The organism is uncultured Metabacillus sp. (assembly GCF_947503125.1).
Lineage (GTDB): Bacteria > Bacillota > Bacilli > Bacillales > Bacillaceae > Metabacillus.
In genome coordinates, this window is the sequence record NZ_CANNCR010000030.1 from 1 (window position 1) to 50,104 (window position 50,104).

The window sequence follows — 50,104 nt, forward strand, 5'->3', positions numbered from 1 at the left end:
TGAAATTCAAGTATATAAAAAAATACCTATAGATGAAACACTCTTTTTCGAGTGTCCTATCTATAGGTACCATATTAATAAATGAAAAGAGTGGTTCAAAAAAGGAGGAGCGTGGTTCAATCCAAAAAACAAAGTACTCAATAATTTAACTTTCCAAAGAAAGAAGGATTCTCATATTCACATCGAATATCAATCCTTGTTTATTAAAATATACAGGGAGGAAATGAGTTTGATAATAAAAGAGCATAAAAAGCCTCTTATGCTATATAAGTATGAGGCGTTGCTAAGCCCGCAAATTACAATTTCCTCATACAGGTACAACGAAAGATAGTGTCTATTTTATAGACTAAGAATCAAATCATATTCCCAGTTCATATATAATTAAAACCAACATATTTTAAAAATTAATGCAACACCCCATATCTTTTTATACCGTCTTATCCGTTTAGATAGCAGAGAGTGTTCAAAGGAGTGAAAGACATGTACAGGAATGTGTCAAATGAATTCAGTCAGCAGCAGATGAAAATCGAGGATATTTTACCGTCACTGCTTACTTATTGCCGTTTTTTAACGAAATGCAGGTGGGATGGCGAGGATATTGCCCAAGAAGCAGTACTGAAAGCGATTGAGAAGTATGGTCAAAAACCAGAGGTGCTTTCACCAGCTTTATTAAAAAAAATAGCGTATAATCAGTGGATCGATACGGTGCGAAAGCGGAAAAAAGAATCACTTGAAACAGAAATAGAGGTAAAGGAAGCGTCAAAAGATTCCGCACTTGATGTACTTGACCTTGTTCAATTTTTAATTAGTCATTTCACACCAAAGCAGGCGGTGATTCTGTTTTTAAAAGAGGCGTTTGGCTATCGATCGTCTGAAATCGCTGAGATACTTGGGACAACTGAAATGGCTGTGAAGGCGATTTTACACAGGACAAAAAAGCGGATTGAGCATCATCAAAACCTTTTTGAGCTAGTTTGGGAAAAGGAAGAAGAACAATTGCTTTCAGAGCTTTTTTATGACTCGCTTATCCAACAGGATCCAACGATTTTAATTCGCCGCATTCCTGCTATACACTCTTTAAGAAGGGAAACACAGCTTCCTTCCAAAACACTCTCTCCTTCATGCGGGCTATGCATGGCTGCTTAATGTAATCTGGATAAGGAGGGTAACTTTAGATGACTACGATTCCGTATGTAATTGATCAATCTAATCGAGGGGAACGCTCATATGATATTTATTCACGGCTTTTAAAAGACAGAATTATCATGATTGGTGATGAGATAAATGATCATGTTGCCAATAGTGTTGTTGCACAATTATTATTTTTGGCTGCTGATGATCCCGATAAAGACATATCATTATATATCAATAGTCCTGGCGGTTCTGTTACTGCAGGTTTTGCCATTTTTGATACGATGCAATATATCAAACCCGATATTAGAACAATATGCACAGGTTTAGCCGCTTCATTCGGTGCTACATTGCTTCTTGCAGGAACAAAGGGAAAACGCTACGCCTTGCCTAATAGTGAAATCATGATCCACCAGCCTCTAGGCGGTGTAAAAGGGCAAGCAACCGATATCGAGATATCAGCTCGGCGCATTTTAAAGCTGAAAGAGCATGTCAATCAATTGTATGCAGATTTCACGGGACAGCCAATTGAAAAAATCAGAATAGATACTGAGCGGGATTTCTATATGAGTGCAGAAGAAGCAGTCGAATATGGGATTATAGATGAAGTGCTTAATTCAACTAAATAAAGTGAGACTTCCATCAGTGGGTTTTTCGCGAAGTACAGGTTGTACAAGTGCCGATTTTGCCACAGGACGTGGCGAAGTTAGTCTGCAATTCCCCACTGATGGTTAGCAAAACTTATCGGATCTTTACGGGCAGTTATCCCGCACCAATCTTCTTAGTTACACTTGAATCTTGAAGTAAGGATTTTACTGCCCGTTAAGATTGGGGTAAAATGGAAAAAGCGGTTCTTTTTTTAGGATCGCTTTTTTGTCGTTTTTTGGAAGGAATATAACAGAAATGTTACATGCGCTAATCTACCTATATAGAATTGGAAAAAAATAGATACATATACCTTGTGTTCTTCATAAACGATATAAGTTAGAATTGCCTCGGAAATTATGATAGGGTTTACATTGTATTTTTACTAGTGTAGAAATAAAGGGTGTTTTGTTATATTTGAAATGAAATTGTAATATTAAAAACATATTTTTGTCACTTTTTGATGATATACTTCTAATTATGAAAATAAGAAAAAAGTAGTAGAAGATTTATTATACATAAGATAAATTGATACATAGAAATAGATTTCGTTTTTACAAAATGGGAAAGTAGGGGAAGAGAAATGTCGAAAAAGAAATTACTGGTCATGAACTTAGCGGTCTTGATCGGACTAGGAAGTTCATTTGCTATTCCTTCGGCAAAAGCTGAAACTGAGAGTGTATCAGATGAGCGTACAAAAATCCAAGCTGATATAAATCAAGCTGATCAAGATGCACAACGTATTCAAACTGAGATTCAAAATTTAAATGAGCAAAAGCAGCGTGTTGCTCAAGCAATTCAGGATAACAACAATAAGATCAACCAAACACAGGAAGATATTAAAGCTGCAAATAAAATCATTAGTGAAACAGACGCTGAAATCAAAGAATTAGAGACAGCGATTCAAAATAGAACGGAAATTTTAAAACAACGTGCTATTTCCTACCAGCATAGCGGAGGAAATGTTGAGTATATTGATGTGTTACTAGGGTCTTCAAGTTTTAGTGATTTCGTTAATCGTGCGATTGCAGTTGGTAAAATTGTTGAAGCAGATCGTGCAATGATGGAACAGCAAGAAGCGGATCAAAATGTGTTAAAAGAAAAGAAAGCTCAGAAGCTGCAAAGCCTTGCAAAACTTAATGAGTTGAATACAGAGCTTAAAGGAATGCAAGAGCATTTAAATGCGCAAAAAGCAAAGAATGATGCGTTGGCAGCAGATCTTCAAAATGAAAAAACAGCTACTGAGGCAGCTATAAAAAGCTTAAAGCAAAAAGAAGCTGATCTTGCTGCTCAAGAAGCTATTAATAAACAGCTGGCAAGCGCAACTGCAAATGCTAATAGCGAGGGACAAGCCTCCCAGGAAGCTGCTGTTGAGCAGACAAATACTAAAGCTGTTACAAGTGCAAAAACATCTAGCCCTGCAAACAAAGAAACAACGTCTTCTTCAAAATCAAGTCCTGCTAAGGAAACAGTTGCGGCAACCCCTGTAAATTCAAGTGGTTCTGTTAATGATTTGATTCGTGCTGGTTATAAATATATTGGAAACTCTGTCTATGTAATGGGCGGTGGAAGATCGGCGTCTGATATTGCTAACGGAAGATTCGATTGTTCAGGATTTGTTATTTGGGCATTTTCAACAGTTGGTGTTCAATTAAGTGGTAATACAGATACTTTAAAACACGCTGGAACACAAGTTTCAACAAGCAGTATGCAGCCAGGAGACCTTGTTTTCTTTGATACGTATAAAAGAGATGGCCATGTCGGCATTTACGTTGGCGGCGGTAAATTTATCGGTTCACAAAGCTCAACTGGTGTAGCGATTGCCAATATGTCCAGCGGCTATTGGGGCGAAAAATTTAACGGACGTGTTGTTCGAATTAACTTTTAGTAAATAAACTAGAGTTGGTGTATGAAATATGCCAACTCTTTTTTAATTCTATTACTCTATTCCCGTATTTATTGACTTGAAACATAAAACTTTTTAAAATTATAAACAAGTATGTTGCAAAAAAGTAACTGATTGTGTACAATTTGAAACGTAATGATTACGATTTAAAAAAACAAACCCATCTATATGATTAGTGTTTCAACTAGAAAGGGTGTTATCTACTAATTAAATCGTAATAATAACGATTTACGAAAGAAGGAATATTATGAAAACTGATAAGATACCTGTCACAGTATTAAGCGGCTATTTAGGAGCGGGGAAAACAACTTTGCTCAATCATATATTAACAAATAAGGAGAATAAGCGAGTGGCCGTCATTGTCAATGATATGAGTGAGGTAAATATTGATGCGGCACTTGTTAAAAAAGGCGGTTTTTCTCAAACTGAGGAAAGACTTGTGGAGCTGCAAAATGGCTGTATCTGTTGTACACTGCGTGAGGACTTGATTTTTGAGGTGGAAAGGCTGGTAAAGCAAGGGGATATCGATTATTTAGTGATCGAATCATCTGGCATTTCAGAACCTATCCCAGTTGCCCAAACCTTTACATATATCGATGAAGAGCTTGGCATTAATCTATCCGAGATATGTCAATTAGATGCCATGATTACCGTGGTTGATGCAAACCGCTTTTGGCATGACTTTTCATCAGGGGAGTCCCTATTAGATCGGAAGCAGGCAACAGATGAATCAGATACTAGAGAGGTATCCGATTTACTAATTGATCAAATTGAATTTGCAAATATCATTGTGGTAAATAAAGCCGATTTAGTTCCTGAAGAGGATCTTCTTGAAATAAAAGCAGTGATCCATAAATTAAATCCCGGTGCATTAATTTTGGAAAGCACCTTTTCAAAGGTAGCACTAAGTGAAATCTTAAATACGAATTTATTTGACTTTGAAAAATCAAGTCAGGCTGCCGGATGGATACAGGAACTGATGACGGAACATACTCCGGAAACAGAAGAGTATGGAATATCATCGTTTGTGTATAGACGTAAGCGGCCATTTCATCCTGAAAGATTGCTGAAATGGCTTGAGAATTGGCCTGTAGATGTTGTACGTGCGAAGGGATTCTTTTGGCTCGCAACTCGAAACAATATCGCTTGCCTGCTTTCCCAAGCTGGACCATCAATTATGCTTCAAGGGGCTGGTGAGTGGGTCGCGACCTATTCGGAAGAAGAAAGACGGCAAATTTTGCTTGAAGAGCCAGAGCTGCTTGAAAAATGGGATCAGCAATATGGGGATCGTATGACAGAGCTTGTGTTCATTGGTCTTGATATGAACCGTGAAGAAGTTAAAGATACTCTTGATGTTTGTTTATTAACAGATGAAGAAATGGAACAGGATTGGTCACTTTTTAACGACCAGCTGCCTGCATTTTCAGAGGCTACTTTAGAAATATCTTAACTATTTGAGGAGGAAAAGAAATATGAGAGTGAAAATTACATTAGCTTGCACGGAAACTGGAGATCGAAATTATATCACTACGAAAAATAAACGAAACAATCCAGAGAGAATCGAATTAATGAAGTATTGTCCCAAGTTGAAGAAAAGGACATTGCATCGAGAAACGAAATAGATCATCGCCGGAGGCATTACATGGGAAGAAGTCCCTGTAATGCCTTTCTTAAGGTTTTAGTAACCATAAAAACCCAGTACACTGGATAAGCGCTCAACTCTCAGCTCTCAGCTCAGAAGGACAGGACGTGCAAGTGAAGTCAAGAGATTAGGACGTCACGCTTTTGACTGCCAGCGCCTAGCACCTCTAGGGTATAGACAAATTGGAATTGAAGGCAAAAAAACGCTTTCTATTCCAATTTGTCTTATTTACCCGAGGCTTTTCAAGGCGCTTTCGGTTTTGTTCATGTTCTGGGAATAATTTCCGTCTTTGAATTTAACCGCTAGTAGTTTAAAATCAAATCTTGGAAAAGTCAACATTAAAATTTTCTCAAAATGAAGAAGGTTTTTAGCGAGTTATGTCTAAATTTTATATGAAATAACCTTGAAAGAATGAAAGCGGTGGTATTAGTTGAAGTCTGCATCCGAACCAGTCGTTTCAACAGAGGATAAATTAATTAAGTTTCTGGAAGAAAGAGAAGAGGCTTTCCTAACTTTATGGCAGGAAACAATTATTATTCATGAAGAGGATCTTTATAAGGAAGAGGTAAAGAAAAACGGCTATCAAATGTATTTATTAATAAAAAGGTCTATTACTCAATTTGTTTCTGATGAAGAGGTAAAAGAGCTTGCTTATAAGGTGGCCAAACAACGGGTATTAAGCAACAGCAACATAGGGGAATTTGTTTATAATGTTAATTTAGGCAGAAGTGCAGTGATAAAATATATTAACAAATCTGGTATAGCGATTGATAAATTACAGCCAATCATTGATAAGGTGAACCTTCATTTTGATCGTTATTGCTATCATGCGGTTACAAGATATACGGAATTAAAGGATTTAGAATTGAAGGAAAAAATGTTATTTATCAATCAATCACATAAGGACCGATTATCTCTACTTGGCCAGATGTCCTCAAGCTTTGTTCATGAATTTAGAAATCCCCTTACCTCGGTTATGGGCTTTATCAAGCTTTTAAAGCTGGAAAACCCCACTTTGAAATACATGGAAACGATTGAGCATGAATTGGATCAGTTAAAGTTCAGGATCACACAATTTCTGCATGCTTCGAGGCTTGAGATTGTAGACAAACACCGCGAAGAAATCCAAATGGAAGACCTGTTTTCAGAAATACTTTCCTTTTTATATCCGAGTATTGTCGACGGAGACGTCGATGTCAAAACAAACATCGATTCAACCTGTAAGATTATCGCTGTAAAAGATGAAGTGAAGCAGGTATTAGTGAATATCATTTTAAACTCGATCGATGCCTTGAAACATCGGCCATCCAATCGCTGCCTGTCCATTACTTGTGAAAAAAAACACGAAACGATCGTTTTTACGATCACAAATAATGGGCCGGAAATTCCCGAAGAAATGAAGGAAGCGATTTTTGAGCCGTTTTATACAACCAAAAGCTTAGGAACGGGAATCGGCCTATATGTTTGCAAAACCTTGATTGAAAAGCATAATGGGACAATTAACTGTGAATCAAATAAAGAACTCACTTCCTTTATTATTAGTTTGCCAACGATTTGAATTATTTTAAATAAGTATGGATGATATGTTTATACTATAAACGACCACTACATAGTTGTAACGGTCGTTTTTTGTGTTCGTTCAAGAAATTATAAAATTTTTATACTGTGGCTAAGCGCACAGATCCAGCTCCACCGCCTAGCCCCGAAGCACAGGACGTGCAAGTGCAGTCAATGCGTCAGGAGGTAACGTTTTTGACTGCTTCTAGGGTTTTGCTAGAAGTAAAGTAGACCTTCTAATCTTGAGCGTCTAATTTGCCTTAGGCTGTTCAAGGCGCTTGCACTTTGTTCCATGTAAATACAATTAATTTTTAGAAAATTAGTGTTATTATCTATTTATCTTTTTCACGATTTCATGTATACTATCAAGGTAACAAATGTTCAATGAACTATGAACGAAATTTCTATTTAAGGGGGGTAACGTAGATGAAGATAGGTGTGGTTCATTTTGGATGGGCTTCAGCAGGTACAGCTCAGATCGTTCGTACCCTTATAGAAGGATTATCTAAAGAAGAGAATACTGTATATGGGATCGAATGCAATAAAACAACAAAAGATATAGAATTGAAAGAACTATCGAATAAGGATTTATCGAAATTTGGTTCACATCGCTATGAATTAAGTATTTTTCCTCCTGAAATCTGGACAGAACAAGCTTCAGCCCTTGCAAATTCGCTGGGAAAGCTCGATAAAATCATTTTATTAGGTCAAAGTGAAGCGAATCTAAAGCAGTTGGCTGCTAAAACATTACAGGTTCCGATTAGTATTTTTAATCATATCGATGGATCACAGCTGACATTAGGCTATGATACGGCTTTTAATGCCATTGTGAAAAACATTGAAAGTGTTAGAGATACGGCTAGTTCCTTATCATATGGAAAAGTTAGGGTCTTTAATGTGCAAATTCCTGGAGCCGGACCATCTAAGCTGCTGGAACATACTGCTTTAGCAGTTGAAGCAGAAGTGGTGAAAAATTCGAATGAGGAAACTATCGCCAAATTAAAGCAGCATATTCGTGAGAAAGAAGCGAATAAAGAAGGGTATACTTTTTTTATAATGGATCAAACCGTTAATCCGGAACATTTAGCCGAACATTTTAAAGAATTTGATCTTGATTGGAAAGTTGTTGAGATTGATGAATCACAATGCGGAGGTCCTTATCCTACTGCATTGGACCAGCTTCTTGCTAATCAATTGAAAAAAGCTGTGGTCGATTGGACATTATCTGATCAACCTTCAGGCCAGTTACTTATTCATGACAATCAAGCATTGTTTGAAGAAATAAATTCTATTTCGGAGGTAGTAAAATAATGAGTGAATTAACACAAATCGAAAAGTTATCAATTGAAACGATCCGTACATTATCGATTGATGCCGTAGAAAAGGCAAATTCAGGACATCCTGGTATGCCGATGGGTGCAGCGCCAATGGCTTATGCACTTTGGACAAAGTTTATGAACATCAACCCATCTAACCCAAGCTGGTTTAACCGTGACCGCTTCGTGCTTTCTGCAGGACATGGATCAATGCTTTTATACAGCTTGCTTCACTTAGCTGGCTACGATGTAACAATGGATGATATCAAAAACTTTAGACAATGGGGAAGCAAAACACCAGGTCACCCGGAATATGGCCACACTCCAGGTGTTGACGCAACAACTGGTCCATTAGGACAAGGTATTGCAATGGCAGTGGGTATGGCAATGGCTGAGCGTCATTTAGCTGAAACTTATAACAAGCCGTCATACAATGTGGTTGATCACTTCACATATGCAATTTGTGGCGATGGAGATTTGATGGAAGGTATTTCTTCAGAGGCAGCATCACTTGCAGCACATTTAAAATTGGGTCGTCTCATTGTATTATATGATTCAAACGACATTTCACTGGACGGCGATCTTCATCTTTCATTCTCAGAAAATGTTGAGCAGCGCTTCCTTGCGAAAGGCTGGCAAGTCATTCGCGTAGAAGATGGAACAGATGTGAACGAAATTTCAAATGCGATTGAACAAGCGAAACTTGAGTTAGACCGTCCAACATTAATCGAAGTAAAAACAACAATTGGTTACGGTTCACCTAATAAAGCTGGTAAATCTGCTTCACATGGTTCACCACTTGGTGCTGATGAAATTAAATTAACGAAGGAAGCTTACGACTGGACATTTGAAGAAGATTTCCATGTACCTTCTGAAGTATACGACCACTTTAACAAAGCGATTAAAGAAGCTGGAAATGCAAAAGAAAATGAGTGGAATGAATTAGTTGCAGCATATGAGAAAGAATTCCCTGAGCTTGCCCAGCAATTCAAAACAGCGATTAGCGGAGAGCTTCCAGAAGGCTGGGATAAGGATATTCCAGTATATGAAGAAGGCTCAAGCCTTGCATCTCGTGCTTCTTCAGGTGAAGTGTTAAATGGCATTGCGAAAAACTTGCCATCATTCTTTGGCGGATCTGCAGACTTAGCAGGCTCAAACAAAACAACGATTAAAAATGGCGGCGACTTCTCAAGTACAAATTATGGCGGCCGTAACATTTGGTTCGGTGTTCGTGAATTTGCAATGGGTGCTGCCCTAAATGGTATGGCATTACATGGCGGATTGCATGTATTCGGCGGTACATTCTTTGTATTCTCTGATTATCTGCGTCCAGCGATTCGTCTAGCTGCATTAATGAATCTTCCTGTTACGTATGTATTTACACATGATAGTATTGCTGTTGGTGAAGATGGTCCAACACATGAACCAATCGAACAGCTTGCATCATTACGTGCAATGCCAAATCTATCTGTTGTACGTCCGGCAGATGGAAATGAAACAGCTGCAGCTTGGAAATTAGCAATTGAATCTACATCAACTCCAACTGCACTTGTCTTAACTCGTCAAAACTTAAAAACAGTTAAAGGTACAAATGAAACAGCTTATGAGGGTGTACAAAAAGGAGCATATGTCATTTCTCCGGCTGCTAAGGAAACACCAGATGTCCTTCTTTTAGCATCAGGTTCTGAGGTTGGTTTAGCAGTAGAAGCTCAAAGTGTGCTGGCTGCTGAAGGTATTGAAGCGTCAGTTGTAAGTATGCCTGCATGGGATCGCTTTGAAGCTCAATCTGATGAATATAAGCGTTCAGTTCTACCAAAAGAAGTGAAGAAACGTCTAGCAATCGAAATGGCATCTCCACTTGGTTGGGACCGTTACACAGGTGATGAAGGTGATATTCTAGCTATTAATACATTTGGTGCGTCTGCTCCGGAAAAACGCATTTTGGCTGAGTATGGCTTCACAGTTGAGAATGTTGTTGCGCGTGTTAAGAAACTTCTTGAAGCATAATTGAAACATAAGAGGCTGACGAATAGATATTAGTGTCAGCCTCTCTTTTTTACAAAATGATTAATTAGGTGCTGTTTAAATGGAAAAGGATAAGCTTAATAAAATCATCGAAGTCGCACGGCTCTACTATCAATTGGATTATAGCCAGCAGGAGATTGCCAAAAAATTAAATGTGTCAAGGCCAACTGTTTCAAGGATGTTAAAGCAAGCGAAGGATTCAGGGATTGTCGAAATTAATATTCATAATCCGCTTGAAGCTGGTGAATTGCTAACCGAACGGTTAAAGGATAAGTTTGGCTTAAAGGAGGTAGTTATTGCCTCTGTCTCAGAATACGATCACACCTTGGTTAAGCGACAGCTAGGTGAGGTTGGTGCAAACTATCTTAATCGGACGGTGAAGGATTATGATGTGATTGCAACATCATGGGGAACAACTGTATATGAACTGGCAACAAAATTAAAACCAAAGCCAGTTAGTCATACAACTGTTGTTCAACTGAATGGCGGTGTCAGTCATTCTGAAACAAAGACCTATGCATCAGAAATTATCCATTTATTTGGAGAAGCTTTTAATACGCAAACGTTTTTGTTACCGCTGCCAGCCATTGTTGATCACATTGTTGTAAAGCAAGCGATAGAAGCTGATCGCCATATTCACAAAATTTTAGAGTTAGGCAAGCAAGCAAATATCGCTATTTTTAGTGTTGGTACACCTGTTGTCGATTCCCTTTTATTACAGGCTGAATATTTTACAGATGAAGACCAGCATTTAATCCAATCAAAAGCTGCGGGAGAAATTTGTTCGAGGTTCTTTGATAAAAATGGGGAAATCTGTGTTGAAAGCTTAAATAATCGTACGATCGGCATCGAGCTGCATGAACTGGCAAATAAGGAAAAGTCGATTTTAGTTGCTGGCGGTCCTAAAAAATTAGAAGCGATTTATGGAGCATTGAAAGGGAAGTATGCAAATGTGCTCATAACAGATGAGCATACAGCAAGTTTATTAGTTGAAATGGATTATTAAAATAGCCGTAGAGGGGGTTACTTTCCTTTATGGCTTTTTAGTTTGAATAAAAAAGGTAAGCATAATCCCGTTATGCTCACCTTTCTTATTTTACAATGGGAAAAAGAAGATACACTAGAATATTCAATGCTTATGTGAAAGATGGTATTCTAAACAATGATCGTAGCTTAGAATTTGAATTTTCAATTAAGAATCCAGCTCTTATCACCAAAGAAAGTAAAGCTGACAATAAGCCAATAAGAATATTCAAACGATATCCCTCCACATTGAAGTGTAGTGTTAAATGGTAACACTACGCTTAGTATGAATTAATTTAATTAAGTTATCAGTGGTGAATTTTTCCTTATAATTTGTCATAGCTGAGCTGTTTACATCTATGGGTATCGTTCAATAGCTCTTATCTTAATGTTACTTCCATTTGTGGCGGCTCTTCTAACCATCCTTTTTTAATCATAATTTTAACTCCTTCGTTTGCGTAGAAATAAATATCCTTTGTAAACAATGCCGTTTTCATGGATAGGTCATTTCTTAAGCTGAAAACTGCTCCGAAGCTGCCTCCTACAATACCGAAACCATTTAGAAGGTATATACAAAACATCATAAGCTTTTGAGAAAATGGAGCCACCCTTGAATTCGTAACAGTGCTTCCTGAACTTGCTGAAAATTGAACATCGCTATGAAGCAGAAGTTCCTCGTAAACTTTTATTTGTTTCTTAGCAAGATCGGCTCCTTTTTTGAAATACTGTTTAATTTCTTTATCCTCTGCACATTGAGCAAAACCGGTAATAAGCTGCATGCCAATATTATTTGTTTCAATTCCATGATGAAGGTATCCTAATTCAATATCGTTTAGCGCCCTTTTTTCACCAAAGGGTTTAAACCCATTTAAATAACTTTTGCTCATAATAAATTCAGTTGTTTTAGGCATTGTGACATTTGGCGGGGTCGTGAGAATCCCTTTTTCAAGAAGATACAAGGTAGATAATTTATATATTTTCTGTGTTACCACAGTAAGTCCTTCATAAATCCCTATAACATCTTCCCGATAGGCCATATTCATATTGATTGTATACAAACCCATGCTAATCTCTTTTAAGATGCGAAGAATAAATTTTATTTTCAAGTTTTGGTGTGGTCGGCTTTTTCATCTTTACGTTTTTATGTTTTGTTCCCGAAAAGACCGTCATGTTATGAAACCAGTCTGATGGAAGAACATAAACACCGTGCTTAGAGGTTATATCGATTCCGGCAACTTCACCTTCAAAGTCGTTGTCAAACCATCCCATATACGGGGTGCCAGGTTTAACATCTGACAAAATTTTTTCAAAGAGCGCCTTTTCTTCTGGCACGCTTGTGGATAGCCAGAAGACCATAGCTTTGTTCGCAACCGCATAGTCACGTAAATAGCCGTAAGGTTCCTTTTGTTCGGAAGAGAGTGGGCGAACATTGCTTGCGGACACAGCATATTGGTTCCACATATCGACATAGACCGTTAACTGCTTTGTTCCAGCCGGCGGTTTAAATTCGTACATGAAGTAGTTGCCGTGATCCGCAAACCGGTGATCACTCCCTGGTAAAAACTTTGAGCCGTGTTTATCATAAAGAAATGGTTCTTCCTCAGATGTGCCAGTTTTAAATTGAGCAATCGTCACACCGTCAGCTTTAACGACGATTTCATGAACAGCTGGTCCCCAGCCATCTTGCGTAAATGCATCATTAAAGCGGAGATACACAGCCTCATTTCCTAAAAAAGAAGACAGATCAAATTCGTATGTTTCCCGATTGCTCTGATCTCTAATTTGTTCCTTTTCAATTGCTATTGTTTGAAACGCATCATAATTATCTGGTGGAATTGGGATGGATGTGTTAGGACTTAACCCAACTAACATTCTCTTGGTTGTTTTGCTCCAAAGATTCTCATATTGCCATGTATACGCTTCCATTCGGTAGGGAGGATAATATGGTCCGAAAACTTTTATTGTTAAGTTTAACATTGCTATTAGTCCTTACGGGAACTGCTGTCTACGCTAAAGATGCAAATTCAGAATCAGTCAAAAATGGAAACATATACTGGCCTGAAAACCAGGCACTGCCTACATTTGCTGAGGCAAAGCATCTGGATGTCCTTGATTTAAGAGATAATACTGGCGATGAAAAGCTGCTTTTCACTACACTGCAAGGTAATGTAAATCGCGAAAAGCCGAGAATTTATTCGATCGAAGTGAATTATGAGGAAGGAAACTATACTTGGTTAAACGATTTGAATGTACCCTATACAATGATTGAAGATCCTTGGGAGATAATTTTGAAATACAAAAATGACATATCAGGCATTATCATCTATGATCCTGAAGTCGAGGATTCGATCAATGTTGCCACAACAAAGGCGGGATTGGAAAATGCAGTGGTTGCCAGTCCTGAACTCGCTGAGAAGCTTACGAATGCACCGTACAATTTAAAAGTGATTGAAGACTTCCGCGGGCGTTTTAAAGACGGGTTGGATGCATATAAGTGGCAATTTGAAAATCTTTGGCCGGAGACGACTCACCGTATGTTGATCGGCTTGAACCCGAGTAAAAGCGTTGCCCTTCCTGACGACAATTGGAACGATTTTCGTACCATTATTGAGGAAGATGAGCAGATTAGAGATAGCTCAAATCGTGATGTATATGAGTCGGATTTGTCTGAATTTCTTGGAGAAGAAGCTGTTTATCTCCGTTTCCAAGATGCGTTTACGAATGATGGCTGGGGCCCAGCTATACATGAGGTAACAGTGAAAGCAGATGGAAAAATCATTGCTCAATTTATACCTGGAACAGCAGAAGAAGAGCCGTTTTTATATGACCGCAATAACTCAAGTTCCGATGAGCGCTTTGGCGGACATAGATGGGCCGATAACGGCAATTATTTCGTTTATCAATTTGATCCGCCAGAAGGTACTCAGGAATTAACCGTTTCGATTGATATGTGGAACCAATTTAAAGTTTCGGCATCAAATGTTCAACCGTTATCGTCAGAGGTGACCGAGCCTTATGGTTATTTAAGAGATTATGCTGTCGCAAACAAAGCCATGGTGTTCTGGCTTGAATCAAATGATCCAGAAGAAAAGGAATTGTTTGAGAGCATCCTGTCAGATGTTGAACCAAATACACCTTATTTAGGATGGTTTGGAAACGATGTTGCCGGAGAATTTAGCTCAACAGAAATTACGTCAAGGCATAGCGTTTATGTCCTAGCTGCCGATTGGTTTAACAATATGACCGTCTTCTCAGGCACAAAGGGGAAAATGAAGAAACAAAAGCCGCTGCCGGCACCAGAACTTGATAATAAAATTTACGTTACCTTTACACTTGGTGAGGGGGACAATCTGCAGTACAACCAGCATAAATTAAGACAGCTTTGGGATGATGAGGCAAGAGGAAGTGTGCCGATTAACTGGTCAACCACTCCGCTGCTTTATGATGCAGCTCCAATAATGCTAAGTCATTATCAGCAAACTGCAACGGAGAATGATCTGTTAGTTGTCGGTCCTTCAGGTGCAGGCTATATTTACCCAACACCTTGGCCAGATGAAACGTTCAGTACATTTGCTGAGCAGACAAATAAGTACATGAAGCTTACTGGTATGGATATTATTTATGCATTAAATCGGGTGGATGAGCAAAATGTACCATTATCTGAAACCGAAGCCCAAGACTATATCGATTATATTAACCCTAAAGGAATTTTCATGAGCTGGGAAAATAACACAGGAACATCCATCCTGAATAGGAAGCTTCCACAGTCGATTTTGCGCGGTGCAGGAAGTGTAGTAGAAGCAAAAGAGGCGATTGCGCAGGCAGCAGCCGAATGGGATGGAACATCACCTTTATTCATCTCAATGGGAATGCTATCTTGGTCTGTTACTCCTTCAGATATTAAGGAAATAGCAGATTCTTTAGGTGAAGAATATGAGGTTGTACGGGGAGATCAATACTTTGAACTCCTTCGTGAAGCAAATGGCCTGCCTAGTAAATAAAAAGTGCTTTCTATCTAATCGAATAGGATAAAGCAGGTGAACTCCTCTAGAAGGGATGTAACTTTTAGAGGGGGCCTGTCTTACATAATACGAAAACGAATCTTAAAATAGGAGCGATTAATTAGGATGATAAACAGGGACCGAAGTGAAGAAAGAATTGGTTTTCAGGAATCTTCCCCTTACAAGCCTACCTATGATTTACAAACTGATTTTGTGATGGTTTACGGAATTGATAGGACGATGCCAGAGCGAATAAAAGCGTGGAAAGAAAAAGGCTATGTCGTTCATTTAATGACAGGGGTTGCATGGGGAGAATATCAGGACTATTTGTATGGCAAAATCGATGGCCGGAATCATTGGGATGAAGCACAAAAAAATAAACATGATTCATACATTCAACACGGAAAAGATGTTCCCTATATGGTGCCGACCATTTCTTATACGAATTTTTTGACAGAAAGAATTAGAGCTGCGGTTGATGCAGGTGTTGAGGCCATTCATTTAGAAGAACCAGAATTTTGGGCGGACGGAGGGTATTCTGAAGCGTTTAAAAGAGAGTGGCAAATTTATTATAAGGAACCATGGCAGTCGCCTCATGAATCTGTTGATGCTGAGTATCGCGCTTCCCATCTGAAAGCTTATTTATATAAACGTGCTTTAGACCGTTTATGCAGTGAGTTAAAAGAGTATGCGTTAGTCAAATATAACCGGTTTCTACGATTCTATGTTCCGACACATAGTCTTATCAACTACACACAATGGCGAATCATTAGTCCAGAATCCATGCTGATTGATTTGCCGGCGATAGATGGTTACATTGCCCAGATTTGGACTGGAACATCGCGTACACCGAATGTATATGAAGGTGTTCGTAAGGAACGGACTTTTGAAACCGCATTTTTAGAATATGGAATGATGCAGGAGCTTGTAAGCGGGACGGATCGAAGAATGTGGTTTTTACATGATCCAATCGAAGATAATCCAAGACATACATGGTCAGATTACCGAAGAAACTATTATAAAACCGTTGTTGCTTCCCTATTGCATCCCGAAATCTCTCATTTTGAAATTTCACCATGGCCAAAAAGAATTTTTGAAGGGAAATATCCTAAGGAAGATGGTACAGGTGTTGAAACCATCCCAGAAGACTATGCAACAAACTTGCTGAGCGTTATGCATACATTGGGCAACATGGATCAGCAAGACATCCATATTCACGGAAATGCTGAAAAAATTGGTGTTCTTGTTGCTGATTCAATGATGTATCAACGAAGGAATTTTTCAAATGAAGAAAATGAATCAAATGCTCGTTATGATGGAACAGATCCGGATTCAGTAGGTAACGAGGAAGATATTGAACTATTAAACTTCTCGCATTTTTATGGATTAGCATTACCGCTATTAAAGAGAGGATTATGGGTCAGACCTGTTCAACTAGATAATGTTCGCCGCTTCTCAAACTATTTAAAGGATTACCGTTTATTAATATTGAGCTATGAGTTTTTAAAGCCTGAATATCCGGATTTGCATAATGCCCTTGCTCAATGGGTGAAGGAAGGCGGAGTACTCATTTATGTAGGTGATGATCGTGATCCATACCACAAGGTTAGAGAATGGTGGAATACAGGAAAACACCAATATAAGTTTCCTAGAGAACATCTTTTTGAATGCTTAGGATTAGTTAACGAGCTTGATCAAGGAATGCATTGGACAAATAAACGCAACAGCAAGGTCGGTATGATTGTGGTAGACGGAAAGACTAGCCGATTCATGGGAAAAATTGAAATGGCTCCTGATGCAGAATACGAGGAACCACCTGCTTTCTTACAAAAGTCTTTAAAAGTTGAGCCGTTAACAACTACATACTTATTTGAAGGAGACGGTATCGAACTGGAAGTGAAATTTATGACACCGCTGCTTCTAAATGACTTAGATCTATTGTCAAGGCCAGCATCATATATAACATTTAATGTACGCTCCATCGATGGAAACGTTCATGATGTCAAAATCTATTTTGATGTATCTGGAGATCTGTGTGTAAATACAGCTGATCAACCTATTGTATGGGATAGAAAATTGATAAATGGACAAATTTCTGCCATGTATATGGGTACCGAAGAACAGCCAATTTTAAGACGTGTTGGTGATGATACAAGAATTGATTGGGGGTACTGTTATTTAGCTTCACCTCAAGTAAGCTCAATAAAAACGGTTATCCATTCCTATGACGTAAGGAAGCAGTTTGTGGAAACAAGACAATTGCTAGAGAAAGACGATGAGCAGCAGCCAAGACCAGTACAGTCAAACCCGGCAGTCATGGCTGTACAAGTAGATATTGGCGAAGTTGATGAAACTCAAGTATCTCACTTTCTGGTTTTAGCTTATGATGATATCCATTCAATTGAATATTTTGGCAAGCCTTTGAGTGCATATTGGCGCAGAAATGGAATGACGTTTGAAGAAATGATCACCTTAGCAATCACGCAATACGAGGAAATTCAACGAAAATGTGAAGAATTCAATCGAGAACTGATCAAATGGGACTTTTTGAACGAATCTCCGAGTCGTGTTCCTTTTACGGATTGGTATGATACGATCACTGGAAAACAAATAAACTTTCAGAACCGGTCTGTTGTAGGAGGTCTATTTATTAAATTTCTAACTCCAGTCGGAATGGAATCATAGTCAACAGAGCGAAAATAAATCAATATCAATATGATAAATATTACTTAGAGGAGATATACGTAAATGAGTGAATACTATGTGACTCCAACCGAGCTTCGTCCAGCATTTGCACAGGAGTCTGAAACAACAGACTTCTCTACTTCATTTGAAGAGAAAGACGTGCAACTTACTTGGAAAAACGCTGTAGAAACTGACCGTGATGGAAATCAAAGAGCCTTAGGAGTTAAAGGAGGCATTAAAGATGATTCGAATCAGGAGAATATCACTCATAATGGAAAAGGTGATGACCAGCCTCTTGTTGTGGACAAAAGGAAACAGATAAAATCCCTAGAGGTTGAATCTCCCAATATGATTTCACAAATAGGGAATGGTCCGAAAAACAGTTATACCGGAAAAGTCAATGCAGGATGGACAGGTGGTAAAGCTCTTCTTTACTCAGGAAGGCATGTATTAGAAGGCAGAGCCTATTCTTATAATAAAATTTTCGATGTTAACATTGCGATTACTTCAAAATCAAAGCTTTCCTATTATATTCATCCCCAGTTTATGGATGAAAAACAAATGGATTATTCAAGTACCTATGTAGCTATCGATCTTGCATTTTCAGATGGAACCTATCTTAGCGAGCTTGGGGCAAAGGATCAGCATGGCATTGAATTACATCCCCAGGCACAGGGTAAATCCAACACATTATATCCTAATCAATGGAATTACAAATCATCTATAATAGGAAAAGTGGCTGAAGGGAAAACGGTTGAACGAATTTTAATAGCCTATGATCATCCTAATGGTCCAGCGATTTTTGAAGGCAGTATTGATGATATTAAAATCGAAGGGAATCCGAAAGAGGAAATCTATCATAGTCCAGTAGACTATGTGAATATTTTGCGGGGCACAAACTCGAATGGAACTTTTTCAAGAGGGAATAATTTTCCTGCAGTGGCTGTACCACATGGGTTTAACTTTTGGACTCCGGTGACAGATGCCGGTTCGACAAGCTGGCTATACACGTACCAACAGGCAAATAACTCAGATAATTTGCCGGAAATTCAAGCATTTTCACTAAGTCATGAAACAAGCCCATGGATGGGAGACCGTCAGACATTTCAAATCATGCCTCAGGCGTTGGAAAAACCAAGTGCGAATCGACAGAAGCGTGCATTGGCATTTAAGCATGAAAATGAAATAGCGAAGCCACATTACTATTCAGTTACATTTGAGAATGGAATGAAAACGGAAATAACGCCAACAAACCGTGCTGCAATGTTTGCGTTTACATTTGTCGGTGAAAAATCCAGTCTGATTTTTGACAATGTAAATAATGAAGGCGGCTTGACATTACATCCAGAAGAGCAGGCATTATCCGGATATACAGATGTAAAAAGCGGTCTTTCCGACGGAAGCACAAGGATGTTTATTTATGCAATCTTTGATAAGAAAGTAGTAGACAGCGCGAAGTTAGTTGGAGAGAACAGGGACAATGTTGCCGGCTATTATTGTTTTGATACCTCAGGTGAGGATAAAACCGTGACAATGAAAATCGCGACGTCATTGATTAGTGTCAACCAGGCGAAAAGGAATCTTGAGCAGGAGATAAAACCTGATGCCACTTTTGAAAGTGTAAAAAAAGCTGCAAAAAAAGCATGGGAAGAAAAACTGAAAATCATTGAAGTGGAAGATGCAAGCAAAGAAGAACTTATCACCCTGTATTCCAATATGTATCGTTTATTTTTATATCCTAATATTGGTTATGAAAATACAGGTACGGAAGAAAAAACAATTTATCAGTATGCTAGTCCGTTTTTAAACCAGACAAATGAAAACACACCGACAGAAACAGGTGCCAATATTGTCGATGGTAAGTGCTATGTCAATAATGGTTTCTGGGATACGTACCGAACATCGTGGCCAGCTTACGTCTTGTTTACTCCGACAAATGCTGGTGAGATGATCAATGGCTTTATCCAGCAATATAAAGATGGGGGATGGATATCTAGATGGTCTTCGCCTGGCTATGCGAATTTAATGGTCGGCACAAGCTCTGATGTTGCTTTTGCTGATGCTTATTTAAAAGGAGTAACAAACTTTGATGTGAAGGCCTTTTATGAATCAGCAATAAAGAATGCTTCTGTTGCGAGTGATGAAGAAAGTGTGGGACGAAAAGGATTAGCGACATCAATCTTTAATCGTTATACTAGCACAGCAACTGGTGAAGGATTGTCGTGGGCAATGGATGGCTACATTAATGACTTTGCGATTGCGAATATAGCAAGAATGCTGGCAGAGCTGACGGATAAGTCGAATCCAGATTATCAACAATATTGTACGGATGCTGTTTATTATTTAGAACGTGCCCAAAACTATGTTGAAATGTTTAATTCTAAAGTGAATTTTTTTATGGGAAAAGAGCCGTCAGGTGAATGGCGAACCTCTGCTGAAAACTTTAATCCTGAATCCTGGGGTGGCGATTATACAGAAACAAATGCGTGGAATATGGCTTTCCACGTACCACAGGATGGTCAAGGCTTGGCAAATCTTTATGGCGGCAGAGCTGGATTGGCGGAAAAACTGGATGCCTTTTTTTCTATCCCTGAGACAGCCTCCTACCCTGGGCATTATGGCAGCATCATCCATGAAATGCTTGAAGCGAGGGATGTAAGGATGGGGATGTACGGTCATAGTAACCAGCCTGCCCATCACATTCTTTACATGTATAACTATGCGGGGCAGCCGGCAAAGGCACAGGAAAAAATCCGTGAAGTGTTATCAAGATTATATATCGGCAGTGAAATCGGCCAAGGGTATCCTGGAGATGAAGACAACGGGGAAATGTCTGCATGGTATATGTTCAGTGCTGCAGGATTTTATCCGCTGCAAATGGGTTTACCTGAATATGCAATAGGAGCTCCTTATTTTAAGAAAATGACGATCCACCTTGAAAATGGGAACACCATCATAATAAAAGCACCAAATGTTAGTCATAAAAATAAATATGTCCAAAGCCTGAAAGTAAATGGCAAACTCCATGATCAGTTAACGATTGATCATAAAACGCTAATTAATGGGGCAACCTTGGAGTTCGAAATGGGAAGCGAGCCATCAGAGTGGGGAACAGGCTTAGACGCCTTACCTAGGTCGATTACCGATCCAGCAACAAATGGAACATCCGTGCAGCCAACGATCTTGTATGATTTGACTGATCATAAGAAAGGGATCTCCCAGCATTCTGATAAAGGTGGGGCTGAAACGTTATTTGACAATACTTCTAACACAATTCTGTCGCTCAAAAGTAATCAACCATGGACACAATATCAATTTGAAAATGGACCTGAGGAAGTGTTGATGTACACGATCACTTCTGGCGAGGTTGAGGAACAGGACCCCAAATGCTGGGTATTATTAGGTTCTAAAGATGGTGAAGCTTGGCAGGTTCTTGATAAAAGGGAAAATGAATGTTTCCATTGGCGAAAATTCACCAAGCCATTTTTAATCAAAAACCCTGGTGCCTATTCTTTCTATCGATTAGAAGTGAAAGAGAATGGAGGAGCAGCCATCACTTCTATCGCTCAAATCGAGTTGCTTGGATATGGTAATATCATAAGGAAATTTCATCACGTTGAGGCAATCATTCAGCGTTATGTAGAATCTGGAGAGATTGAGGACACATTAAGAATCCAATTTTCTAGGTCGCGGGAGCAGTATCAACAAGGGCATTACAAGCAAGCAATGAAGACATTAAGTGACTTTTTAAAGGAACAAGGGCCCCTTCCAAAGAAGGCAAGTGAGAAAATAACAGCTGATATTCATGCGTTGATTGAAGCAATAACAAAAATTACAAATTGTTATCACTTAGGCAAAACAAAGTAAATAGAAAAGGAGCCTGTTTGATTGAATAAGCAGGCTTCTTTTCTATGGATTACGACAATATCATTTTTTTACTGCTACTATAATAGGATTACAACGAAATTCTTGCTGAGATCCTATTATTTTGTTAGATTTGGGATAGAACTGCCTTTTATTCTTCTAGAAAGATTAAGAGAGAGTTTCTTTAAGGTGTTTTTTGGGAAAGATTTGAAAACAAGGAGGGAGCACAAATGAAATTAGCAGGAAAAAAAGTATTAAGCTTTGTCCATGAAGATTTTGAGGACTTGGAGCTTTGGTATCCAATCCATCGTTTACGCGAAGAAGGGGCAACTGTTGATTTAGCTGGAGAAGAGGCTGGATTTACATATAAAGGAAAGTATGGGGTGCCAGCAACTTCTGATTTTGCCTTTCAAGATGTTGACCCTAAAGATTATGATGCGCTATTAGTTCCAGGAGGCTGGGCTCCTGATAAGCTGCGCAGATTTCCAAAGGTGCTGGCTATTGTTCAGCATATGGAAGAGCAGAAAAAACCGATTGGCCAAATCTGTCATGCTGGCTGGGTGCTGATCTCTGCAAAAATATTAAACGGCAAAACCGTAACAAGTACACCAGGTATTCGTGATGATATGGAGAATGCCGGAGCGAAATGGCTGGATGAAGCAGTTGTTGTTGATGGACATCTTGTATCAAGCAGACGTCCGCCTGATTTGCCGGACTATATGAGAGCGTTTATTCAGGTTTTAGAAGGCAAGTAAGGCGAATAAGACTAAAGGGTCACAGACACTCTAAACACAATGATTAAGTTTAGGAGTGGGCTAGTGATCCTTTTGCTTTTATACATACAAAAGTTGGTAGATACGATATAGTTATATATATTTCATGATTAAGAGAGGGGAATAGCAATGATAAATAAGTTAACCTACCAAGTGAATGACACGATCCATGCCGAGGAGCTGTCAGAAGTATTTAAAGCGTCTGGCATAAAACGGCCAGTTGAAGATCTTCCGCGGCTGCAGCAAATGATTGAACATGCCGATCTCATCATCACTGCCCGGGCTGAAGGTCGTTTAGTTGGCGTAGCACGTGCGATTACGGATTTTAGCTATTGCTGTTATTTATCAGATCTTGCTGTTGATCGGAACTTTCAAAAATGCGGAATTGGTAAAGAACTTGTCCGCTTGTTAAGAGAAGAGCTTGGGGAGCAGGTGTCATTAATCCTATTATCTGCTCAAGAAGCCATGGATTATTATCCGAAAATCGGCTTTGACAAAATTGACAATGGTTATAAAATAAATCGAAAAAGCTAGTGTAATAAAGGGCTGTCTCAAAACTTGAGCAGCCCTTTGTTGCTGCTTTTATTCCATATCCTTCTCCATTTTATAATTCCTCCATAAGAACGGTTTGTGCTCAATGCCGTCCTCCGCTCCATTTGTTGGCGTTTACATAAACAGCCTTTAGTAATATACGTCTTAAGCCCTAGGGGGGTTTACACCTTAAGTCATTTAACTCTTCCACTTTTTGCTATTAGAATGATGACTGTAGTAATGAGCTGCTTATACGAAATTTTTTCTGCAACGAGAGTGGTTCAAAACTAATTGGAAGCAAAACGAAAATTGAAAGGAGTTTGTAAGATGTCTTGGCTTACGAAGTGGTCATTTAAGAACAAAGCTGCAGTTGCTATTATGTCAATGTTGATACTTGTGTTGGGAGTTTTAAGTTATTTTCGATTGCCGATGGAGTTTTTGCCTTCTGCTGACCAACCCTTTATTTCAGTGGTTGCCATGGGTGAAGGTTTAGATGCAAGTATGATGGAGGAGCAGGTGACAACTCCGATTGAAAATGCCGTTGATGGTGTAAATGGGAAGACCAATGTGTTTTCAAGAACTGGTGACGGCTATACATCCGTCGATATTCACTTTGAGTCTAGTATTGATAAGAAAGAAGCGAAGCGGGAGATTGAGGAGGCTTTAGCAAATGTAACATTACCCGAAAATGTTATGAAGCCCAATATTGTCCAATTGAACACGTCCATGATACCTGTTTCCTACATTGCGTTAACGTTTGACGAAGGAATCAATCCTGAAACAATTCAGTATGCGAAAGATGAAATTGTTCCTTATTTTAAAGAAATTGCTGGAGTTTCATCGATCCAAACAAATGGAACTATACCTTCGTACGTATCGGTTGAACTAGATGAAAAAAAGATGGCTGCAAAGAAAGTTTCTATTGAGCATATTATGCCATTGCTTCAAGGACAGAATATGGCAACGGCAGTCGGAGAAAAAACAGTAGATGGGAAAACAGCTAATCTTAAGGTTGTTGGCGATTTAAATTCGATTGAAAAACTAAGAGAAACGGAAGTGCTTCCCAACGTACCTCTTAAAGATCTAGCAACGATTAACATCACAAAACAAGAAAACAATCTTACACGAGTGAATGGAAAGGATGCATTGATTTTCGTTATTACGAAGGATGGTCATTCAAACGCAGTAACGATAAGTAAAGAAGCTGAAAAAGCGTCACAGGAAGTAAATGAAAAGTACGACAATCTTGAAACGACTGTTGTTTTAGCTTCAGCTGATTCGGTAGAATCGTCTGTCCACAGTATGATTAAAGAAGTTTTATTAGGTGCCTTATTTGCAACCATTGTGATCATGGTGTTTTTACGTAATCTTCGCTCCACTTTAATAACGATTGTGTCCATTCCACTTTCATTAGGGTTTACTTTATTCCTGCTCAATCAGTCTGGTGTCACATTAAATATTTTGACATTAGGCGGAGTAGCCGTTGCAGTTGGACGTCTTGTAGATGACAGCATCGTCGTTATTGAAAATATTTTTAGAAGAGCACAACATGAAAAATTCACGATCAATATGGTCATGGATGCCACAAAGGAAGTTGGCTCGGCGATTACATCTTCAACCCTTACAACGGTGGCTGTATTTTTACCAATGGGGCTGTTAAGTGGAAGTTTGCAGGATTTCTTGCTTCCATTCGCATTAACCATCACTTATTCTCTGTTGGCTTCTTTAATTGTGGCCATTACAGTTGTACCTGTTATGAGTGCCGGCTTGCTTAAGAAGGCGAAAATAAAAGAGCACAATCCATCTCCGCGTTTTGCGAAAATGCTAACCTGGTCATTAAATCATAAATGGGTGGTGCTTGTAACCGCATTGCTTTTATTTGTCGGCTCGGTCGGGGGGGACTTCATGCTTCCTAAAGGCTCTGTTAATAAAACAAAAGCGGATTACGTCTTGGTCTCTTTAACATATCCGAATGAAACACCAATTGAAAAAGTAAAAGAAGAATCAATGAAGCTTGAAGAATATTTGTTAGCGCAAGAAGGGGTTGATACATTATATTTGCAATTAGGAAATTCTGAAGATGCAGCAAAATACGGAGCCGTTGGCAATCCAACCCAAGCGCAAATCATGGCAATCTTAGAAGAGGATGCAGATATGGGCGCCTTTATCGATACGATTGATACACAAAAAGATGTGTACAAGGATGCAACAATTGAGGCTACAGAAGCGACAATGATGGGTGGAGGCTCGACTTCCATAACCATTGATTTAATCGGTGATGATGTGGAAGGACTCATCACATTATCAGAAGAAGTTGAAGCTGAGATAAAGGATATTGAAGGAATTGAGAAGGTAAGTTCCAACCAAGAGGAAACAAAAGCGGTTTATTCCTTTGTTGTTAATTCTTCCGCTGCGAAAGCTGACCAAGTTGCCCAACAAGCTGCAGTCATGCTGAACAAAACCCCCCTTGGTTCTGTTGAAATGAACGGAATGCAAACGACGGTTATGCTGGAACCGTTATTTAATCCAGAGACGGAAAAAGAATTATCAAATGTTCCGATTATGACGGCTAATGGTATGACAACGATCGCAGAAGTAGCTGAGTTAAAGCAGACAGAAGAACCTACTAGCACATTCCATAAGGATGGGGATCAATATGTCAGGATAACGGCAACTGTTGATCCAGAAAAATTATCAGACATTTCCACGGAAATCAATACGCGTATTTTTGGTGATAAAACGACCGAAGGCATAGTGATTCCTGAAAACATGGAAGTACTTGTCGGCGGGGCAAGTGTTGATCAAGCAAACGACTTTCAGGATTTATTTATGACGATGCTTGCTTCGATTGGGATTGTGTTTCTGATTATGGTGATCACCTTTAAAACCATCCGAGCACCAATTGCGATTCTCTTTTCTTTACCGCTTGCCGCAATTGGAGCGATTTTAGGAATAATCATCAGCGGCATTTCTGTTGATGTAACGGCTTTATTGGGAGCATTAATGTTAATTGGTATCGTTGTAACAAATGCGATTGTTCTATTAGATCGCGTGAAGCAAAATGAACAAACTATGATTATTCGTGATGCAATAGTGGAGGCTGCTTCAATTAGAATGCGCCCGATCATCATGACAGCTGTAGCAACCATTTCGGCAATGCTTCCTTTATTATTTAAAGAAGCTGAAATGGGGAATTTAGTATCTGCAAGCTTAGCAGTTGTAGTTATTGGCGGATTAAGTGTCGCGACACTTTTAACACTTATTGTCATTCCAGTTGTTTATGAGCTGCTTCATTTTAAAAAGGCAAAAAAGCAAAGACTAAAGGCGGAAAGTGAAAGCCATGTAGAAACATTAGAAATGTAAACAAAAGAAGGGGCGGACTGCCCCTTCTTTTATTTAGTCTCTTTGTTTACAGACTGTTGCTTTTTTAGTAACAAGGAATGGCTCTTTTCAAAAGGTAAAATAGGTTGCTTCTATTCAATTTATCACATAATCCTTCAAGTGTTTAAATGATAAAATATAAGATTATGAGGTTGGTGATAGGTAAAAAAGCCTATAAACTGACAATAGCTAAAAGTTTTTTATCAAATTTTTGGAGAAATATAGTATAATTGTAAGCGGATACATGATGTGAAGGAGAAAAAACATGAATATAGTCATTTAGAACTGGGTATAAAGTGTTATGTGTTTTTTTCTCATGTCAGAATATTTCGTGAATACATACAAAGGGGTTAAGATGGTGAAGGAAAAAAAGAAGTCTGTTGCCAATAAGTCCTATAACAAACGGCAGAAAAGAAGTTATCTAAGAGGGATGACATTAAAGTCAAAAATTATTTTATTGATCCTATTATTTACGATCATTCCAAGTGTCATGATCGGGAATGTTGTATACTTTGTTTCATCAAGTACGATTGAAAACAAAGTTTCTGATATGAATAATGAGATTGGTGTTCAGGTTACGAAAAATGTAAACCATCTGTTAAGAGAAATTGAAAACATTACGCTAATTCCTTTATCGAACATGGATTTAATGGAACAGTTAAAGAATAATGAGGGGTTAACAGAGTATGAGAGATTTACAAAGGAAAGAGAAGTAACAGAATATTTCTCGAGCATTACATTTACAAATGAAAATGCTGAAGCGCTATTATTTATTAATGAAGAAAACATTGTTTTTGGTGAGTCAAGCACTACAGATGATTTTAAAGTGGATGAATACTTTGATTCAGAAATTCCTGACAAAGTGGAAGAATTATCGGGTTCAGTATTATGGACATCCGGTTTAGGGGATCTTTATGAAAATATTTACTTGTTTCGAAAATACGATCAGCTAGGCACCCTTATCCTTATCGCTAATGCGAAGCTTTTTGATGATGTGTTTGAAAATGGAAGAAACACATCAGCAAGAGAAATTTCGATTATTAATGAAAACGGTATAATAATAGCTAGTAATAAACAAAAGCTTGTTGGAAGTATCTATGAATCTCAACAACTTAATGATGAAAATTTAGTTTCGTTGCATGAAAGTGAAAACGGCTGGAAGGTATCTGTTTCAACCTCAAAAGCATATTTATTAAAAGAAATTCATGATGTGATTTATCTTGTCTATATCCTTATTTTCGCTTTTGTCCTTTTATCTGTTTTTGCGAGCATCTTTTTAGCCAAAAGTATGATTAGGCCCATACAGCGCATCGTTTCAATTATGAAAATGGCTGAAAAAGGTGACTTAACACACCGGGCAGACTATTTATATAAAAATGAAGTCGGTCAGCTAGGGAAAAGCTATAACACGATGATTGACAATATTACGGTCATGATTGAAGAAAATAAAAAGGTATCAACCTATGCGGTGAACCGGGCCAATGATCTGAAACGAATTGCCGAAGAATCGGCAATAGCCACTGAACAAATTGCCAGCGCAATTGAAGACGTTGCAAAGGGAGCTGTCAGCCAGGTCGATTATTCAGAACGAACAAACCGGGAAATGAAAGAGCTATCAGCTGAAATCAATGAGGTAGCCAATAATATGGAAAGAGTATCATCTATAACGCAAACAACAAAACAGCTTAGCAGTACATCTATTGAAACGATTAAAGAGTTAACCAATAAAAATCAAGAAATGGGAACGAATATTGAACAAGTTGAACAAACGATGAATGTGTTAAATGAGGAAATAACGCAAATAAAGGACATCGTTGAAATCATAAAGAGTGTAAGTGAGGAAACAAACTTATTATCATTAAACGCAAGCATCGAAGCGGCAAGAGCTGGGGAGTACGGTAGAGGATTTGCGGTTGTTGCCCAGGAAATACGAAAGCTTGCTGATCAAACGAAAACCTCGTCGCTGAGAATCGATTTGGTTATTGCAAGTATATTATCGCAAACAAAAAAATCGGTTCAAATGGTTGATACAACGATAAGACTATTTAATGAACAGTCGAATTCAATCCACGATACACAAAATGCGTTTGAAAATATTCTTGAAGGAACAAATGCGATTATCAGTGAAATTGATTATGTGGAAGCCTCAATTGGAAAGATCACGATCAATAAGGAAAAGGTCGAAAAAGCGATAAATGAAATGGTCGAAGTAGCAGAAATTTCTTCCTCCACAACTGAAGAAGTTACAGCAACAACAGAGGAACAGGCAGCATCTGCAGAGGAGTTGGGAGATTTAGCCTCTGCTCTTACAAGCACCATCCAAGAAGTAGAGGAGCTGATTCATAAGTTTAAGGTAAGAGAACAGCTGAATAATGTTGATGGTCATTAGGTGAAAAGGGCTGCTCCTTTTCACTTTTTGTAAAGGTAAGTATAAAATTTTGTACTTAGTTTTAGTGTCTAGATCCAGGCGCCATCTGCTCTAGGGTCTAGTCAAATAGGAATTGAAGGTAAAGAACACCTTCTATTCCTATTCGCCTTATGCTTGTCGCCGAATGCTAAGCGCCTTGCGCTTTTCTTATGTTTAGTTGGCTTTACCCCATTCTTTGTGTTAGGAAATTGTCATAGTTTATCACAGCCTGTCTAAATGATCCATGTATAATAAAAGTATAAATCGCTAGAAATTGGAGTTGATATGATGTTTCAAACATCTGTAGGTTTTTTGCGCTTTGTTGGGAACTTAGAGGGGATTTCTTATTTAGTGTTACTGATTATTGCCATGCCGCTAAAGTATTTTCTTGATTTTCCTCTTGCCGTCACCATCGTAGGCGGTCTGCATGGATTTTTATTTGTCTTGTTTGTCGTCATGGTAGCTGTTGTGAAATTTAAAAAACATTGGGCAGTTCTCTGGGGAATATGGGCTGTCTTCCTTGCATTTATTCCATTTGGCACGTTTTATTTGGATAGGCAATTAAAGAATAAGGAATAGGATCAATATCAATATCAATATTAATATCTATTTGCTCGAGGCATTATCTTTTTTATAAAATAAGAGCAAAAGGAAAATCCACATTCTTTAGACGATGTGGATTTTCCCATTTTTGTATTATTAAATGACTTTGGCGTTGTTTTTAAGTCTCTTACTCCTCTATCTCCACCTTCTCCAATATATTCTGAGACGTTTCTTCATTAAACCGATACTCAATATGAATTTCTTTATTTGTCTCCAGCGGTTCAAGGATCTTCCTTTGTTCTTCTGTAATTTGCAAAGCCAAGGGTTTATTATTGACGATTACTTCAATTGTGTGCGGATCCATGAGTCCGATATAAGTGGCTTGTGCAGAAATCATTTCTTGCTCTTGCATATTCTTTTCACTAGCTCCTTTTGTTGTAAGAGGTTCATTTGTTTGCTGCTGAGAGTTGCTGCATCCTGATAAGAAAATCATTATAGAAATAAAAAACGCAAAAAAATGTTCAGACATAAAAGTCCCCCAATACACCCTTTTTTCTTTTATGTATAGACTAATAAGCAGGGTGACATGCCTAAAATATAAAAAGTAAGAATAAATGGTGGAAAAAGGATTGACATATACCATATAGGGGTATAGTATAATACATAACAAAGGTGATATCACTCAAATTTTTTAAACATGTGTGAAGTGAATTTACATTGAGATAAAGGAGACATTTCAATGAATCCATCAAAGCAAGAAATTAACCTGCCGATTACAGGTATGACATGTGCAGCATGTGCCAATCGAATTGAAAAAGGTTTAAAACGAATGGAAGGGGTGGAAGAGGCGAATGTCAATTTTGCCTTAGAAAAGGCTTCGGTTACCTATGATCCCAATCAAGTAGAAATCGATCAGCTTTTTCGAAAGGTGAATGATCTAGGATATGAAGTCGCCACAGAAAAAACAGAACTATCTATTATAGGCATGACTTGTGCGGCATGTGCGAACAGGATAGAAAAAGGCTTAAACAAGCTGGACGGAGTCGTAAATGCCTCAGTGAATTTTGCTTTAGAAACAGCAAATGTAGAATACAATGCTTCACAAGTAACCGTTCAAGATCTTAAAAATAAGGTTTCCCAACTAGGCTACGAGGCAATGGTAAAAGAAGAAGAGCAAGCAGAAGGAAGTGATCACCGCACGCAGGAGCTGGAAAGACAAAAAGGCAAATTCATATTCTCGCTTATTTTATCTGTTCCATTATTATGGGCGATGGTCAGCCATTTTGAATTTACGTCCTTTCTTTACTTGCCAGAGATGTTCATGAATCCTTGGTTTCAATTAGCGTTAGCAACACCTGTACAATTTTTAGTCGGAAAGCAATTTTATGTTGGAGCATTTAAAGCATTAAAAAATAAAAGTGCAAACATGGATGTATTAGTCGCGCTTGGAACGTCTGCAGCTTATTTTTACAGTTTGTACTTGGCAATTAAGTCAATTGGATCGAATGAGCATATGGTTTCCCTTTATTTTGAAACAAGTGCTGTTTTGATTACGTTAATAATTCTCGGGAAATTATTTGAGGCACGAGCAAAGGGCCGTTCATCAGAAGCAATTAAAAAACTCATGGGCTTACAAGCAAAAACTGCGCTAGTCATTCGAGATGGTAAAGAAGTTGAGATACCGATAGAAGAAGTCGTCGTTGGAGATTATTTTCTTGTGAAGCCGGGTGAAAAGGTGCCGGTAGATGGGGAAATTGTTGAAGGACAGTCAGCCTTAGATGAATCGATGATCACTGGTGAAAGTGTTCCAGTGGATAAAACAGCAGGGGATACCGTCATTGGAGCCACAATCAATAAAAATGGATTTTTAAAGGTGAAAGCAACAAAGGTGGGCAAAAATACAGCGTTGGCACAAATCATTAAGGTGGTTGAGGATGCACAAGGTTCAAAAGCACCGATCCAGCGTTTAGCCGATCAAATTTCGGGCATCTTCGTACCAATTGTGGTAGGAATTGCTTTTCTTACCTTCTTTATTTGGTATCTCTGGGTTAGTCCTGGTGAATTTGCCGTTGCCCTAGAAAAGCTAATCGCCGTGCTCGTTATTGCTTGTCCATGTGCATTAGGCTTAGCAACACCAACATCGATTATGGCGGGATCCGGTCGTGCAGCCGAATATGGGATTTTGTTTAAAGGCGGCGAACACCTAGAAACAACTCACCAAATTACCACTGTTATTGTCGATAAAACAGGGACTGTTACAAATGGTAAACCGGTTTTAACGGATGTGATCGTGGAAAACGGCATAAATGAAGAAGACTTTCTAGGTTATGTAGCAAGTACTGAGAAGCAATCGGAACACCCGCTGGCTGAAGCGATTGTAAAAGGAATTCAAGAGAAGCAGCCTGCTTTGGAAAAGGTCGATTCCTTTGAAGCCATACCGGGATATGGGGTCAAAGCACTGATAAATGGTACAGAAGTTCTTATTGGAACAAGAAGCTTAATGGAAAACAATCACATTCAGATTGGTCATGCAAATGAAAAGATGGAAGCACTTGAAATGAAAGGAAAGACTGCGATGCTTGTCGCAATCAATCAGCAATATGCGGGAATTGTGGCTGTTGCAGATACAGTAAAGGATACTTCTAAGCAGGCGATTCACCGTTTGAAAGAAATGGGGCTGGAAGTAGTCATGATGACTGGTGACAACGAAAGGACGGCAAAATCGATTGCTGCTGAAGTGGGAATTGATACGGTTATTGCAGAAGTCCTTCCAGAAGGTAAAGCAGCAGAGGTGAAAAAATTACAGCAGCAAGGGAAGCTAGTCGCAATGGTCGGAGATGGCATCAATGATGCTCCTGCACTAGCGGTTGCAAACACAGGAATGGCGATTGGAACTGGCACAGATGTGGCAATGGAGGCAGCGGATATTACGTTAATGAGAGGCGACTTAATGAGCATTGCCGATGCGATCCTAATGAGTAAGAAAACTATTCGTAATATTAAACAAAACCTGTTTTGGGCGTTTGCTTATAATACAATCGGGATTCCGATCGCAGCAATCGGTTTCCTTGCACCATGGCTTGCTGGTGCGGCAATGGCATTTAGTTCTGTATCCGTTGTATTAAATGCCTTGCGATTACAAAGGGTAAAATTAAATGTAAAGGATGCTTCATGAAAGAGGGGTGGAGAGAATGAAAAAATGGGCAGCAGCTGCAGTCGTTTATTTATTTGTCGTGATGGGTTCCTATTTGTTTTATTCAGAAGTAATTGCAAGTGAACAACAAACATCGAATGAGCATCAAGACAGTCATGTGACAGAAGACAAATCAAGTGAGCATGGACATCATGGTGAAGAAAACAATGTGGAACATAATAGCGAAGTTGATGCAGATGTAAATTATGATGGCACGTCACTTGTTGTGAAGCTGACTGATCAACAAGGAAATCTAGTGGATGATCTCGAGGTGAATCATGAAAAGCTGATGCATTTAATAATTGTTGATGAGCATTTAGCTGAATTTTATCATGTTCATCCAGATAAGACTGGCAAAGGAACATTTAAACTGAATAAGAAAATGCCTGAAGGAGCCTATAAAGCGTTTGTTGATATCAAACCAAATAATTTAACGTATCAGGTCAAACCGATAACATTAACGGTTGGAAATAAGGAAACAGCTCATAGCCATCAGGCACTTCAGCCTGATCAATCGTTAATCAAAAAGATAGATGGCTATGAAGTGACACTAAAAATGAGTTCACAAATGGCGAACGAGCCAATCACCATGTCATTTGAATTGGATCAAAGTAAATTAGAGCCTTATTTAGGGGCAATGGGTCATATCGTGATTTTAGATGAAGAAGCGACAAACTATATTCATGTTCATCCGGTAAGTGATCAGGAGCCACGCTTTGAAACACAGTTTGACGAACCCGGCAATTATAAAATCTGGGCTGAGTTTAAACAAAATGGAGTGGTAAGAGCATTTCCATTTGTTGTTGAAATAAAGCAATAATCAGCAGATTTTGAATAGATGAAGGGGGGGTATTATAATAAAAGATAGTGAACGTAAAGGGGGCATATTAGTTGAGCAATGATTTTGAAAATCTTGAGCACGACCTTGAACAGGAACAATGCAGCCATCATGAGCATAGAACAAGTCATCATTCTGAAAAAGTGAAAAAAAATTTAATCACCCGGTTAAACAGAATAGAAGGACAAATTCGTGGGATAAAATCGTTAATTGAAAAGGATACGTATTGTGATGATGTCATCACCCAAATCTCAGCAACCCAATCAGCACTTAATAGTGTTGGAAAGCTTCTGCTTGAAGGACACCTTAGAACATGTGTTGTCGAAAGAATTCAAGAGGGTGACGAAGAAATCATCGATGAACTATTAATTACTGTGCAACGATTAATGAAAAAATAGGAGGATAATATAAATGGAAACAATTCTTTTAAAAGTAGAAGGAATGTCATGTAATCACTGTGTAAATTCAATAGAGGGAAGTATAGGAAAATTAAATGGTGTATCTAATGTAAAAGTAGACTTAGGTCAAGGAACAGTTGAAGTCAAATTTGATGCTAGCCAAGTAACAGAAAAAGAAATGAAGGATACAATTGAAGATCAGGGGTATGATGTTGTATAAGTTAACAGTTTAAATAGAATGGATAAAATCGAGTGTAAACAACGTTTACACTCGATTTTTCTATGTGGTGATCAAAAATAGAAAAAATGACGGAATGGTGAAACTTTCATTCTTTCTATCCGTATTACTTGATGATCCTGATTGGACATTGTATGATGAAACCATCACGTTATAGTTTGGAGGTATAATATTGGGACTGGCAAACTAAAAATTGGAGAATTAGCCGAAAGAACTGGTGTGACAAAACGCACGATTGATTATTATACCAATTTGGGGCTGTTGGAAGTAGAACGTTCCCCTTCTAATTATCGATACTATGATATGTCGGCAGTTGAGCGGTTGCATTTTATAGAAAAGTGTAAAAAAGATGGGATGTCATTAGAACAAATAAAAAAGAGACTAATAGATGAAAATGCAGAAGAGATTGATGTATTAGAATTAAGACTAAAAATAAAAGAACTTGAAAGTGATGTAACGAAAGTATTAGCACAACTCGACCATAATCAGGAATATGTCAAAAAAAATATTTCCCGTGAAAGTCTTTCGTTAATACAATCTTTGCTCTTGCTCCTGAATTAATTTCTTACAATTTGGGTAATGAAAAGAATAACAAGTATATAAAGGAGGTGTAGATCTTACATCCAGTAAGATCACTCATTGACCACTATTAATTTATTTATTTTTGTATTATTAATTGCTTTAACTGCCTTTTTCGTAGCCACAGAGTTTGCGATCGTAAAGGTAAGAGCATCAAAAATTGATCAGCTGATTGCAGAAGGGAAAAAAGGAGCAGTTTCAGCAAAAAAAGTTGTTACCCACTTAGATGAATATTTATCTGCTTGTCAGCTCGGAATAACGGTTACAGCACTAGGAATTGGGTGGGTTGGAGAATCGACATTTGAAATCCTATTACATCCTGTTTTTAGTTATTTTAATGTCGATGAATCATTGTCACATATTCTCATTTTAGTTATTGCTTTTGTTCTTGCAACATTCTTGCATGTTGTAGTGGGGGAGCTTGCTCCTAAAACAGTTGCAATTCAAAAAGCAGAGACGATAGCACTTCTGACGGCAAAGCCAATTATTTGGTTCTACCGCATTTTGTACCCATTCATTTGGTTCCTAAATGGATCTGCCCGTGTATTAGTTGGGTTCTTCGGGCTTAAGCCGGCATCAGAGCACGAGTTGGCGCACTCTGAGGAAGAACTTCGCATCTTGTTATCAGAAAGTTACAAGAGCGGAGAAATCAATAAAAATGAGCTAAAGTATGTAAACAATATCTTTGAATTTGATGAGAGAATTGCCAAGGAAATTATGGTTCCGCGTACCGAGATTGTGACGATATCAATTGATAATACTTATGATGATATTGTAAAAATAATTAAGAATGAACGATATACCAGATATCCGATTGTAGACGGGGATAAGGACAATATTATAGGCTTTCTTAATATTAAAGAGTTTTTAACTTCAAAGGTTATGGCGGGAACTAGTACGAAAGCATTTAACATTGATTCGTTTATCAACCCTGTTATTCAAGTTATTGAAACGATCCCTATTCATGATTTATTAGTAAAAATGCAAAAAGAACGAACACATTTAGCTATTTTGATTGATGAATATGGCGGTACCTCAGGGTTAGTTACTGTTGAAGATATTCTTGAAGAAATCGTTGGCGAAATAAGAGATGAATTCGATGAGGATGAAATCCCTGAAATACGTAAATTAAGTGATCAGCATTTTATTTTAGATGGCAAATTACTCATTGATGATGTTAACAACTTGCTAGATACGCATTTATCTGATGAGGGTATTGATACAATCGGAGGCTGGTTTCTTACGCAAAACTTTGATGCAACGGTTGGGGCAGAAGTTGAGAAAGATGGATATCTATTCAGAGTGCATGAAAGTGACGGACACCATATCCTCTATTTGGAAGTGTTAAAAACAAAACCACAAAATGTCGTTTACCTGCAGAACTAACAGTGCAAGCTTTTTAACTGCATATTTTTCAAAAAAGTAATAACACTTGTCCAAAAAATGCGAACCCTTCAAATTATGTTGAAGGGTTCGCATTTCTTATATCACAATAAATCTATAAGATTTAAGCTTGTTTTTCCATTGCTTCTTTTGCTTTCAAAAATTCCTCTTCCACCTCAAGAGAATATGTTTTGTCTTGATGCGGTTTATTTTTAGATAAGTAATCAAGAGCACTTGCTTTAGCCTCTAAGTGTAAAACCTTATCTTCCATTCTAGCAAAACCATTTACAATGCTTTCAGATTGGGAAGAAAACAATGTGTTTTTCACTCTGTAGCTTGTCTGGGCTGTTGTAGCTCTTGAGAGAAGCATTGTTTTGCGATTTTGCAAATCAGCATATGTTTCCTTTAATTTTACAACCTGAGCTTTTAATTGATTTGTTTGATCTTTTATTCCTTCAAGCTGTTCCTCAAGTGCTTGTAGCTTTTTTTCTTGCTCAAGACGATCTTGGATAGCCATTTTTGCCATTTCATCATTCTTCTTTTCCAGAGCTAGTTGCTGCTGTCTTTTGCGGTCCTGAATGGTCTGTTTGACCTGACGAATATACCCTTCATGCTTTTGTTCAAAATAAAGCTGATTTCCTAAGGCAGATTGTGCTTTTGCTTTTTGCGGTTTACATTAAAATAGCTCCGCCATAGCCTTCTTTTCTTAAACGCTGGCAAATCTCAACTCCGTCACCATGTGGCATCATCCAATCCATAATGATTACATCATAAAAAGAGGCTGTTGCATAATCATAAGCATCCTCGGCAGTTTGAACCCATTCTACTTGATACTTTGCCTTTTTCTCAAGCATATATGTAACAAGCTCGCCAAGCTTTACATCATCTTCGGCTAATAAAATATTCATCTTGTCTATCTCCCTCCACTAAACTAAAGCTATGCTTATCCTATTATTTAAAGTGAAAAATCGGAGAAAAAAATGAGTGCTGGATTTTTTGCATACAAAGTAACTCTATGATTATAAGGAGACGGAGTGGGCTGATAATAATGAATAAAAAGTTTACCCTGAATTTTGGAAGATTAGTAGAATGCTTTGTTGCATAGAAACTATAGTATGAGACAATTAATGCTGATAAAAATAAAGAACTATGTAGCGAATTTGTGCTGATGGAAGATAAACACTATCACTAAATTCAATGTCCAAAAAGGGATGAAAAAATGATAGAAAAGATGATTGAAGCTTTAGATCTCGCGTATATATCGTCATTTTCAAAAAAGGTAGAAACAATCTGGGGCTATCTTTTTTATAATGTAGACCAGCCAGATTATTATGATGCGAACCATGCCTATATTTCCTCTTATGATCAAAATCATGAGGAGATCATAGATGAAGTTGTGAACTTTTATCAGGGGAAAGGACTTATACCAAGATTTTATCTATCCCAATATGAAGAGCATTCCGATTTTGTTAAGGCTCTTAAACAAAGAGGCTTTGGTTTTGAAGAGTTCGAATGTCCAATTCAACTCATGAAATTAAAGGTAGATGTGAAAAGGGATTCCAAGGTAACGATTGAAAAAGTAACAGAGGAAAATAAGCAGGATGCCATTCACATTGAATGCCAAATAAAAGAACTTGGCGGAGCAATCCGAAAAAAAGCTTTTGAGGAAGAATTTGCTCATGAAGCGTATACACATTATGTATTAAAATATGATGGAGTTCCTTGCTCAACAGCATGTATCTTTATGCATGAACAGGATGCAAGATTAGAAAGCGTGGCAACTTTGGAAGCGTATCGTGGTAAAGGGCTGATCGGCCAGCTGATCCATTATATCCAGGAGGAAGTATCAAACATGCATGTGGAACGCTTTTGGGTCATGCCAATTGACGAGACAGTGGAAAAGGTGTATAAGAAATCTGGCTTTGAAACGATTAAAACAGTAAAAACCGGCCATGCATTTTTAGGAGGAAGAAGTATCGAGGAAATCCGCAATAGTTAAAAGGATTCCTTATATTGACAGTGTGATCCATTATCTGTTATTTTATAGGTAACAAAATTTTAGGAGATGTGTTTTGTGAGGGTTTCTGTTCTTAACTAATCGAAGTAAATACTTCAACTGCATGACTAGCTTGGAAAAACTTTTACAATCGTAAAGGTTTATTTAGCTATGTATCTGCAGAAAGTTAAGAACAAAACGGTCATCATACACAATTTGCAATCTCTTGCATAACGCCCGTAGACAGCCGTGCTTTGTTTAAGCATGGTTTTTGTTTGTATTGGGTGATAGCTTTATTAGGCGAAGTCTGCTTAATAATAGGGATAAAAAGGTGATGAACAACCAACTGTTCATCACCTTTTTTTATTTTATTAATGGAGGTTTAAACATTGAACAAAACAGCAATGGAACGTTTAGAATTTACCAAAGTAACAGCATTGCTTAGTGACTATGCAATGAGTGAGACGGCGAAAAGAAGAGCTGTTCAGCTTGAGCCGATTCATGATGAGAAAAAAATTAGGCGCTGGCTTAATGAAACAACGGAGGCATGTAAAATTATCGAAAAATCCTCGAGCATACCTGTTCATTCCCTTCATGGGGTTGAACAAATGATTACCATGGTGGATAAAGGATATATTCTCACACCAGAGCAATTTGGATTTTTAGGCGCTTTCTTAGATAGCGTGAAGAAAATTAAACGCTTTATGGTGAAACAGGAATATATTGCACCAACGATCAGCTCCTATGCTTATTCTCTTTATGAGCTTTCAGATTTGGCAGATGAAATTGCACGATCCATTCGAAACAATACAGTGGATGACTATGCGAGCAGAGCTTTAACGAAAATTAGAAGTAAGATCGCATCAACAGAAGAAAAGATAAAAGCAAAGCTTGCACAAATAATGAAAAATTCAGCTTCTTACCTGCAAGAGCAAGTAGTCATTGTTAGAAATGGCCGATATGTTGTCCCAGTGAAAAGTGAATGCAAACGGAAATTTTCCGGAACCATTTTAGACCAGTCCTCAAGCGGGCAAACCGTTTATATGGAGCCTAAAGATTTAAATAAGCTGCAGGATGAACTAACGTTTTTAAAAGTGGAGGAAGAGCTTGAGGTTCAAAAAATTCTTGGTCAATTAACTGAAATGACAGCGATGTATAAACAGGAGCTTCAGATCAATATTGAAGGAATGGTGTCCTATGATTTTATTTTTGCAAAGGCAAAGCTAAGCAGATCGATGCAGGGAAATGAAGTCCAGCTGCAACCTGATGAAGGGCTGCAGCTCATCCAAGCAAAACATCCCTTATTAGGTGTGAATGCAGTGCCATTAACGGTGGAATTAGGGAAAGAGTACATGGCACTAGTGATAACCGGACCAAATACAGGCGGTAAGACGGTTACGATTAAAACGGTAGGATTATTAGCAATGATGGTCCAATCAGGTCTCCATATTCCTGCCGATTCGAATAGCAGCTTTTGCATTTTTAAAGATATTTTTGTTGATATTGGTGACCAGCAAAGTATTGAGCATTCCCTAAGTACTTTTTCTTCCCATATTCGGAATGTGATTGATATCCTGCAAAAATCCCGGAAGGATACGCTGATTATCCTTGATGAAATAGGTTCAGGAACAGATCCTCAGGAAGGAATGGGGCTGGCAATTTCAATCTTAGAGGCATTATACCGATCAGGGGCCATGTTTATTGCTACCACGCATTATAGTGAACTAAAGGATTTCGCAGAAAAAGCAAATGGATTTCAAAATGGCTCAATGGACTTTGATATTGAAACACTTCAGCCTCTCTATAAGCTGATTATCGGCAAGGGTGGAGAGAGCCAGGCATTTACAATTGCACAAAAATTAGGGATGTCTTTGGAGATTATCAAGAGAGCAAAAGAAATCACCCATCAACAGCCTCGTAGTGAACGTGTGATACTGAAAAATGTCGTTCCATACGAGAAAAATCAAAAGCAGAAAGCTCAAGAAAAGAAACAAATGACAACCTATCAAGCTGGTGATGTAGTATGGATTTCACATCTTCAAACAAAGGGAATCGTTGCATCGGGTGCAAACTCGAGAGGAGAGCTTGAACTTTTAGTGAAAAATCAAAAAATGATGGTCAATCATAAACGAGTTCAGCCATTTATTGAAGCGGAAGACTTGTATCCTGACAATTATGATCTTGATCAAGTCTTTGATTCTAAGGAAGTGCGCAAGAAAAAGAAAGTGATGGGCAGAAAGCATGTTGAAGGTCTAAAGATTGATCATGAGGAGTAGAAAGGGGAGTTTTTCCCCTTTTTAAAAAGGTAAGAAATGATAAAATTTCAACCTAGTTTTTGTGTCTAGGCACTCATGAATTGAAGGCAAAGAACGCCTTCTATTCATGAGCGTCTTATTTGCCCTAGGCTGAGCAAGGCGCTAACGCTTTTCTTATTTAATTTGTGAAAAACTTCACAAAAAGTATTGCCTTTTTCATAAAGGCGGAATATAATAAAATCATAAACATTGTGAAACATTTCACAATTATATGTGAAAAACTTCACAAACTTATTTTTAGGAGGAAATTAATATGAAAATTGCTGTTATTGGATGTACACATGCAGGAACTGCAGCTATTTCAAATATGATAAAACTATACCCAAATGCAATTATAAATGTTTATGAAAAAAACGATAATATCTCTTTCTTATCTTGCGGAATTGCCTTACATGTCAGCGGTGTTGTAAAGGATGCAAATGGCTTGTTCTATTGTACACCAGAGGAGCTTACTCAGCTTGGTGTGAATATGTTTATGCAGCATGAAGTCCTTGATGTAAATATTGAAGGGAAAACACTTGTCGCTCGAAATCTTCAGACAAATGAAACGATAAATGATACATTTGATAAATTAGTGATTGCAACTGGATCTTGGCCAATAATTCCTAAGATTGAAGGAATCAATCAAGAGAATGTCCTCCTTTGCAAAAACTTCCAACATGCAACGACCATTATTGAAAAAGCAAAGGATGCGGAAAAGATTGTTGTTGTTGGAGCAGGCTATATTGGTATCGAGTTAGTAGAAGCGTTTGAAATGAGCGGGAAACAGGTAACGCTTATTGATGGGGAAAACCGCATTTTGAGCAAATATTTAGATGAGTCTTTTACTGATATCATTGAAGAGGATTTCCGCAATCGTGATATCCGCTTAGCATTAGGTGAAACGGTTACTCGTTTTGTTGGAAAAAATGAAACAGTTGCAGCCGTTGAAACAACAAAAGGAACGTATGAGGCGGATCTTGTCATCCTATGCATCGGTTTCCAGCCAAATACGCAGCTATTTAAAGGGCAAATCGACATGCTTGAAAATGGCGCAATCAAAGTCGATGAATATATGCGCACAAGCAATGAGGATGTGTTTGCAGCTGGTGACAGCTGTGCCATCCGCTATAATCCAACAGGTGAGCATGCCTATATCCCGCTTGCAACAAACGCGGTGAGAATGGGAACATTGGTGGCAAAAAACCTGAAGAAGCCAATGATTAAATATATGGGGACACAAGGAACATCAGGGATCAAAATCTTTGATCAAAATATTGCAACAACTGGTTTAACAGAAATGATGGCACGTCGTATGGGTATGAATGTGAAAAGTATCACAATCTTAGAGCATGACCGCCCAGAGTTTATGCCAACCTATGAAGATATTATGTTAAAGGTAGTCTATGAAGAAGAGACAAAACGAATTGTCGGGGCACAGGTGATGTCTAAAGTTGATGTTACACAATCTATTAATACATTATCTGTTTGCATCCAAAACAACATGACAACAGATGAGCTAGGATTTGTCGATTTCTTCTTCCAGCCGCATTATAATAAGCCGTGGAATTTCTTAAATCAGGCTGGATTACAAGCACTCTAAGCTTACTTAGGAGGCTGGCTCAATAGAATGAGCCAGCCTTTTCCTTTTAAAAAAATAAAAATAGCCATAATATAGATGTGTGACATCATTTTTCGGAGGTGGTTGAGGATGAATTTTCGTATTGAAAAAGACACAATGGGTGAGATTCAAGTACCAGCTGATAAGTATTGGGGAGCTCAAACACAACGCAGCAAGCAAAACTTTAAAATTGGCGGAGAAAAAATGCCAAGTGAGGTTATCATTGGTTTCGCAATTTTAAAAAGAAGTGCGGCAAAGGTAAATGATTCACTAGGAAAGCTACATAATGAAAAGGCACAAGCGATTATAAAGGCTTGTGATGAAATCATTGATGGCAAATTAACTGAGCATTTTCCGCTTGTTGTATGGCAAACGGGAAGCGGAACACAAAGCAATATGAATGTAAATGAAGTGATTGCAAGAAGAGGCAATGAAATTCTTAAGGAAAAAGGGATCGATGCCGTTATCCATCCAAATGATGATGTAAATATGAGCCAAAGCTCAAATGATACATTTCCAACTGCGATGCATATTGCGGGTGTGATGGCAGTAGAAACGAATTTGCTTCCAGCGATTGAGAAGCTATCAGCAACGTTAGAAGAAAAAGTGAAGCAATTTAAGGATATCGTAAAAATCGGACGTACCCACTTGCAGGATGCTACACCTTTAACCTTAGGTCAGGAAATTAGCGGTTGGGTTCATATGCTTATGCAAACTAAGGAAATGATCCAGCAAGCAACATCATATATGGAAAATTTGGCTATAGGCGGTACTGCAGTAGGGACGGGAATTAATGCTCATCCTGAATTTGGTGATCGAGTAGCAAAGGAAATCAGTGAGTATACCAAGAAAACATTTCGCTCTTCAGCAAATAAATTTCATGCGTTAACAAGCCATGATGAAACTGTTTATGCACATGGCGCGTTAAAAGCATTAGCGGCAAATTTAATGAAAATAGCCAATGACGTTCGCTGGCTGGCAAGTGGCCCTAGATGCGGAATCGGAGAAATTACCATTCCTGAAAATGAACCGGGAAGCTCGATCATGCCAGGAAAAGTAAACCCGACGCAAAGTGAGGCCATGACGATGGTTGCTGTTCAAGTAATGGGAAATGATGCGGCCATCGGTTTTGCAGCAAGTCAGGGAAACTTTGAATTAAATGTGTTTAAGCCGGTAATCATTTATAATTTCCTGCAGTCTGTTCAGTTGCTTTCTGATGCAATTATTTCCTTCCATGACAATTGTGCTGTTGGAATTGAAGCAAATCTGCCAGTTATTCAACGTTACCTTAATGACTCTTTAATGCTCGTGACTGCACTAAATCCTCATATAGGATATGAAAATGCGGCTAAGATTGCAAAGCTTGCCCATAAAGAAGGGATTACGTTAAAAGAAGCAGCCGTTCAACTGAACCTGCTAACAGAGGAACAGTTTGATCAATATGTAAAACCTGAAGAAATGACTTATCCAAAATGAAAAGGGGGGCTAAAATAGCCCCCTTATTCACTTAATGATCAAAGGAATTTTCGTATAAAAAGCTGCACCGTTCTCCTCATTTACCGCCCAAACCTTTGCATCATGTAAATCTGCAATTCGTTTTACGATACTTAAGCCGATGCCAAACTCACCTTTATGTCCTTTTTGGAAAGGCTCAAAAAGCTGATCCATAATCCCCTCATCAATGAATGGACCATCATTCCAGAAACGCAGCAGGATTGACTGGTCTGTTTTTGTAATAGAAATGGAGATTACATTTTTGGCATAACGTAATGAATTTTCAAGTAAGTTTTCGATCAGCTTTTCCCATTGCTCGGCATCACCTAAAATTTCTGCTTCTTCCAAGTGAAGCTTCCAATCAAGATCAGCTTTCGCCCATTTGATTCGTTCCACTTCATCGCTCACAAGCTGATCAAGGTGAAACACGGCTTTTGTCGGCTTGCGGGTTGATAAGAAGTCGAGCTTTGTTAAATATAGCAAATCCTTAATTTTTTTCTCGAGCTTTTCAGATTCCTCTTCGATGACATCCATCGTACTTGTTAAATCACCTTTTGGATAAATGCCATCATTGACCGATTTAGCATACCCGCGTATGACCATAACCGGTGTTTTTAAGTCATGTGAAATATTTTGCAGCAAGGTTTGTTGGGCTTCATCTTTCCGAACAAGATGCTGCCGCATTTTTTCAATCGTATGACCGAGCTTGCCAATTTCATCATTTCGATCAACCTCAACCGGCTCATGCCATGCTTGTTCAGAGATATCTTTTACATGCTTTTCAAGCTTAACGAGCGGCTTTGACAAGTATCGTGCAAGCCAAATCGAAGGGATCCAGCTAAATAAAAAGACAATAAACATGACAACCATTAATTGCCGGAAAAGTGTAAACACAAGATCATTTCGATACGAATCCCAGGAATAAGATAAAAGATATACGGGTTCGCCATCCACCGTTAAATTCTTCCGTATCACATAAAAGAGGGTTTGGTCTTTTATGTTTTTTTCATACCTCGCCGTTGCATCCGTTTGATTGGCTGCTAAGTCCTGTGTCTGCCTAATAAAATCAAGCGGTAATTCTTCCGAATATAAGAAAAACGGACTTTGAATAGGAACCACTACATGTGAAACAGAACGATCTTTTTTCTTGTCTCGTCCTAATTCATTGATATCAGGTTCCCCATAATCAGTTAGAACGAGTTGTTGATTTTCAATGGTTTTATAAATTTCCTTCGTGAAAAATCCCCGTAGGGTCGTTGGAAAAAGAATGACCAGTAATAAGGAGATAACGAGGAGAATTCCTGAAAAAACAACCCATATTTGAAAGGCTAATGATTTATTTTTCATCCTTTTAACATCCTATAGCCAAACCCATAAATTGTTTCCAGCTTGAGATCGGGCATTTTTTTTCGCAGCCGCCTTACAAGATCATCTACCACCCGATCTGTGCCAAAATAATCCGGTCCCCAAAGATTCGTTAAGATTTGCTCTCTTGAGAATGCCTGTCCTTGGTTGTGGAGAAATAACTGCAGCAAATCAAACTCTTTTGAGGTCAGGTTTACTTCCTCCCCGTTTAGGTAAGCGATCCTTAACTGTTCATCAATATGGTATGGCGGAAGATTTGTCAGTGCATTCGTTTCCTCTGTATAGGTTCGTGATAAAAGCTTTTGCACGCGGATGACAAGCTCTCTAGGCAAAAATGGTTTTGAAATATAATCATCGCTGCCTAATTCCAGCCCTAACACACGGTCAATATCCGCATCCCTTGCTGATATAAAGATAACAGGTATTTCTGGTGTTGCTTCTTTAATTTCCCGGATTAATTGATAGCCATCAATATCCGGAAGCATGATATCTAAAATCCATAAATGAGGCGGCCGGTTAATTAAGTTTTTTGCATCGGTTCCTGTTAAACATGAAGTGACCGACCATCCTTCATTTTTTAAATACATAGTTAGCAGTTCATTTAAGTTTTTTTCATCCTCGACAAGATAGATGGTATAGCTCATGGTTTCACTTCCTCTCAAGGGTATTATACATCGTACTTGTAAATGTGGATGCCCTTTTCACAATTTCCCATAATTCTTTCATTTTTATCCCAAACTCGTTATGTATAGTTACCTTATAAGACAGGACAATGTTATATACGAAAGAAGGAATTCAGTTATGAAAGCCATTATATTAACAGGAGTATCATTATTATTCATTTTAATTGTCATAGGCGGATATGTTAGCTCAGGAGCTTAATCTTTTATCATATTAACAAAAATAGGAGGACTAAAGAATGGGATATTATGACGACACTGAACTTTCTCGTGAAAAAGCAAAACCGTCCAGAAGCATTAAACCATTTTTTTCATCGTTAATAAGTGGTGTGATCGGCGGAGCGCTTGTACTAGGAGTAACGACATATACAGACCAAAAGGAAAATTCAACTTCAGTTGCTGATAATAATTCGGTTGAAGCATCTGTACAAAAGAATGATCAAGAAAGTACTTCAACAGTTACCGCACAGGAGCTGTCCAGCAATGCAAATTCGATTGCAGATATTGTGGAAAATTTATCACCAGCAATTGTAGGAATTACCAATATGCAAGCAAGCGGAGCCGATATGTTTGGGAATACTCAAAGTGAAAGTGTTGAGAGCGGGACAGGCTCAGGTGTTATCTTTAAAAAGGAAGCTGATGAAGCATATGTCATTACAAATAATCATGTGATTGAAGGTGCTCAATCGATTGAGGTAACACTTTTTAATGGAGAGAAAGTAGCTGCGGAATTAGTTGGAGCAGATGCGTTAACAGATATCGCCGTTTTAAAAATTGATGCCGAGCATGTTACTGTTGTCGCGGAATTAGGTGATTCATCAGAGCTTCGTACAGGTGAAAATGTCATTGCGATTGGAAATCCTTTAGGAGAAGAGTTTACAAGAACGGTTACCCAAGGCATTATCAGCGGTGTTGACCGGACCATTGACGTGACAACATCTGAAGGGGATTGGGCATTGAATGTCATTCAAACAGATGCCGCTATAAATCCAGGGAATAGCGGTGGACCGCTTATTAATATGAGCGGAGAGGTCATTGGGATTAACAGCTTAAAAATTAGTGAAAATGGTGTTGAAGGATTAGGGTTTGCGATCCCGAGTAACGATGTTAGTCCGATTGCTGAAGAACTAATGAAAAATGGTAAGATTCAAAGGCCGTTTATCGGTGTGGGTCTACTCGATATGAGTGAGATTCCAGAGTATTATTTACAGCAAAACATGCAGCTTCCGGATAATGTAACAGAAGGTGTAATCGTTGGCAATGTTCAACAAGGCTCACCAGCAGATGAAGCAGGCTTAAAGCAGCAGGATGTCATTATCGCGATGGATGACAAAGAGATCAATTCAGCAAGTGATTTAAGAAAATATCTTTACACTGAGAAGAACATTGGTGATGAAGTGAAACTAACCATTTATCGTGCAGGAGAAAAAATGGATGTTACACTTAAGCTTGTGAACCGTGATGGAACAAATGCATAATTGGTTCGAGGATTAACATGTTACTCTTTATATAGATGATAAGAACTGACCAAAGGATGTTTCAGCTAATTAAAGTCTGACCATCCTTTTGGTCAGTTTTTTGCATATTCATCTTTGTTTTCGGGAATGGTTATATTCGAGGAGTGATGTAATTGGAAAAGAAATCAAACCAAGTGGATCCAAATCAAATTGCACCAGGTATGGATGATGACCAGGAATTAAATGAAAATGCAACGCAGGAGGAAATAGAAAAAGGCGAATCAACGAAGGTGGTTACATTATCTTATGATGAGGTCGATCCTTCCTGAGAGAAAGACCTTTTCATTAATTATGTCTTATAAGGAGTGGCCAAGGATGGATAAAAAACAAAAAGTGGAAAGCAGCCAAATTGCAGGAAGACATTATGAGCCAGAGGATTATAAGCGTCAGGATGAACTTTCAGAAGGATTGGCAATGACTCACGAACAAGCGTCAGATGATTATATGGAAGGAACAATTGATGCAAATTTTGAAGAGAATGTTGATCAATCAAATGGAAGCGCAAGAAAAGGTAAGCAATAAGCTATACATATTGGGCTGTCTCAATAGATCTGAAATCTATTTTGGGATAGCTTCTTTTTTTACTAAAAAATTGGGTTCTTGAAATAGAGTTATTGAATAACGATTAAAATCACTTCGGCATATATTAGTTATGTATCGTTACACTTAATCCAGAAAGAGGTGAACATGAATGAGTCAAGAAGGTGGATATGCAGGAGGCTTTGCATTAATCGTTGTTTTGTTCATCTTGTTAATCATTGTTGGTGCTGCTTACGTTGGTGGCAGATACTAGAATCAACAATGAATAGTAGAATGAAAGAGCCTGCTTTTTAGCAGGTTCTTTTCCTGTTAAAAAAATTGAAATGTTTGAAAAAATGAAAGTGTAAACTTAGAATATAAAGTAATAATAAGAAGATTTTTACATACTAGCCATTCATCGTATCTAAGAGTGATTATGAAAAAGCTATGGAAGGAGAACAACATGAATAGCGCAAACGCTAGGATAGAGAGATATAAGCTTAAGGTTTTCTTAAAGAATAGCGGTTTTTTTAATCAACAAAATATTCGAGGAACACCCTGATGGATATTATGCCTTAGATAGCAAACCGTTTTTTACGACGAAAGAAAATGGTACGGGCTTAGGGTTTATGGTTAGCTACGAAATTATTAAACATCATAACGGTGAGGTAAAGATAGACAGTCATTCAAAGGGGACAACGATTTCTGTCATTCTCCCAATCTCAAATGATGACAAGAAAAAGAGTCTTGGTTTGCACTTATAACGGTTGATTTAAAAAGAGGTTAGAAAGAGGAATTCAATATGGAAATAACGACAAAGAGATTACTTATTGTACCGTGTAAAGAAGAATTATTAAGCGATGATGTTGATGTAAGTGATCATATTAACTTTTATTTACATGAAATTGAAAGCGATCCTGGTTTAATAGGTTGGGGAGTTTGGCTAGTCTTTTTGAAAGAAACAAATCAATTTATTGGAGATATCGGTTTCAAAGGAAAGCCGAAAAATGGCGTGGTTGAAATCGGCTACGGGATCCTTAAGGAAGCCCAAAATAACGGATATGCAACAGAGGCTATGGAGGCTCTTATCAATTGGGCTTTCCAAACGAAATCGGTTGTAAAAATTACAGCAGAATGCTTAAGTGACAACAAACCATCGATCCGGGTTCTTGAAAAACTAGCTATGCTGAAAACATATGAAGATGAGGAAATGATGTATTGGGAGAGAAATCTTGAGCATTAAATTATAAGCGGAAGCGCCTTGCCCTTGGCTGAGCGAGGCTCTTGTGCTTTTGGTCTTCTCTAACTGCTAAAATACATAAATAATAATATACGCTGTCTCTTCATACATTTTAAAGAATAAGGTTTGGGAGGAGTTACATGAAAACTTTTGAAGAGGCAGCTGTTTTTGAGCATCAATTTTGGCTTCAGATTTTAGGGGATCATGCTAGGTTTATTTTAGATTCTTTGGCTGTTAGTCAACAGGATGATATAAAAAAGGCTAGACAGTTTCAGCAAATTTTTGACACTTTGCTGAAAAAGGCAAGGGAACAGACCGATTTGAATTCTTTGACATTGGAAGCAGAAGAGTATGCACGCGAGCTGCGAAGGTTTAAACTCTCTTTGATTAAAAGGCATCTTGTTGGGAAGATAACCATTCATTTAACGCCAACCTTTATTAACCATATGGTGAACGAGCTTGAAGAGTATTTGCTTGTGCTCACTTATTTAAAAAGGAAAGAAAAACCGCCTGTTTTTCATGAGCTCCATCATCATTTATTATGGCTGCTAGATGCTTCAGGTCACGCTGGAGCGATATCAGATACACTTGATCGTACGGAAAAAGAATTGAAGCTTAAAAGTGAGCTGTTTGCAAAGCAATTTGAGGATTTCTATTTAAAAGCCGTTGAATTGTCAGGGTATTTAAGAGCCAATATAGATTCCTTTCCAGCACTGAGGAAAATGAATAGAGATGTTAAACTTGAAATCGAGTTATTTAGAGGCTTCTTAGCTGAGGTGGAAGAAATGGAATTATCCAATGAAATGTTAAGCACCTTTTCTCCTTTAATGGCCGATCATATGTTGAGAGAGGAATGCTATTATTTAATGAAGGTAGCAGAGGCAACCAGTACGAAAAAGCCTGATTGTAATCCGGCGAAGCCGAGATTAGAAGCATAATAGAGAGAGTCCCTTTTATTCGGAGCTTAAAGGGACTCTTTCGCATTTCCATTGTGCAAAGTAAGGAGCAGCAATACCATATTAAAATAATCAAAACGCCGATCATTTGACTAGTTGACACCTGTTCGTGAAGAATAATGGATGCAGTGATAACGGCTGTTGGCAGCACGGTCGCTCTTAAGATTGTCGCAAAGCCCGAACCTATTTTTGGAGTTCTAATAAAAAAAATAAAACAGGTAAAAGGACCCCAAAAAAACCAGATGATTACCAAGAAATCGATAAACCACTACCAAAAGATCCATTTACCTGAATTATTCATACCTTCTCTCAGGTCATGCATTTAATCAAAAATTAATTACATTTCTAAGTTTTTAAAAGAAT

General features: G+C 38.2%; 39 protein-coding genes and 2 pseudogenes. 34 read left to right on the top strand and 7 right to left on the bottom strand.

Annotated features, from left to right (window positions below):
• Nucleotides 1-480 precede the first annotated feature (480 nt).
• From Q1B07_RS17235 to Q1B07_RS17275, 9 genes are all read left to right on the top strand, one after another.
• Nucleotides 481-1,146, top strand: a complete 666-nt coding sequence (locus tag Q1B07_RS17235) for a sigma-70 family RNA polymerase sigma factor (protein ID WP_299092515.1) — start codon at nucleotides 481-483, stop codon at nucleotides 1,144-1,146.
• A gap of 29 nt (nucleotides 1,147-1,175) precedes the next feature.
• Complete coding sequence (gene clpP / locus Q1B07_RS17240; protein ID WP_299092513.1) at nucleotides 1,176-1,760, top strand: ATP-dependent Clp endopeptidase proteolytic subunit ClpP; 585 nt, start codon at nucleotides 1,176-1,178, stop codon at nucleotides 1,758-1,760.
• Between the two features lie 599 nt (nucleotides 1,761-2,359).
• Nucleotides 2,360-3,664 (top strand): C40 family peptidase, encoded by a 1,305-nt coding sequence (locus tag Q1B07_RS17245; protein WP_299092511.1) that lies wholly within the window; start codon nucleotides 2,360-2,362, stop codon nucleotides 3,662-3,664.
• A 265-nt stretch (nucleotides 3,665-3,929) separates the two neighbouring features.
• Nucleotides 3,930-5,132 carry a GTP-binding protein gene (locus Q1B07_RS17250; RefSeq protein WP_299092509.1) on the top strand — a complete coding sequence of 401 codons (1,203 nt, stop codon included), beginning with the start codon at nucleotides 3,930-3,932 and terminating at the stop codon, nucleotides 5,130-5,132.
• 22 nt (nucleotides 5,133-5,154) lie between these two features.
• On the top strand, nucleotides 5,155-5,304 hold the full coding sequence (gene rpmG, locus Q1B07_RS17255) for a 50S ribosomal protein L33 (protein ID WP_299092507.1): 150 nt from the start codon (nucleotides 5,155-5,157) through the stop codon (nucleotides 5,302-5,304).
• Between the two features lie 450 nt (nucleotides 5,305-5,754).
• Nucleotides 5,755-6,882, top strand: a complete 1,128-nt coding sequence (locus Q1B07_RS17260) for a histidine kinase N-terminal domain-containing protein (RefSeq protein WP_366945219.1) — start codon at nucleotides 5,755-5,757, stop codon at nucleotides 6,880-6,882.
• 425 nt (nucleotides 6,883-7,307) lie between these two features.
• A complete protein-coding gene (locus tag Q1B07_RS17265; protein WP_299092505.1) occupies nucleotides 7,308-8,192 on the top strand; it encodes a 6-phosphofructokinase in 885 nt (294 codons plus the stop codon).
• A complete protein-coding gene (tkt, locus tag Q1B07_RS17270; RefSeq protein ID WP_299092503.1) occupies nucleotides 8,192-10,204 on the top strand; it encodes a transketolase in 2,013 nt (670 codons plus the stop codon). Before Q1B07_RS17265 ends, tkt begins: the two co-directional genes overlap by 1 nt.
• 79 nt (nucleotides 10,205-10,283) lie before the next feature.
• Nucleotides 10,284-11,228: a sugar-binding transcriptional regulator gene (locus Q1B07_RS17275; protein WP_299092501.1), complete on the top strand. Its 945-nt coding sequence runs from the start codon at nucleotides 10,284-10,286 to the stop codon at nucleotides 11,226-11,228.
• A gap of 397 nt (nucleotides 11,229-11,625) precedes the next feature.
• On the opposite strand, the gene Q1B07_RS17280 is transcribed toward Q1B07_RS17275, so the two are convergent.
• Both Q1B07_RS17280 and Q1B07_RS17285 read right to left on the bottom strand, forming a co-directional pair.
• Nucleotides 11,626-12,309 (bottom strand): DUF3231 family protein, encoded by a 684-nt coding sequence (locus Q1B07_RS17280; RefSeq protein ID WP_299092499.1) that lies wholly within the window; start codon nucleotides 12,307-12,309, stop codon nucleotides 11,626-11,628.
• 1 nt (nucleotide 12,310) lies between these two features.
• Nucleotides 12,311-13,222 (bottom strand): GxGYxYP domain-containing protein, encoded by a 912-nt coding sequence (locus Q1B07_RS17285; protein WP_299092498.1) that lies wholly within the window; start codon nucleotides 13,220-13,222, stop codon nucleotides 12,311-12,313.
• Here Q1B07_RS17285 and Q1B07_RS17290 point away from each other — a divergent pair.
• The 8 genes from Q1B07_RS17290 (at nucleotide 13,189) to Q1B07_RS17325 (ending at nucleotide 29,466) form a co-directional block, all read left to right on the top strand.
• Nucleotides 13,189-15,246 (top strand): GxGYxYP domain-containing protein, encoded by a 2,058-nt coding sequence (locus Q1B07_RS17290; protein ID WP_299833154.1) that lies wholly within the window; start codon nucleotides 13,189-13,191, stop codon nucleotides 15,244-15,246. The genes Q1B07_RS17285 and Q1B07_RS17290 overlap by 34 nt on opposite strands.
• Nucleotides 15,247-15,372: 126 nt before the next feature.
• The gene (locus Q1B07_RS17295; protein WP_299092495.1) at nucleotides 15,373-17,931 is read left to right on the top strand and encodes a DUF5127 domain-containing protein; all 2,559 of its coding nucleotides are present in this window, start codon (nucleotides 15,373-15,375) and stop codon (nucleotides 17,929-17,931) included.
• Between the two features lie 63 nt (nucleotides 17,932-17,994).
• Nucleotides 17,995-21,798: a GH92 family glycosyl hydrolase gene (locus Q1B07_RS17300; protein ID WP_299092493.1), complete on the top strand. Its 3,804-nt coding sequence runs from the start codon at nucleotides 17,995-17,997 to the stop codon at nucleotides 21,796-21,798.
• A gap of 227 nt (nucleotides 21,799-22,025) precedes the next feature.
• Nucleotides 22,026-22,550 (top strand): type 1 glutamine amidotransferase domain-containing protein, encoded by a 525-nt coding sequence (locus tag Q1B07_RS17305; RefSeq protein WP_299092491.1) that lies wholly within the window; start codon nucleotides 22,026-22,028, stop codon nucleotides 22,548-22,550.
• Nucleotides 22,551-22,697: 147 nt separating this feature from the next.
• Complete coding sequence (locus tag Q1B07_RS17310) at nucleotides 22,698-23,102, top strand: GNAT family N-acetyltransferase (protein WP_299092489.1); 405 nt, start codon at nucleotides 22,698-22,700, stop codon at nucleotides 23,100-23,102.
• A 324-nt stretch (nucleotides 23,103-23,426) separates the two neighbouring features.
• Nucleotides 23,427-26,462, top strand: a complete 3,036-nt coding sequence (locus Q1B07_RS17315) for an efflux RND transporter permease subunit (RefSeq protein WP_299092487.1) — start codon at nucleotides 23,427-23,429, stop codon at nucleotides 26,460-26,462.
• 373 nt (nucleotides 26,463-26,835) lie between these two features.
• Nucleotides 26,836-28,869, top strand: coding sequence for a methyl-accepting chemotaxis protein (locus Q1B07_RS17320; RefSeq protein WP_299833158.1), 2,034 nt, complete (start codon nucleotides 26,836-26,838; stop codon nucleotides 28,867-28,869).
• Between the two features lie 306 nt (nucleotides 28,870-29,175).
• A complete protein-coding gene (locus Q1B07_RS17325) occupies nucleotides 29,176-29,466 on the top strand; it encodes a DUF3817 domain-containing protein (RefSeq protein WP_299092483.1) in 291 nt (96 codons plus the stop codon).
• A gap of 151 nt (nucleotides 29,467-29,617) precedes the next feature.
• Here the strand turns inward: Q1B07_RS17325 and Q1B07_RS17330 are convergent, their stop codons facing one another.
• A complete protein-coding gene (locus Q1B07_RS17330) occupies nucleotides 29,618-29,959 on the bottom strand; it encodes a hypothetical protein (RefSeq protein WP_299092481.1) in 342 nt (113 codons plus the stop codon).
• A 210-nt stretch (nucleotides 29,960-30,169) separates the two neighbouring features.
• On the opposite strand from Q1B07_RS17330, the gene Q1B07_RS17335 reads away from it, so the two are divergent.
• The 6 genes from Q1B07_RS17335 (at nucleotide 30,170) to Q1B07_RS17360 (ending at nucleotide 36,062) form a co-directional block, all read left to right on the top strand.
• On the top strand, nucleotides 30,170-32,605 hold the full coding sequence (locus Q1B07_RS17335; protein WP_299092479.1) for a heavy metal translocating P-type ATPase: 2,436 nt from the start codon (nucleotides 30,170-30,172) through the stop codon (nucleotides 32,603-32,605).
• A 16-nt stretch (nucleotides 32,606-32,621) separates the two neighbouring features.
• A complete protein-coding gene (locus Q1B07_RS17340) occupies nucleotides 32,622-33,443 on the top strand; it encodes a hypothetical protein (RefSeq protein WP_299092477.1) in 822 nt (273 codons plus the stop codon).
• Between the two features lie 71 nt (nucleotides 33,444-33,514).
• Complete coding sequence (locus tag Q1B07_RS17345) at nucleotides 33,515-33,859, top strand: metal-sensitive transcriptional regulator (protein ID WP_299092475.1); 345 nt, start codon at nucleotides 33,515-33,517, stop codon at nucleotides 33,857-33,859.
• Between the two features lie 13 nt (nucleotides 33,860-33,872).
• Complete coding sequence (copZ, locus tag Q1B07_RS17350) at nucleotides 33,873-34,079, top strand: copper chaperone CopZ (protein WP_299092473.1); 207 nt, start codon at nucleotides 33,873-33,875, stop codon at nucleotides 34,077-34,079.
• Between the two features lie 237 nt (nucleotides 34,080-34,316).
• Complete coding sequence (locus Q1B07_RS17355) at nucleotides 34,317-34,658, top strand: MerR family transcriptional regulator (protein ID WP_299092471.1); 342 nt, start codon at nucleotides 34,317-34,319, stop codon at nucleotides 34,656-34,658.
• 78 nt (nucleotides 34,659-34,736) lie between these two features.
• Nucleotides 34,737-36,062 (top strand): hemolysin family protein, encoded by a 1,326-nt coding sequence (locus Q1B07_RS17360; protein WP_299092468.1) that lies wholly within the window; start codon nucleotides 34,737-34,739, stop codon nucleotides 36,060-36,062.
• A gap of 121 nt (nucleotides 36,063-36,183) precedes the next feature.
• Here the strand turns inward: Q1B07_RS17360 and Q1B07_RS17365 are convergent.
• A pseudogene (locus Q1B07_RS17365) lies at nucleotides 36,184-36,708 on the bottom strand (PspA/IM30 family protein); the annotation flags it as partial.
• A gap of 25 nt (nucleotides 36,709-36,733) precedes the next feature.
• Nucleotides 36,734-36,967 (bottom strand): annotated as a pseudogene (locus tag Q1B07_RS17370) (response regulator); the annotation flags it as partial.
• 311 nt (nucleotides 36,968-37,278) lie between these two features.
• On the opposite strand from Q1B07_RS17370, the gene Q1B07_RS17375 reads away from it, so the two are divergent.
• The 4 genes from Q1B07_RS17375 (at nucleotide 37,279) to fumC (ending at nucleotide 43,446) form a co-directional block, all read left to right on the top strand.
• Complete coding sequence (locus Q1B07_RS17375; RefSeq protein ID WP_299092466.1) at nucleotides 37,279-38,058, top strand: GNAT family N-acetyltransferase; 780 nt, start codon at nucleotides 37,279-37,281, stop codon at nucleotides 38,056-38,058.
• Between the two features lie 386 nt (nucleotides 38,059-38,444).
• On the top strand, nucleotides 38,445-40,331 hold the full coding sequence (locus Q1B07_RS17380; RefSeq protein ID WP_299092465.1) for an endonuclease MutS2: 1,887 nt from the start codon (nucleotides 38,445-38,447) through the stop codon (nucleotides 40,329-40,331).
• A 292-nt stretch (nucleotides 40,332-40,623) separates the two neighbouring features.
• Entirely contained in the window at nucleotides 40,624-41,952 is a 1,329-nt protein-coding gene (locus tag Q1B07_RS17385; RefSeq protein ID WP_299092464.1) for an FAD-dependent oxidoreductase, read from the top strand.
• A gap of 108 nt (nucleotides 41,953-42,060) precedes the next feature.
• A complete protein-coding gene (gene fumC / locus Q1B07_RS17390) occupies nucleotides 42,061-43,446 on the top strand; it encodes a class II fumarate hydratase (protein WP_299092462.1) in 1,386 nt (461 codons plus the stop codon).
• A 27-nt stretch (nucleotides 43,447-43,473) separates the two neighbouring features.
• Here the strand turns inward: fumC and Q1B07_RS17395 are convergent, their stop codons facing one another.
• Both Q1B07_RS17395 and Q1B07_RS17400 read right to left on the bottom strand, forming a co-directional pair.
• Nucleotides 43,474-44,811 carry a HAMP domain-containing sensor histidine kinase gene (locus Q1B07_RS17395; RefSeq protein ID WP_299092460.1) on the bottom strand — a complete coding sequence of 446 codons (1,338 nt, stop codon included), beginning with the start codon at nucleotides 44,809-44,811 and terminating at the stop codon, nucleotides 43,474-43,476.
• Entirely contained in the window at nucleotides 44,808-45,473 is a 666-nt protein-coding gene (locus tag Q1B07_RS17400; RefSeq protein ID WP_299092458.1) for a response regulator transcription factor, read from the bottom strand. The genes Q1B07_RS17395 and Q1B07_RS17400 overlap by 4 nt, the downstream gene beginning before the upstream one ends.
• A 275-nt stretch (nucleotides 45,474-45,748) precedes the next feature.
• On the opposite strand from Q1B07_RS17400, the gene Q1B07_RS17405 reads away from it, so the two are divergent.
• The 7 genes from Q1B07_RS17405 to Q1B07_RS17435 all read left to right on the top strand — a co-directional run bounded on the left by Q1B07_RS17405 (nucleotide 45,749) and on the right by Q1B07_RS17435 (nucleotide 49,723).
• Entirely contained in the window at nucleotides 45,749-46,987 is a 1,239-nt protein-coding gene (locus Q1B07_RS17405) for a trypsin-like peptidase domain-containing protein (RefSeq protein WP_299092456.1), read from the top strand.
• A 152-nt stretch (nucleotides 46,988-47,139) separates the two neighbouring features.
• The gene (locus Q1B07_RS17410) at nucleotides 47,140-47,295 is read left to right on the top strand and encodes a hypothetical protein (RefSeq protein ID WP_299092519.1); all 156 of its coding nucleotides are present in this window, start codon (nucleotides 47,140-47,142) and stop codon (nucleotides 47,293-47,295) included.
• 46 nt (nucleotides 47,296-47,341) lie between these two features.
• Nucleotides 47,342-47,548: a YozQ family protein gene (locus Q1B07_RS17415; protein WP_299092455.1), complete on the top strand. Its 207-nt coding sequence runs from the start codon at nucleotides 47,342-47,344 to the stop codon at nucleotides 47,546-47,548.
• 169 nt (nucleotides 47,549-47,717) lie between these two features.
• On the top strand, nucleotides 47,718-47,819 hold the full coding sequence (locus Q1B07_RS17420; RefSeq protein WP_299092454.1) for a YjcZ family sporulation protein: 102 nt from the start codon (nucleotides 47,718-47,720) through the stop codon (nucleotides 47,817-47,819).
• 268 nt (nucleotides 47,820-48,087) lie between these two features.
• Nucleotides 48,088-48,309 carry an ATP-binding protein gene (locus tag Q1B07_RS17425; RefSeq protein ID WP_299092517.1) on the top strand — a complete coding sequence of 74 codons (222 nt, stop codon included), beginning with the start codon at nucleotides 48,088-48,090 and terminating at the stop codon, nucleotides 48,307-48,309.
• Nucleotides 48,310-48,347: 38 nt separating this feature from the next.
• Nucleotides 48,348-48,788, top strand: coding sequence for a GNAT family N-acetyltransferase (locus Q1B07_RS17430; protein ID WP_299092452.1), 441 nt, complete (start codon nucleotides 48,348-48,350; stop codon nucleotides 48,786-48,788).
• A gap of 137 nt (nucleotides 48,789-48,925) precedes the next feature.
• Complete coding sequence (locus Q1B07_RS17435; RefSeq protein ID WP_299092451.1) at nucleotides 48,926-49,723, top strand: DUF2935 domain-containing protein; 798 nt, start codon at nucleotides 48,926-48,928, stop codon at nucleotides 49,721-49,723.
• Nucleotides 49,724-50,104: the final 381 nt, after the last annotated feature.

Coding starts and splice junctions, on each gene's coding strand:
- Q1B07_RS17235 (WP_299092515.1), top strand. CDS start 481: ATGTACAGGAATGTGTCAAATGAATTCAGTCAGCAGCAGATGAAAATC.
- clpP (WP_299092513.1), top strand. CDS start 1,176: ATGACTACGATTCCGTATGTAATTGATCAATCTAATCGAGGGGAACGC.
- Q1B07_RS17245 (WP_299092511.1), top strand. CDS start 2,360: ATGTCGAAAAAGAAATTACTGGTCATGAACTTAGCGGTCTTGATCGGA.
- Q1B07_RS17250 (WP_299092509.1), top strand. CDS start 3,930: ATGAAAACTGATAAGATACCTGTCACAGTATTAAGCGGCTATTTAGGA.
- rpmG (WP_299092507.1), top strand. CDS start 5,155: ATGAGAGTGAAAATTACATTAGCTTGCACGGAAACTGGAGATCGAAAT.
- Q1B07_RS17265 (WP_299092505.1), top strand. CDS start 7,308: ATGAAGATAGGTGTGGTTCATTTTGGATGGGCTTCAGCAGGTACAGCT.
- tkt (WP_299092503.1), top strand. CDS start 8,192: ATGAGTGAATTAACACAAATCGAAAAGTTATCAATTGAAACGATCCGT.
- Q1B07_RS17275 (WP_299092501.1), top strand. CDS start 10,284: ATGGAAAAGGATAAGCTTAATAAAATCATCGAAGTCGCACGGCTCTAC.
- Q1B07_RS17280 (WP_299092499.1), bottom strand. CDS start 12,309: ATGGGTTTGTATACAATCAATATGAATATGGCCTATCGGGAAGATGTT.
- Q1B07_RS17290 (WP_299833154.1), top strand. CDS start 13,189: ATGGTCCGAAAACTTTTATTGTTAAGTTTAACATTGCTATTAGTCCTT.
- Q1B07_RS17285 (WP_299092498.1), bottom strand. CDS start 13,222: ATGTTAAACTTAACAATAAAAGTTTTCGGACCATATTATCCTCCCTAC.
- Q1B07_RS17295 (WP_299092495.1), top strand. CDS start 15,373: ATGATAAACAGGGACCGAAGTGAAGAAAGAATTGGTTTTCAGGAATCT.
- Q1B07_RS17300 (WP_299092493.1), top strand. CDS start 17,995: ATGAGTGAATACTATGTGACTCCAACCGAGCTTCGTCCAGCATTTGCA.
- Q1B07_RS17305 (WP_299092491.1), top strand. CDS start 22,026: ATGAAATTAGCAGGAAAAAAAGTATTAAGCTTTGTCCATGAAGATTTT.
- Q1B07_RS17310 (WP_299092489.1), top strand. CDS start 22,698: ATGATAAATAAGTTAACCTACCAAGTGAATGACACGATCCATGCCGAG.
- Q1B07_RS17315 (WP_299092487.1), top strand. CDS start 23,427: ATGTCTTGGCTTACGAAGTGGTCATTTAAGAACAAAGCTGCAGTTGCT.
- Q1B07_RS17320 (WP_299833158.1), top strand. CDS start 26,836: ATGGTGAAGGAAAAAAAGAAGTCTGTTGCCAATAAGTCCTATAACAAA.
- Q1B07_RS17325 (WP_299092483.1), top strand. CDS start 29,176: ATGTTTCAAACATCTGTAGGTTTTTTGCGCTTTGTTGGGAACTTAGAG.
- Q1B07_RS17330 (WP_299092481.1), bottom strand. CDS start 29,959: ATGTCTGAACATTTTTTTGCGTTTTTTATTTCTATAATGATTTTCTTA.
- Q1B07_RS17335 (WP_299092479.1), top strand. CDS start 30,170: ATGAATCCATCAAAGCAAGAAATTAACCTGCCGATTACAGGTATGACA.
- Q1B07_RS17340 (WP_299092477.1), top strand. CDS start 32,622: ATGAAAAAATGGGCAGCAGCTGCAGTCGTTTATTTATTTGTCGTGATG.
- copZ (WP_299092473.1), top strand. CDS start 33,873: ATGGAAACAATTCTTTTAAAAGTAGAAGGAATGTCATGTAATCACTGT.
- Q1B07_RS17375 (WP_299092466.1), top strand. CDS start 37,279: ATGATAGAAAAGATGATTGAAGCTTTAGATCTCGCGTATATATCGTCA.
- Q1B07_RS17385 (WP_299092464.1), top strand. CDS start 40,624: ATGAAAATTGCTGTTATTGGATGTACACATGCAGGAACTGCAGCTATT.
- fumC (WP_299092462.1), top strand. CDS start 42,061: ATGAATTTTCGTATTGAAAAAGACACAATGGGTGAGATTCAAGTACCA.
- Q1B07_RS17395 (WP_299092460.1), bottom strand. CDS start 44,811: ATGAAAAATAAATCATTAGCCTTTCAAATATGGGTTGTTTTTTCAGGA.
- Q1B07_RS17400 (WP_299092458.1), bottom strand. CDS start 45,473: ATGAGCTATACCATCTATCTTGTCGAGGATGAAAAAAACTTAAATGAA.
- Q1B07_RS17405 (WP_299092456.1), top strand. CDS start 45,749: ATGGGATATTATGACGACACTGAACTTTCTCGTGAAAAAGCAAAACCG.
- Q1B07_RS17415 (WP_299092455.1), top strand. CDS start 47,342: ATGGATAAAAAACAAAAAGTGGAAAGCAGCCAAATTGCAGGAAGACAT.
- Q1B07_RS17420 (WP_299092454.1), top strand. CDS start 47,718: ATGAGTCAAGAAGGTGGATATGCAGGAGGCTTTGCATTAATCGTTGTT.
- Q1B07_RS17430 (WP_299092452.1), top strand. CDS start 48,348: ATGGAAATAACGACAAAGAGATTACTTATTGTACCGTGTAAAGAAGAA.
- Q1B07_RS17435 (WP_299092451.1), top strand. CDS start 48,926: ATGAAAACTTTTGAAGAGGCAGCTGTTTTTGAGCATCAATTTTGGCTT.